Source organism: Flavobacteriales bacterium (genome assembly GCA_019694795.1).
GTDB lineage: Bacteria > Bacteroidota > Bacteroidia > Flavobacteriales_D > UBA2798 > UBA2798.
Map to the genome: position 1 here is coordinate 1 of JAIBBF010000008.1, position 57,671 is coordinate 57,671.

The window sequence follows — 57,671 nt, forward strand, 5'->3', positions numbered from 1 at the left end:
TAGCCAAATACGTGAAAGGTGATATTTTTATTCTAAGCGAAGAGGAGTTCGACGACTTTATCACCTTTGCCGAACCGGATATGAATTTTATAAAAAATGCTTCGCAATACGATTTAATCATGTATTTTAAAAGCAGATATAAAGAATACGATTTGTACGTAAGAAGAAAATAAAATGAAAAAACTTGTCCTCTTTTCACTGTTGATCATTTCCTCCATGCAGCTAAAAGCCCATCGCGATTCCCTGTGGGTGGATGGTCGCTATTATACAACGGATCAGTATAAAAACAACGAATTCGAATCGTGGTTTATGCCGGGAGGAGGGTACTCCATTTATAAACCGGAAGCCAGCGATTCATTGGGAATGTTTTCAGGAATAGCTATTGAATTTGCTATATATACTAAGGTCGATCAAAACGATAATCCGGGTCCATCGCATGTTCGCTGGTACACCAAATTCAACCTGAATTCTTCCAGTAAAGATGGTGTTTCCGATTTGTTTTTGTATTCCATGGGGATTGATCTATCACTCGAAAAAAATCCGAAACGAAATTTTTTGATTCCTTATTTCGGTTTGGAAGTGGGGGGGATTTCTCACAAAGCATTTGGTACATCGATTAATTTTACACCATTGGCGGGAATCCACTTGCTGTCTACCCGTAAACTTTTTGTAAATGTGCACGGCGGATATTTATATCCCGTTCGCAATTTCGAATACCTGCAGGGTTGGTTTGCGTATGCAGGAATTAATTTTGCATTGTGGCAATAAAGATCATGCGTTCACTATTGTTATTTTCATTATTACTGCTTTTTTCGTCTTGGACCGATTTCGATCCGGCATGGATTCACCGTGAAATGATTGTTTCTAAAAAAGTAAAAAGCATTGAAATTTTTTCTGTACGTCCATTCAATAGTCAGGGATCAGGAAAAAGCCGCAATTATGAATCGAAATTCAGTTTTGATGAACTTGGCAGGTTAACCAAAGAATATAGTAAATCCTATACCACCGATCGCTGGAAGGACTACTTATATTATGAGTATTTAGGAAACAGTGATACGCTTTTTTCGCGAAGGAACATCATGAGTTCAGATTCAAAACAATTTTATTATTCGGTATTTAAATCCGATAGCGGGAAATACATGGTGACCAATTTTTATGATGAATCGAATATTCGGGAGGATATCCATTGCACCTATTATTTTGATGAGAATAACCGGATAAAAAGTGGCTATGTATATACGCTAAACCCAAGGGGGAATGATACAATTACAGTTCGTCAAATCAACTTTGTTTATCATGGATCAAGCTCCATATTGGCTCAGGTGATCATTGATTACGACAGCAGAAACGATAAAAAAATTATTGAGCGACATTTTTCTAAAGAAGGAAAATTAGTTCGCGTGATCAACCGGGGGATTTTTAGTTCCTCCTCTGAAGCTCCATATTTTGAAAAGGAATTTTTTTATGATGAAGCAGGACGCTTATCTGAAATAAAAGAGACAGACAGAAAAAAAGATGTTAAAAACTGGAAGTTTAATTATCATTCCTCCGGATTTTTGAGAACGGTCGATTATAATAATGGAGTCCTATCTTTGGAGCGCTTTTATTTTATCTACTATTTTTAATCAAGGTTCAAATCCTTGTTCAGGTTAATGTGACCAGTATATTCCTGCAATGTTTCTTTCCGGTTCAGAATTTCGATATATTCCACATTGCTCAATGATATTCGCTGCCACATTTCTACATAGAAACCGTAGAGGGAAAAGAGGTGGACATTAAATCCCAAATAAATACGCGAAGCAATAAAGTCACCGTCCTTTTCTAAGCGACGATATTTTTGCTCGAGTGTCAATCGTTGAAATTCGTCCTTGCTCACCATGTTATAAGCGGATAAAGCGTGCGTGATTTCCTTGCTTGTCGATAATGAAATATAAACCGGGAACCATATCCTGAAGCGGAATACGATTTGTGTTTTGCCGGTTAAGAATTAATTTGCCGTTCACATCATAAACCGAAAAAGTGGTACTTCGGTTTAAAAACAATTCTTCTCCGTCTGCAGGATTCGGATAAGGAATTAATTGCTCTGCAATGGCGGTTTCTTCTGCCATGCTTGTCATTAAATTACTCATTCCCGGTGTAGCATAATAAAACCAAATCTTATCGTCGCTTCCATCCGGATAACATCCATAGGAAACATTATCCGTCATGCCTTCATAATGGATGCTGTCCACCATCGTAATTCCGTCGGGCAGGAATAAATACAGACTTCCGGCAGCAGCGGGTAATGTGAAATTGCAGTGCAGGTTCCCCTGTGCAAGATCATTGTCGGCCCAGAATAATTTAAATCCGTATGGAGGAATTTTGGTGCTGGAATCGCCGGCTATAATTTGGAATTGGGTAGGCTGAATCAAACTTGTACTTACAAAATAATTGTTCAGATCGATGGTGTCGGAACCGGGATTATAAATTTCAAACCAGTCATCGTATTCACCGTAGTTGTCGGCAATAAACGAATTGTTTTTAGCCATCACTTCATTAAATTTTAAATCGCGAAGTGGATCATAAGACGGATCAATGACAAAGAGTGCAGTAATGACTGAATCCGTATTGAGTGTTACCGTAATTTCATCGGTAGTTATTCCGGTTCCCTGCCATTCTAAAAATTGATAACCCGGCATGGGAATGGCTTTTAGTTGAAGGGGAATGTTTTCATAATATAATCCAGTCCATGGGTAGGTGGGACCTTCCACTCCGGGTAATTGCGGGTGGATTAATAGGCTGTTTATTTTTACCCGACCCATCACGGTGTCATTTACATTCAGCGTGATTTTAATACTGTCGCCCAGCGAAAAATAGGCTTGAAACTGATTGCGTTGTTTTTCGGGACGATACCTGGCGAAGGAATCCAATTGGTAAATAATGGCATCCCATCGTTGCAAATCCGGAACTTCATTTGCGCGATCGGCGAGGGAGGTCGACATGGAAGGATATCTCCAGCGTTCTACATGCCGTTGCATTTCGGGTCGGTAGATGTTATCGCTTTGTTGTACGATCGACTGAATACGGTTTTCTTTGAACCAGGAATTTAATAAGTCGCAATAGCGATTGATAAAGGCGGTTTTAAAATCATTATTCGTTAATAGTCCGCGTAAAATTTTCGTATAACTTCCGAATAGAGGTCCCGTTAATGTGGCTTGTTGTATGCCATTCATACTCGGAAAAACATTGCTGCAGGAACCGCCAAAACTTCCGTCCTGATCGTAAAATATCCAACGGAAACGACCGTCTTGTCCCGCCGGGGCCAACGGATTAAAACTGGTGGATTTACGCCACATGCGAGTATTGCTGTTGGGCCAGTCGCCATTACCAAAATATATTTCACTTAATTGGTAATCGATAAAATTGTCGACATCCATCTGCGTCTTTACCCAATCATAATTGGAAGAAATTGTCATATCGCTTCCATCAATAAAATCTTTGAGGTTTTGAAAAAGTAAGGAATCACTTAAGGTGCCTTCTTCTACATCACCTTCTTTATCGAGGGTGGTCACTTCCTCTTTCGGTATAGAATATTTATTGGCAAAATAATCGGCATTCAGATTTTCTTTGATGGAATGCAATCCCCAATATTCTCCATTGATAAAAACAACGACCTGACGCACATTCATGTGATCGAGAGGAATTCCTTCTACAATCAACGAAGAAATATCGTCGCGCGGAATGCAATCCGGCCGATGTCCGTTACTCCGTAAAATCAGATTATCGAAACGGTTTTGTGTTTTTCCGGGAAATAAAATGTAATCGAGATGACCCTTACCGTATTCTTCTCTGAAATTCAGTTTTAAACTTTTCTGGCAACTATGTCTTCCACCGCCACCGTGTGTACGTATTCCAACTACCGACTCAAATTGGGTGATGCCGTTTACATCAATCAAAGCAATATTCGCTTTGCGTTCCCAGTTATCACCCACTTCATTGTAATTTCCGTCAATGGCATTTCCCCAGACATAAATTCCGCGGTCGTCCGAAAACAAATCGCTGCTATCGGCAATCAGGGAAAAAATGGGTAGAGAAAAATTGCTGTTCAATTGCGGATCAACCATCACCGCGCTCGTGGTGCTTTCGCTGGGAAGTGCACCCGGATAATTCGGAAATGCTTTTGCTTTTACCACATTAAACCGATACACATTCGAATAAGGAGGTAACCATCCTCTGGTATTTGCACGTGCCGAATCGTAAGATCCCAATGGATAATTGAAGGAAGGATTCGTAGGAATTAAACTCCAGTAATTTCCTGCATTGGTTCCGATAAAACTCAACATGGTGCCTGCTGTTAATACAGGATCATTGACATCTGGTTCAGATCCATCGATGGTATAGTGTATGGTGACATTCGGATCGTGATGCAAAAAAGATAATAACTGATCGGAAGAATAAACTCCCGTTGAGGGTTGAATAGCCGGAGCAACAGTTACTCCCCAATAACCCATGCCATTGTTGGGATCATTAAACGTAGGCGAAGAAAAAAATGAAAGTACATTATTGGTATTTCTTCCGTAAGAGTAGGGGGCAGGACAATAAGGCAAAGTCATTGAATCTAGCAAATTCAAAGCCGGATCGGTCAGGTATAAAAGTTCACCTTGCGACAATGAAAAATTGGAATGGAATTCCGGATTCACCAGATTTTTTCCGCTGGCAAACACGATCACCACTGCACCGGGTGATACATTTACAGAGGGAAAGGTCCACTTGGAAGGATTACCGATTTTATCACTCAGGTGATAGCCGGCAAGATTAACGGAGGTAGAACCGTAGTTGCGAATTTCAATCCAGTCTTCAAACGAAGATTCAAAATCCATTACCGGACCTAAATTGTTTATCACCACTTCGTGAATACGAATCTGTGCCGATGCGAAATGAAAGGAAAAACAAAAAAGGAAAAATAAAATCCGGTTTCTCATTATTATAAAAATAGAGAGAAGAAAATCGGTTTACAAGGAAATCGGTTGAAAAATGATGAATTAAAGGCGCATTTCCTTGGCGTGGCGACTCGTCTTTGCCGGATTCCAAGGGTCCTTATAGGAGGCTTTGAAGAATAGTTCCGAAAAATAGGCTGCACTCCTTACAATGCGGAGGAAATATCCGAAATAGAAAACCATCAAAGGAATGTAAATCAGGAAATAGGTTATAGGCGCATTTTTTCTGGCACGAAAGGGTGAAAAGAATAAAAATTTGAAATAATTGTTGACCGAATACAAAAAGAAATTCATCACAATAATGTATTTCAACTGTGAAGGAAAATCCACCAGCATATCGAACAAATAAAAATACCAGAAAACATTCAGCACTAAATTGTAAGTGATGTTTTCGGCAAACGAAATAAAATTTCCGAGTTTGAAAGATTGATTGGGGACAAATACATCACGGTGTTTACGCAAGCGAAAGCGGATTAATGATTTATCCCAGCGCAAACGTTGCTTGATTAATTTGCGGAAGGTATTGGGAACACTGGTCTGACAAACCGCCAATGGTTCAAAATAAATTCGGTATCCGAGTTTTCTGATTTTAACAGTGATATCGCCGTCGAGTCCCGGACCAATATCCCAACCGCCAATACGGTCCATTACATCTTTACGAAATGCACCAAAGGCTCCGGAAATAACACGGTAAATTCCCAAATGCGAAGTCACGATTCGTCCCACCGATATGGTATCGGAATATTCAATGGCTTGAAGTGTAGTGGCCAGACTTTCTTTATAATTCCTTACCTGAACGTTTCCACCAATAGCACCAATGCGTTTATCGAAATAAAAGGGCACCAGAATATTTTCAATCGCATCGCGGTCGTAGGAACAATCGGCATCGAGGTGTACAATGTATTTTCCTCTGGCGTAGCGGAGTCCGAGATTTGCAGCAGATGCTTTTCCTCCGCGAACATCATTGCGAAGGAACATACTGATCAATCCGTTTTTCTGCAGGTTTTTACAAATCTCCGGCGTGGCATCGTCTGAACCGTCATCAATAATGATTAACTCATAATTGGTGTAGGTTTGTTCACGAAGTGATTTGGCAAGCTTAAAAATATGTTTTCCTTCATTTTTACCGGGGACAATAATCGATACTAAAGGCGATTCATCCCACATCAGTTTACGCGCTTCTTTTATTTGCTTGCGTTGTACCCAGGATTTAAATTTCCAGGAAAAAAGGGCAATGGTTTCAACAAAAACGTAACGGAAAAATTCAAATAAAACGTAAAACCAGAAAATACGAACCAATTTCCAGTATCCTACTGAAGCAAGATAAGCGAAAAAGTCGTCCCAGAATTCTACCATTAATCCCCAAAATCTTTGGTGAGTTGCTGAATCTGCAATTCGTGCGAAAGTTTGGTGTTCAGCGGGAGGACATTGTACTTGATGTCCACTTCAAAATTCTTAAAGTTTTTACTGATCAGTCGCGAAATAATTCCGCAAATCTCCTTTAAGATATTATCTGCAACTTTCGTTGGAATTTCATTGAGCGATAACAGTACAACATTCACGTTCTGGAACGAAATCAAATCCGACGAACGAATATTTCTGCGGATAATTTCTACCAGGTCGCGCAATAAGGCACGCTGAGAACTGGCTCCGATCATGGAATATAATTCCCCTGCATTTTTTAAATAGATTCCTGCAACGTTCGACGAATAATCGGTTTGTTTTAAACGTTCAATCTCATACTTGATCATCGTTTTAAACGTCTCCAGTTTTACGGTACCGATAAAGTCCTCAATGTCTTTAGATGTACTTACATATCCGGTCTGTGCACTGGTTTCACCTTTTTTGGTGATGCGGTACGATTTAATGTGTTTCGGAATCAGGTACTGCACATCGGTGTCCTGCGTACACACCATGCATTTCGCTTTAACACTGATATCCTGAAATTTGCTGCTGCATTTTCCGCAGGTGTAAATAATGGAAGGTTTGTCGTAATCTACACCAATGTGACGAAGCATTTTATTGCATTTCGGACAATTCAGCTGGTTGTCGATCTCATTTTTAAAATCGGAAATAGGTCCGATGTAAGCGCATGGAAAATGGTGAATCAAATCTTCACTGTCGGCATTCGTGCTGCCGCAATGTGGACAAACCTCTCTAAAGCTTAAATATCCGCCTGAACAGGAATTACAGAGATAAATCCGGTCGAGGTACTCTCCGGCGAATAATCCTTCTTTCTCTGCAATTTCCATAATGTCGAGCACCTGGAATTCGTCGCGATAATTAAAATTGATAGAGATTTCGGGAAATGTATAACCGATTCCTGAATTGAAATAGGGGAGGGGATTTAATTCTTTTTTATCGCGGGTGTAAAGCAGATTCAACACTTTATCGATCATCTGTGCTTCGAACGAAAGTGATTTTGTAAATGATAAATCTGCAATTTTTAGATAAATCTGCTGTATCACCGGAATCACCATTTTTACCTGATCGAGGGAATAAATTACACCGTCAATCAGATTATTTACCAATGGATCGCGGTTTTCATTTCCCTTCAGCATAAAGATGGGCTTCAGGTAAAATTCGGGATTCAGATGCGCTCTGATTTTTTTGAGAATATGCAAGGAGTAATTTAAATCGCCCGACTCAATGATAATCGCATCATAAATCAAGGCATGCTCCGTACGGAATGATGATCCCGTGTAGGCAATAAAAAAACGATAGCCTTCGAATTCGAGTACGTTTTCATTGACTTCAAACAAATGTTCTTGTCCGCTATCCATATCAGAATTTCGATTTGGTTATGTTTACACTCATCTTGTAAAAGGCTTTCCAGGTTCCAAGTTCAGCGCTATCCAGTGGGAAAATATCGGCAACCAGACTTCTTGTCGTTGGCTCATATTTTTTCTGGAATTCCTCCGGCAATGTATTCGTTGCGAAATAAAAACGACGAATATATCCCCGGCTGCTGGATCCATCTGGAAATTCAATATTTACTTCATCCCCCTCGTGCAACTGATTCATGTCTTCCTGCTCGAAAAATGCTTTGATAAAAATATTTTGCGGTTGGTGAATCGACATGATCACTTCCGATTTCACTGCGACTTCAAAAGGCTGAAAATTAATTTTGGTAATGGTTCCGCTCAAGGGCGAATAAAATACTTTTTTACCATTGTCATCCCCACCGGCTCCTCCGTTATTGTTGACTTTCATGTTCGCAGGAGCGTTTTGTCCACGCATACTGTAGAGTCGACCCAAATAAGTTTTACTCATTCGGATGTCGTTTTGCAATTTTTCTATTTCGAAATGCAGCGATGCAATGGAATTTTCCAATTGATCGAGTGTTGATCGGGGAATGATATCCAGGATCACTTCATTGCGTGTTTGTTCCAGTTTTCCTTCTTGCAACAAAAGCATTTCCTGACTCTCCTTTAAGCGGATTTCATTTCCTGCAATTTGTTTGCTGAGATTATAAATTTCACGCTCTACCCATTCTTTATCGCCTCCGCCCATACTCATGGCTGCAGATCCACCGTTGGAGCTGAATCGACCGAATGCATCTTCATCTTCGAAATACGTAAAGAGTGAATCGCCTTTTTCAACACTTTCCCCCTCGGCAACATGAAACTCAAGAATCCGGCTGTCGTCGGTATTCATGATGTTTACTTTTTCAAACAACACTTGTCCATCCGCATCGATGTATATGAATTTGTGATACACATAACGCAGAAAGAAGAAAAGAATCACTACCAGAATGATAATATAAATAAGGCGGTCCCAGTTAAACGGCACACGCGATTTCTGATCCTGTTCCCAGGTTCGTATCATCGAATTTCCACGCTGAAAATTGATGTTTTTCATCGGAGATTCCTTTCATCCATTTCAATCAGTCCACCCAAATCGTGAATGGCAAACTGATCGTAATTGTTTTTATGATACATATCAATCATGTATTTTTCCATGGCCGATTTAGTTCCAAAATCCTTAGTGCGGAGGGCGACCACTATCTTATCTTTTAGTGCTGAATAAGGTGCTATTTTACGTTCGATATATTCCGGTTTAATGTTTTCATAAGCCATAAAATAAACCTTGTCACAAAGTGAAAATATGGATTTCATGTTTTCTTCCGGATAATGCAAAGGCACAGAAACACTGAGTTCCCAATGATGTTCTTTACAGTAATTCCCGGTTTGTAACAACATGGCCTGATAGCTTTGCAAATAACTTTCCTTCTTGCTGTCCCAATCCGGAAATGTATGCGGTTCCACATCAAGATGTATGCCTTTAATGGTGGAATCGGTGAAATTCTTTAATAAAAAAGCTAATTCTTCCGCCGGATTTTTCTGAATGAATTGGTTATCGCCAATCATCAGGTGGACATCCACTTCCGGAATTAAAGTGATCAGCTCACGGATTTTACGGGTGTTCTCTTCGTCGCGGTTAAGCGAAATCACCACCTTGTCGAATTTATTGTAACGGATGTATTCGGCAACAAATTCAACCGATTTTTTGGCCAGTACCGTCGACCAGATATACACGCTTTTTTCAGTCATGGCGTCGAGATCAAAATAATTGGGAATGTCGAACGATTGTGCAATTTCTTCGGTTTTGTTTCTTCCGCTCATGGTATAAATGCGAAGTAATTTTAGATAGAGACTCTGACGTATATCCAGCAATTCCATCTTTACGGCAAGCATGTCGTCCAGTAAAGTGAGTCCTTCAATCGGATTAAAACGCAGGGGATCCAAACGAAGGGTGGCATTCATTTTACGGAGTAATTCCTGGTACAAAATAAATTTCTGGTGGAATGAAATATACTGCTTCAGTTTGTATCGGTATTCATAACATTCGTTCAGTAATTCTTTTTGTTTGCCTTCGAATTTTTGAGATAAGATGTACATCGATTCCTTCGCTCTTGCTTCAATCAATTCATTGCGCTGATTCATCCGGAAGGGAATGGGCATGCTGAAGTTTACTCCCAGCGAAAAGAAGGAACGATTGCCCGGAACAATCAGATCGTAATAGTTATAGCGAAGAAAAGTAGATAAACGAAGATCATTCATAAACCGGTACTGCAATTGCAGATTTTCCAGGTATAAATTGGAAATACTGTCTCTGGAGGAAGAGTCGAGCCCGTAAAACACCGATGCATAGCGAATATCCAACAAGGGTAAATCAGCCGCCTGAATTTTCAGCGTGTCCGAACCCGAACCAAATTGCAGGTTGTAATCTTCATACACACGGGTCAATCCCTCAATCTCGGCCTTGCGCGATAAAACACGAATGTAATCTTCGCGACTTAAATACCTCGACAAATGCAGGCGTTCTGCTTCAATGCTTAGTTCATTCAACAAATCCCTGCGCTGCTGCAACACTTCCAGTTTGGCTTTGTTAAAAATGTAAATGATCGTGTTCCAGTTTACCGAATAGCTTTTCTCTTTCGATTCGCCGGAGGATAAATATTCGTTAATGCGAATGGAATTTAATTCCATTTGTTCCTGCGCACGGTTTTCAAAAAAACCATTCCCTAATACATCCCAGTTCAACCCAGCCTGTAAGCGACGTTGATAAATCAGATTATCATCGTCCTCATTCAGCGAAGGAGTGAAATTCTGAAGAAAGGAAGCATTCATCGATAATCCTGGATCGCTATGATACATTGCCGCTTTGGCCCGGTGCACATCGTTTTCATAAAGATACGCATCATTATTGCGAAGCGTCCCCCCGAAAAGCGTTTCAACCTTTTGGATATCGGTCCCCCACTGTGGGTATTCCGCATAGGATTTGTAGGTTTCCCAGGTCGTACGAAGCTGAGAGATTTCCTGCTTTAGGATAATACTATCCTTCTGGGCAAAAGCAGAAAAAGCTAAGCCCAGCCATAGAATGGAGGATATGGTGTATTTGTTAAAAATCAATTGCAGCCCGTAGAGGGGTGACAAAAATAGAATGTTTTATCCTCAATTCCTTGGTTTAGCAGATTGATTTTCAAAAAAATCAGATAAAATTTCAGGAACGGTTTTCTGCACATTTTTAGAGATATTTGTCCAATGCCGGAAAATAGGAGAATTCATAATGCACAGAGAATCGTTGTACTAACAGGTGTTTTCGCTGTGTGTTGCTTTATTTTCTACGGCAATCGAAGCTCTTTTTTAAGCATTCTGATCCCATTTTTCATTCTTGGAGCGCTGAGCTTCTTACTAAGTTTTCATGAGAGCTATCGCTTGCGAAAAGTCAACACCATCCTTCTGGCGGGCATCCTGCTTCGGATTCCGTTCTTGTTCAGTGAACCAATTCTGAGTGACGATTACCATCGTTTTATCTGGGATGCCAAACTTACGGTTGAAACGGATATTCACCCCTATCAATACCGACCCGAAGAATTAAAGGAAATGGCGGATCCCTTCTATATCAGGAATGCGGATTTGTACGAAAAACTGAATTCCAAGTCCTATTATTCGGTGTATGGACCTCTTAACCAGTTTTTATTTCAACTGCCGGTTGTACTGAGTAAACATCCTAAAACACAACTTTTCATTTTTCATCTGCTTATTTTAATAGCGGAAATCCTGTTTTTTTTCCTCTTGCAAAAAATGCAAACCCATTCAGAAAATCGGTTTAGCCCATTGGCTATTTATTTTCTGAATCCACTGGTTATAGTTGAACTCTGCGGCAATTTGCATTTCGAAGGATGGAGCATTTTACTTCTATTCAGCGCTTTGTTTTATCTGCGAAAAGCAAAGCTCTTGCCTATGATTTTGTATTGGATTGCAGCCATTACCATGAAATTCATTCCGCTATTGGTGCTGCCTTTTGTTCGTCACTATTTAAGCTGGAAACAGAGTTTTTTAAGTGGATTAAGCATCATTCTCCTGAGTGGTATTATCATGTATGGATATGCCGGGGAATATCTTTTGGGCTGGACAAAATCGCTCGGTTTGTTTGTACAACAATTCGAATTCAATGCTTCATTTCATTATCTCATTCGCGGAACGGGAAATCAGCTGTTGGGCTTTAATCCCTTGCTTTATACAGGTCCCGTTTTATTGGGTTTTCTCTGCATTTTTTTAGTGTATCTGGCATTGCGAAAACCTAAAAATACATTGGTCGGACTCTATGCTTCCATTCTTGTATTTTTTACCTTTTATTATGGATTTTCCTCTATTGTCCACCCCTGGTATTTAATTCCACTCCTGGCATTTGCGGCCTTGCTCGAATTAAAATCGTTTTGGTGGTGGACAACCTTATCCTTTTTATCCTATTCCTTTTATTCGTACGGCGAAGGAGAAGCATATTATATATACATTGGTTTAGAATACATCCTATTTGTCATTCTTCTGTTTTCCGAGCGGAAAAGCTTGATCTCCTATTTGAAAAAATAATTAGTCTGAAATTCTATTCGTTAGCATTTTATTTTTTTTGATGTTGCGAATCACTTATATTTTCATTTTCAATTCGTATTTTGTTACGGAAAAATAATTGTATTTACATTGGAATTAAGCATCCAAATCCGGATTAGCGGCAAAGTTCAGGGTGTAGGTTTCAGAAGAAATTTGCAATCGAAAGCGCTGTCGCTGGACTTATGCGGAAAAGTTTGGAACACTTCCGGTGGAGAAGTCATGGTGAATGTTTGGGGACCAAAAACACAGGTGATGCAATTATTGGAATGGTGTCAGCATGGTCCGCGTTTTGCAAAGGTTGATTCCTTGCAATGGGTAGAAATTGAAAGGGGAGGGGAAAATGAATTTATTATTACAAATGAAGAATAAAACATTTTTGAAATACAAAGAGAACGAAGTGTTTGTTACTGCGGTCGACGAACGTGGCATTTGTTGGGTTATCGTCAAGCAAAATGCCATTATCACACTTCGTGAAGCAGAAGAAAATACAGCCTTTGTTATTGAATTGGGGAATGGTGAAATCATGCCGATGTTAGTGGATACGCGGGGAATTTCTACGATTTCCAAAGAGGCAAGAGATCATTTTTCTATGCGTGGACGAAAAGGTTATGTGAATTCAATTGCCATTCTTACGGGAAATCCATTAAGTAAAGTAGTCGGAAATTTTTTTCTCGGATTAAATAAACCAAGTGTGCCTACCAAGCTATTTACCCAGGAAGAGAAAGCGGTGGAATGGCTCAATGAATATTTATAATGACAGAAGCTTCGGAGTACATACTTGTCTTTGCCGCATTAAAGGAGTCGCTAAGTAAAATGGCGTCTTCCGCACAAGATATGGAACGACTGAAATGGCTGGAATCGGAAATGCTTAGGTTACAGAAGGAAAATGAAAAACTGAGCCACTACAAAAAAAATACGGAAAACAGAATCTCAGAAATTTTGGATGTGGTTACCGCATTGGCAAAATTAGATTATTCCGCAAAAGCCAAGGTAACAGGAAGTGGCGATCATGTAGATGCACTCGCTGCCGGTGTAAACATGATGGGTGAAGAATTGGAAGCATCCACCGTTTCACTCAGTGAAAAGGAAATTTTATTGAAAGAAATTCATCATCGGGTAAAAAATAATCTTCAGCTGGTAAGCAGTTTGCTGAGCATTCAAAGTTCTTATGTTACCGATCCGGTGGCCTTGTCGAAATTCAGAGAGAGTCAGAACCGTGTAAATTCCATGGCGCTCATTCACGAAAAATTATACCTCTCCCGAAATTTCTCCATGATTAATTTTGGCGAGTATTTGCAATCTATTGCCAATTACCTCAGTCTCGTTTACAACATCGATCCTGACCGGATTCAGGTGGAAAATAAAATTCAGGCCGGATCCGAAAAATTAAATCTCGATACTGCGTTGCCTTGCGGACTCATCATCAATGAAATTTTATCCAACATGTTTAAGTACGCTTTCCCGGGCGAGCGAAAAGGAAAAATTGTCATTGAAATGCATCACCGCAAAGAAGAAAACATCAATCATTTCGATCTGATTGTGGCCGATAATGGAATTGGATTACCCGGTAAATTTAATCCTGAAGAATCTGCTACCTTAGGTATGCAACTCATCGTTACACTGGTGGATCAGTTGGACGGTCAACTCGATATTGTATCGAACCCAGGTGAAGGCACCCGTTTTATTATTTCATTTAGTCAGTAATCAGACTAAAATATATTCATCTATAAATTCGCGAACACATGCTTCTCCTCCTTTACGGGAAAGAATTAAATGTGCATGAAGTTTAACGGAATTTACCGCATCGGCCGGACAAGCAGATAATCCTACAGCCTGCATTACATCTGCATCGGTAACATCATCGCCAATATAGGCTACCTGCGCTAATTCAATTCCCATGGTAGCACACCAGGCTTTTAAAACATCCAGCTTGGGAACGGTACTTACTTCAACCAGTTCAATATCGAGCAAAGATGCGCGGCGTGCAATGAGGTTTTTATTGTGACCATGCGAAATGATTCCGGTTTGAATTCCATTTTTCTTCAGGCGCTTAATGGCAATTCCATCTTTTGCATTGAACTTTTTGTATTCATCTCCACTCTCCGAATAATACATTCCGCCATCCGTTAAAACTCCGTCCACATCCGTAACGAATAAACGAATTCCTTTTTTTCTGATTTCATCGGCTTTGGCCAGACTCCCTTTTAACAGCAGATCGAGACTAACCTTAAAATGATCGGCAATCTTAACCAGATCATCAGGTGTGGGTCGGCGTAAATCTGAAAAATCAATTCCGATTTCATTGGCCAATGAACTTTGGTCGATTTTTTTCGATTTGCAGAGGTATTCCAGATTGCGGTAATAAGCGCTGTTCATATCAAATCAGTTTTCGGTCGATAGCTTTAGCAATAGGATGCAAAGATGCAACAAGCGCGGTAAATTCCGAAGGATTCAATTGCTGGGAGGCATCACTTAATGCTTTGGCCGGTTCGGGATGGGTTTCAATCAGTAATCCATCCACACCCATTGCCATGCAGGCACGGGCTAAATCGGGAACACCGTAGGCATAACCCATGGCGTGACTCGGATCCAGAATGATGGGTAAATTACAGGCATATTTTAACCAGGCTGCTCCACATAAATCGAGTGTAAACCGGGTTTTTGTTTCAAAGCTGCGAATCCCGCGTTCACAGAGCATCACCTGCATATTTCCTTTCGATAAAATAAATTCTGCGGCTTGTGCAAGTTCCTGTAGTGTAGTACCAAATCCACGCTTAATTAATACAGGTTTCCGGCTTTCTCCACAGGCGTGAAGAATGGAATGATCGTACATGGCTTTGGCTCCGATTTGAATAATATCGGCCGTTTCAATCACCGCTTCCACATGCGAGGAGTCTTTTACTTCTGTAATGATGCGCAAACCATATTCGGCACGAACCATCTCCAGTAATTCAAGACCTTCCATTCCCAATCCCTGAAAGGTATAAGGTGAGGTGCGCGGTTTAAAGGCGCCGGCGCGGAAAATGTGCAGACCGTTATCCTTCACCAATTGTGCTGCACTGCGAATTTGCGATTCGTTTTCTACCGAGCAGGGACCACCAATCACCACCGTGTTTAAACCATTGCCCAGCTCCATATCACCCATTCGGGTGATGCGGTTTTCTGCGCGATATGAACGAGAGCTCAGCTGGATATCGGAATCCGCCACCCAGTGACTTTTCGCAAAACGTTCAAGAGTAGGATGGAGGCTTTTTTCTGAAGAAGAGGTAACCAACAATTGCTTTTCGCCATCGTGCACATAAAAGGCCGCAACAGAACGAGCCAGACGCTCCGCTTCGCTTTGAGGGATGTCCGGATGAAGTTGAATAATCACGCTAAATAAATTTTATCAGATGCTGCACTTGTAAATAAATGCAGGAGGAATATTCATAGGGGTAAAATCGAGTTTTACCTGACGGAAATGACTTTTTAATAATTTGTGTGCATTCAGCGAATACTGAAACTGAATAAATAATCCACCGGGTTTAAGGCTTTTTACCGCTTCACTCAATATGGCACCTTTAATCGAAGTCGGAATTACAGTAAAGGGAATGGAAGAAACGGTATAATCGGCCTGATCCGCTCCATTTTGTTGTAAATGACGCATCACATGCTCGGCAGAATCATTGATCAGAATCATCCGGGAATCATTGATCTCCTTCTGAATCATGTCGCAAAAACTTTTCTGGGTTTCAAACACAAAAAGTTTCGCATCCGGATGCATGTTTTTTAAAATCTCCTTGGTGAAAATTCCCGTACCGGGACCTAACTCCACAATTACCCGTGCTTTAGTAAAATCAATCGGCGCCACCATTTTGCGCGCAAGAAAAATTGAACTTGGCGACAGAGCTCCAACTGTTCTCCTTTCCCGCAAAAACTCCTTAAAGAATCTGATCCCTTTGCTCATTTCGATGGATGTGATAGGGACAAATTTAAGAAAAGCAACAGATTGAGGAAATAAACGTGGAGAAAAGGACGTTAAAATCAGGAAATTGTTGAAAAAACAATACTGACAATAATTCAGTCCTAAACGGATTTTGATTCATCACAATTCGTTTCCATTGTGTTTAAACCTGCTTAATACAGCACATAATCTTGTTATGGGATAACTAATTTCTAAATTTGCTTAGTCATGACCAGGATATTCTCACTAATAGTATTGCTTTTATTGGCAGGTTCGGTAGCTGCTCAGAATAAAAAACAAGCCAATAAATATTTTCTCGCCGGCAATTTCGAATTGGCCTTGGATGAGTATGCCGCTCTGGCAGAAATTCAGCCGGAGAATTTACTCTTTCAGTACCGGCTTGCAGTGTGTTACCTCAATACCAATATTTCAAAAACCAAAGCCATTCCTTGTCTGGAAAAAGTAATCAGCGCCAAGAAATTTGATGCCAATGCTTTATTTCTATTGGGAAGAGCTTATCATTTTAACATGGAATTCGATAATGCGATAGCGGCTTACAATCGTTTTCTTGAAACGAAAGATGGAAATGCAGAGAATAAAAAAGAGGCGGGACGGCAAATCGATTATTGCCAGAATGCAAAGGAGCTGGTTAAATTTCCCATTGAAGTTGAATTCGAAAATCTCGGACAAGGCATTAATTCGGCCTATCAGGAATACCTTCCCTTTGTGCCTGTAAACGAAAGTTTTTTATTGTTTACCACACGAAGAAACGATGGAAGCAATGTGCGTCCCAATGGATTATTTTATTCCAACATCTACTACAGCAAAAGTGAAAACGGAAAATTTACTCGTCCCGTTCCTCTGGAAATTAATACACCTGATCAGGATGAAAATCTGGTTGGATTATCCAACAATGGAGAGGTGGCCGTTTTCTACCGCGAAACACCGGAATCCATCGGCGATTTGTTTTTCCTCAGTAAAAAAGATGGGAAATTTTCGGTGTTTAACCGCATAGATCCGAAAGTAAATACTTCGTATACAGAAATAGCTGCAACAATTAGTGCCGACAGCTCCTCGATCATTTTTGCCAGTAACATGCCCGGCGGATTCGGAGGTATCGATTTGTATATCTGTCGCCGTTTACCCAATGGAAAATGGTCCGATCCGCAGAATTTGGGTCCATCCGTTAACACCATCTACGATGAAGATTTTCCTTCCATTTCTCCCGATGGAAAAACCCTTTATTTTTCTTCGAAGGGACATACCTCTATGGGCGGATACGATTTGTTTTACGCAACGTATAATGAAGAAAAAAACAGATTCATGCAGGTGCGCAGTATGGGCTACCCGCTCAATACACCGGGTGATGATATGAATCTCCGTATAAGCGAAAATGGTAAGTACGGATACATTGCCGCTGTTCGTCCCGAAGGCTTCGGCGATTTAGATATCTACCGGGTTAATTTTAAAGATGCGGAATCGCAGTTTACGGTTATCAAAGGCTATATTAAATCCACCGATTCAACGGCGCGTCCCGAAGCGGTTTTCATTACCGTGAGCAATAAAACTACCGGCGAAATCATGGGCGAATATCAACCCAATCAACGCAACGGCAGATACGTGATTATTCTTCCTCCCGGAAATTATTCCCTCATGATCGAAGCAGAAGGATTTAGCGGAAGAATGGAAGATCTGGAGGTTTACGGGATGGAATCCTACCAATTCGAAGTGTTACGCGATTTTATTCTTACACCGGAAAAATGAATTTCTCTCCAACGCTGATTTTAATTGTTGTTAATGTTATCGTTTCACTCATGTGTTTCGAAAAGCGCGATTTGTTTTACAAATTGGCATTGAATCCCTATAGTGTAAAACACAACAAGGAATGGTATCGCTTATTTACCCACGCATTTGTACATGCCGATTTTATGCATCTGTTTGTGAATATGTACGTGCTTTATGGATTTGGTCAGTTCCTCGAACAAATATTCATGTTTCATTTTGGAGACCGTGGTCTCTTTTTATACATCCTGCTATATTTTGGGGCTATGATTTTTGCAACACCCGTCGCTTTAAAACGACATCAGGATAATCCCTCGTATAATTCGGTTGGAGCCTCCGGTGCAGTTGCGGGAATTATATTTTCGTTTATTGCGTTTTATCCCGGACAAATCCTTGAGTTGTTTTTTATACTCCCCATTCCTGCATTTATTTTCGGTGCACTGTATCTGATCTATGAAGCAGTAATGGATAAACGAGGCAGAGGAAATGTGGCACACGATGCACACTTTTTTGGTGCTGTATTCGGATTTGGATTTACGGTATTGCTGGATACAGACATCTTTCTGAACTTTTTTAAACAAGTGCTGCAATTCTTTGGTATATGAAAAAAGCAGTGTTTCTCGATAGAGACGGAGTCATTAATCAGGAACGGGGCGATTACACCTGGAAATTGGAGGACATTGTATTGTTAACCGATTTAATTCCCTTTTTAAAGGAACTGCAACAGCGCTCCTATGAGTTAATCGTAATCACCAACCAGGGTGGAATTGGCAAGGGATTGTATTCGAGAGAAGAATATTTTATGGCTGAGCAAAAAATTGCTGCTGAATTGGACAAGGAAGGTATTCATTTTCAGGAGGTGTATTATTGTCCGCATCACCCTACGGTGACCCAATGCCTCTGCCGCAAACCGGGTGGATTATTATTCGAAAAAGCCATTGCCCGGTTTAACATCGATCCTAAACAAAGTTACATGATAGGCGACCGTGAGCGGGATATAGAGGCTGCTGCATCCGTTGGCATAAAAGGCTTTCTGATCGAGGCGAATTCTCCGCTTTTGCCTATATTGGACAAAATTTCCTGAATGAGCGCACTACCATTTGCCAATTGCGACGGGAAAATTGTTGATTCCTCCCAGCCGTATTTAACTGCCGAAAACCGTGCTTTTCGGTATGGCGACGGCTTGTTTGAATCGATTCGTGTCATTAACGGAAAAGTATGTTTTCCTGAAGTACATATTGCACGATTACTCGAAGGAATGGCAGCGATTAAAATGGATATCCCGGCTCATTTTACACAGGGTTATTTCATTCAGCAGCTCAATCAAACCATCGAAGCGAATAAAGTCACCGAAGGAGCCAGGGTCCGCCTAACGGTATTTCGCAATAACGGCGGTTTCTACCAGCCGGAGGATAACGGAGCAGGATTCGTGATTGAAATGAGTGAAACGCAAAGCAATTATTATCGCTTAAATGAAGACGGACTGGCGGTTGATTTATATACCGAAATAAAAAAGCCGGTAAATAAACTTTCCATTTATAAAACCTGTAATTCCCTGCAGTATATTATGTCGGCCATCTGGGCGCGGCAGAATAAACTCGATGATGCATTAATTGTAAATGACAAAGGCAATATCATCGAAGCCAGCAGCAGTAATTTGTTCATCATTTGCAATGGCGTATTATATACACCTGCACTGAGTGATGGATGTTTGGCAGGAACCATGCGCATGCAGGTAATTAATCTTGCGCTCGAAAACAAAATTAAAGTGTACGAATGTTCCTTAACGCCACAAAATTTATTGGTGGCAGATGAAATATTTCTGACCAGCGCTACACGTGGATTGCAGTGGGTGAGTAGTTATAAAATGAAGCGCTATTTTAATACCCTTACCCGAACTCTGGTTGAAAAGCTCAACGAGAAAATATCCAAACTCTAAAAAAAGCCCATTATGTTAATTGATATTCCTCATTCATCGAAAGCGAGGATTGTAATTGTTGGAGGCGGATTCGGTGGAATTAAACTGGCAAAAGAATTATCTGGAAGTGATGTACAAATTGTGCTGATTGATAAAAACAATTATCACACCTTTCAACCCTTATTGTATCAGGTAGCAACGGCGGGATTGGAAGCGGATTCCATTGCCTATCCCATCCGGAAAATTTTTGGTAAGAGTAAGAATGTATTTTTCCGCATGGGAGAGGTACACCGAATTGTACCCGAGGAAAAGAAAATTGAAATCGATAACGATCATTTGTTTTACGATTACCTCGTTATTGCCACAGGTGCACGTACCAACTATTTCGGTAATGAAGGATTAACCATCTCTTCAATGCCGATGAAAAGCGTACCCGAAGCACTCGATTTACGCAGTATGATTTTGCAGAATTTCGAAAAAATACTTACCATTTCGAATGAACGCAAGAAGCAAAGTTTAATGAATTTCGTCATCGCAGGGGCGGGTCCCACCGGTGTTGAATTAGCCGGAGCATTAGGCGAATTAAAAAAACATGTTTTTCCGAAAGATTATCCGGAGCTGGATTTAAGTAACATGAACATCTACCTCGTTCAATCGGGCGATCGCGTGTTACCGATGCTTTCCGAAAAATCATCACAACGTGCCAAGCGCTATTTGGAAGAATTGGGTGTTCAGGTGGTATTAAATACCCGTGTGCTCGATTATAATGGCGATTACGTGCAAACCAATACCGGACAAGATTTGGTGGCGCGGACTTTAATCTGGACCGCCGGTGTAACGGGTAATCCGGTGGAAGGTTTGGATCCGAAACTGGTAACCAAGTCGGGCAGGTACATGGTGGATGAGTACAATCGGATACAAGGCTATTCAGAAATATTTGCCATTGGCGACGTAGCCTGCATGTGCACGAAGGATTATCCGAATGGTCATCCGCAAGTTGCCCCCGTAGCCATACAACAAGCCAAACATTTCGCTAAAAATATTCGTCTCGCCATTGCCAGTAAAACCATGAAACCTTTTTCTTATCGCGATAAAGGATCGATGGCTACCATTGGGAAAAACAGGGCAGTAGTGGAGGTTGGCCGTTCCAAATTCGGAGGATTTATTGCCTGGGCCATGTGGATGTTTGTCCACCTCATGTCGCTCGTAGGATTCCGCAATCGCTTTGTGATATTTCTCAATTGGACCAAAAACTATTTCAGCTCCGATCGGGGAATGCGCTTAATCATTCGCGAATTCGATCTGATTGAAGTTAAGCGTCGACGTAAACGCGAAATGGAACAGGAAAAACAAAAAGAAAGTATGTAACTAAATGCATTTACCATCACCGGGTGATGCAAAGCATTTTTCTATTGTAAATATTCAGGTATTTTTGCAGCTCAAAACCAAATAACGCTATGAAAAAATTTATGATGTTGGCCGCTACGGGATTATTCCTTGCTTCATGCGGAGGCGGTACTGAAGCGGAAAACAAAGAAGAAAAGAAAGATTCTGCCGTTGTGGAACATGTGGCGAAATATGGCGATACTACCATTACGGAAGAAGGCGCCATCAGTATGCCGGATTTTATTACTGCCATGAATGGAAAAGATTCGCTTGAAGTAAAAATCAACGCCAATATTAATCAGTGCTGCAAGAAAAAAGGATGCTGGATGACGGTGGATATGGAGAATGGAGAAGAAATGCGTGTGACCTTTAAAGATTATGGATTTTTTGTTCCTAAAAATGCAGACGGCATGAATGCTACTTTTCAGGGATGGGCATTTGTAGATACACTTTCAGTTGAAATGCAGAAGCATTATTTGCAGGACGAAGGTGCCAGTCAGGAAGAAATCGATGCCATCACCGAGCCGGTTGCAGAATGGTCGTTTGTTGCAAATGGAGTTATTATTAAGGATGCGAAGAAAAAATAAATGGGTATTCCTCGGAATTGCAGCCTTGGTTATTGCCTGTGTTCAATCACCTGAAGAATCAACGGAGAAATCCGACGAAAAAGCCAAAGCCGATTCACTGGCTAATTGTGAAAAACCGGTTTTTGATGAATATAAAGCATCGGAATTGGCAGCACTCATGCGCAAAATGGATGCCGATATGCGTATTTACCGCGAACATTTGCTCAGCGGGAAATTCAATAACGACACCTTAAGTTTCGATTACTCGGCTATTAAAACCGCAACTCCAACAGATCCCACCGTGCGTGGCGATATGTTTAACGGAATGGCAGATGCCTTTTTGAATAATGTGAATTCGTTGAAAAACGACGATCAGGATCCGAAGGAAATCTTTAATGTGGCCGTAGCCTCTTGCTTATCCTGCCACGAACAATTTTGTCCGGGACCCATGGTTCGCATTAAAAAACTAAAAATCTGATTCAGAAAATAAACCCAACAAAAAACCCTCAGTTTTCACTGAGGGTTTTTTAATATCTGAACGTATCGGATTACTGAGCAATTGCTTTTTGTTTTTCCTTGATACGAGCTGCTTTACCTTTAAGTTCGCGCAGATAGAATACACGTGCACGACGTACAACACCTTTTTTATTCACTTCGATTTTGTCGATGAAAGGTGAGTTAATTGGGAATACACGTTCAACACCGATGTTGTTTGACATTTTACGTACTGTAAAAGTTTCAGTAGCACCTGCACCACGACGTTGAATAACAACACCTTGATATTGCTGAACACGCTCTTTGTTACCTTCTTTAATTTTATAGTGAACGGTAACAGTATCTCCTGCTTTAAACGCTGGAAGTTCGTTGTTTACCGGTAACAGTTCTTTTGAGAGTTCTTGAAGACGATCCATACCTGTTTCTTAATTGGGGTGCAATAGTACAAAGATTTTTCGAATATCAATCAAATTCCTGTAAAAAAAGCATCATTTTCCCTGATTTTTGAGACGATTTTAGGATATTTGATCCCGCGATGAGGAAAACACTATTTGTAATTTACCTGCTATTCCTGTTTAGTAATCAGGGGTTTGGACAGACTCAGTCAATTTTTAAGGACGATTTCCTGAATAATAACAATGCCTGGCTCACCAAAGAGGCTTCCGATTTTGCGGCTGAGGTTTCCGACGGAAATTATAACATCGACCTCAAAAAGGAAGGAGATGCCTGGTGGCTTTGGAGTCCGATCGCTATCGATCCGAACAAACCTTTTATCTACCGATGCGAATTCACCATTGCGCCCAATTCTAAAAAAGGAGTTTTCGGATTGGCCTGGAATGTTGAAAATGCAGATAACAATTTCAATTTTGCAGTCTCCGTTACAGGTCAGCACATGGTATTTAATACCAAAGACGGGGCCTATTCCTATCCGAAAAGCTGGACCACCTCCTCTAAAAAAGTGGAAAAAGGAAAGGCGCAGATTTTAACCGTAAAAAGCAATGGTTCCAATTATCAGTTTTTACTGGACGATGCCGTGCTTTGCGAATTACCCTACTATAAATTTGAAGGCACGAATTCAGTCGGATTTTATGTGCAGAATTTTATTGATGTAAGAGTAAACTGGGTGGAGATTGTGCAGGATCGTGGAGCAATGAATGTGTTAAGCGGTACGGATTTAGATGTAGTGAAAAAAACAAATCTGGGTTCAAATGTCAATACAGTTTACACCGAAAAAAAACCGGTGATCTCGCACGATGGTCATACCCTCTTTTTTGTCCGCTCAGAAGACCCCCAGAATTTTGGAGTAGATAAGGCCGATGATATCTGGTTTGCAACGGTGGATGATCAAAACCAGTGGAGCAAAGCTAAAAATGTGGGTCGACCCGTAAACAATAAAGAAAACAACAGCTGTATCGGCGTGGCGCAGGACAATAGCTGGATCATGTTAAAAGGTCAATACACCAGTGATGGAGAATACAAAGGATCCGGTTTTTCCATTGCTTCCAAAAATGGAGAAGGATGGTTTAATCCCGTTAATCTCACTGTAAAGAATTATTACAACAATGCCAAATACCAGGAAGCCTGTGTGAGTCCCGATGGCAACGTGTTGATGTTCGCCATTCAGCGTGAAGATTCCTATGGAAACAAAGATTTATATGTAAGCAAACGACTACCCGACGGAACATTTTCTGAACCGGTAAATTGCGGTGCAAATGTAAATTCCTTCGCTGCGGAAATTGGTCCTTTTATTGCCGGCGACGGTAAAACTGTTTATTACGCATCCGAAGGATTACCCGGATATGGAGATGCAGATATATTTATGATTCAGCGATTGGACGACAGCTGGACCAATTGGTCGAACCCCGTGAATTTGGGTCCAACCATCAACTCCGCAGGATGGGATGCTTATTTTTCTACCGATGCAAAAGGAGAGTGGGGGTATATGGTGTCGACCGAAAATGCAATCGGCCGTTCAGATATTTTCCGTTTTCGATTACCGGAAAAAGCAAAACCGAAAATAACATGTGTGGTAAAAGGAAAAATTATCAATGCAAAAACCAATGAACCCATGATTGGTGAGCTGACATTTAATGTGCTTGAAACAGATTCCCTCTTAGGCAAAATTTATGCTTTACCTTCAGACGGAACCTTCTCCATGGTGTTAAAAGAAGGATTACAATATTCCATCGATGCCACTTATCCCGGCTATTTAGGAGAGCGAATCAGTATTGATTTACGCGATGTAAAAGAATCGGTAGAAAAAGAAGTGGTGATGTATTTAAAACCCATCGAAAATGAAACGACGGTTGAGCTGAACAATGTCTTTTTCGAAGAAAATAAAGCTGAATTGCATTACAGCAGTAAAGCACAATTGCATTGGGTTAGAATTTTTATGGAGAAAAATCCGGAAACGGTAATTCTTATTGGTGGACATGCCATGGTGAGTGGTGCATCGGAGAAATTCAATAAAAAATTATCGGAAGACCGCGCAAAAACCGTTTACAAATACCTGATAGAAATTGGCGTGGATAAAAAACGATTGAAGTACAAAGGATATGGATCATCCAAACCGGTGTATAGTGGAACGGATCCTGGACAGAATTCTAAAAACAGATGTGTGGATTTTACCATCATTTCTAAATAAAAAAGGAGATCGAGAGATCTCCTTTTTATTAGGCTTGACGCGTAACAGGTATTCGTTGCAGGAGAATGAATAATCCTCCAACACCAACCAGAAAAAACAGCGTGAAAATCCATTTACCTCCATTACCGGGTGAACCGGGATCTGAATCCTGTGGAATTACAGGCGTAAAATCGTTTTTCTTGAATTGATTATCCTTGATTAAATGATTGTATTCCGTAATGTATTTTCCATAGCGGGTAACATCCCATCCGGTTAAAACAGCCAGTTCTTCCACTTCGTGCTTGCGTTTGTAGCAGAGGTCTTTGAGGTATTGCTGTCCATCTTCACATTCGAAATCGCCACCTGCAGGATTGGTTAAAATATATCGTCCTTGAAAATGTTCTGTATTGGGCGTAACCTGGAAATTTAAATCCTGCGGAAATTTATCGCGCGAGTAGCGGACATGAAGTCGGGTAAAAAATACATTGCCCTGATTGGCCCAATTAACGCCGGCCCGACCTAAGTCTGCAGTGAGCGGGGGAGGACCCACACACGGATCGCATTTTACACCGCCCCAGCTTGGCGTAACATTCCATGCGTACTCCAGGAAAACACAATTTTTACCCTGATATCTCCAGCTTTTTTCAAAAAGATCTACATAGAATTTACCGAAATTATTGCGGATGTCTAAAGGCACATTTCTGTCGGTAGGAATTTTTACGGTTCTGTAATTGGTGCATTCTACTCGTCCCGTTTTTGTAAAGGCGTAAACAATCATGTCTTGCGGACCATTTGCATTTGCCATTCCCAAACGGATGGGTAACATGAATTTCGGAGAATCGAATGAAATTTGAATTGGACGCAGGTGTTCAAATCCCAATGCTTTTTTATTATCGAGATTTACTTTTACAACAAAAAATTTCATGTTGCTTTTGATGTAGGGGTCCAATACTTCATTGGCAGTTCCCGGAATTTTATATCCGTTTTGAGTCAGCCAGGTTTTGAGTCCCACCGATTCTGTAGCCGAAAGAATTAAAATGTCATATTCTCCAATGGAATATTCTGCTTCAACTTTTACGCCCAGTCCCTTTTCCTTTTCCTTCATCGACGATTTTTGCACCATCGATATAGATTCGGAACGTGAGTAGGAATAATCCTCCAGGTAATCGTACCTGTAGCAGGGATTTTCATCGTAGTATTCAACCAAACGCGGACCCGAATAAGCATCCAGTGCTTCGAATACACTTTGATCGGAAATCCGGATATCGTTTTCTTTTAGCACAACGGGAACAGGTACCACCATAGCGAAATCTTTTACATCGCCCTGAAAATCGTTGTTCATGGTAATAGTGGTACGGTTACCATCACGCACTAAAATAATTTGCGAGGTTTTATTAAAGAGTTTGGTGTCGGCTTTTGCAACATAAAATCCGCAAAAGGCCATTGCATTTTCGGTGACTAAAACCGATAGCAGGAAGAGTGCAATAATTTTCGTTTTCATACACTTTATTTTAAGCTTTTATCCACTGAAATTTTTCTGATTTTAAAAGGCGATCGAACCCGACCGTTAATGGTGAAATAAAGAAGAGTGCCCATAGCGGAGCGGTGTGTACCTGCATAAAATTGCTTAGTGAAAAAGTGACCACTGCAATAAGAGATGCCCATACAATTCGTGCAACAAGATGATTTGGAGTTGTCACCGGATCGGTGATCATAAAAAAGCTGAACAGAAGCAATGATCCGTTACTGAATTTGAGCAATAAAAAATCGAAATCCCAACCGAGATAAACGATAGTTCTTACATATTCAAGCAGAAAAAGTGTAGCCAAAAAAGCAAAGGAAGTATCTACCCGTCCCGCTTTTAAAATCACCATTAATCCGGCAGCTCCTATAAAGAAAACCAGCAAGGCGGAACTTCCCCATTGTCCGGGAGAAATCCATGCGTCACCGGTCAGTAATATCGTTACAACAATTCCAAAATTGGCAGGATTAAAAATGTGTTTTCCATTGCTGCGAATCAGGAATTTTCCGGCAATGGCCAAGCCTACACCCATCACCAGGGTGATATAGGAATTGGCCTGAAAAAGAAGACTCATTCCTAATCCTGTAATCAAGGCGCTTTTTAGGGAATGCATGGGGGCGGGACTAAGCATTACGCCTACGAGTTGAACCATTAATGCGGTGCTGATGATAATGGCAAATCGTACAATGTCGTGGTCCCAGTCCAGGTACCAAATTCCATAGAGGAGGAATGAGCTCAAGAATACGATTTGAAAATTTCGTGCATCCCGAAATAAAGATCGCAATGCGGTGAGGAGGTGAATACTGCTTTTCATGCTTCCGATTTTGATGCTGTACACCCGATTTCTTTTTCGGTTCAAATCCATTTTTTCCCACCCTTTCATCTATATTTGTTGCATGACCTACAAAGAGAAACTTCACAAAATAAAAACCTTCATTTTCGATTTCGACGGGGTGTTGACCGATGGAGTAGTGTACCTGATGCCTCCGCGTGATTTTATCCGAACCATGCATGTCCGCGATTCATACGCCATTCAATATGCCGTTAAAAAAGGATACAGGGTGGCCATTATTACCGGTGGAAATTCGGAAATGGTAAAAGAGCGGATGGCTTATCTCGGAGTAACAGATGTTTTTCTTCGTGCTTCCGATAAATTAAAAGTATTTAAAGAATATACCGCAGATCATCATCTGGATTATTCCGAAATTCTCTATATCGGAGATGATCTACCCGACTATCATGTAATGAAACAGGTTGGATTATCGGTTTGTCCGAATGATGCAGCGGAAGAAATTCGTGGAATGGTTGATTATGTTTCACCGCGTAAAGGTGGCGAGGGTGTAGTGCGGGAAATGATTGAACAAACCTTAAAGGTTCAGGGAAAGTGGTTCGATCAAAATGAATTGTCGTGGTGATTTATGGAAAAACAACTTTTTCTGCATCCATAGCGTAAAGTGTATTTATGAAGCGGTGGATTTTGATTTTAATGATGATGTTGGGGACTTCTCTAATTCAGGCCCAGCATAAAATTGTTATTACCGGTATAGTTACAGAGGAACCGGATAACAGTACCAATCCCCAAAATCGTCCAGTAAAAGATGTAAGCATTTACCCGGAAAACAACAAGGAAAAGACAGTATTGTCCAATCGCCTTGGTCGCTATTATATTACGCTTACGGTAAATGAGGACCAGGATCCGCCGGTGTTGGTTTTTCGTTCCATGTTGCACGATATTTATAAGCGTCCGCTTAAAAAAAGTGAACTACGAAAACATCTCGATGATACCTTAAAGCTGGATGTGGTGTTGAATTTTATCACACTCCCCACCGTTGAGGTTTCTGCGGCTCCTTTGGTTGTTTTCGGTTCGGAGGAATTAAGTGTGTCCGATTATCTTTTTCATGGCGATAATTTCATCATGCTTGCTTATGAAAAACGTCTCGATAAAGGCAGTAAAATTTTATACACCAATCCGGCGAATGTTATTTTATCCAGTTTTACCATTCCCGATGTAGCGAAGGAATTGTATGTGGATTATGCGGGACGTTCCTACGTGATTTGTGAAAAGAAGGTGTATGAAATTAATGTGCGCGATGATGTGCTGAGTTTATTTCCGCTGGAGCAGGATTTTTTCGAAACGCGCATTCGCCCATGGGTCGATACCACCGAAACAACGGCTTATTTTTCCAATCACCTGTGGTATTATCCGGAATTCGATTATTATGCTTACGATGTAAATGATTCGGTGTTTAAAAAATTAAGAACTGTAATTGATAAACCTCTGATGGAATTGTATCGGGCGCAGTATAAATATGTGGATGGCCGTGATAAACTGGAGGCTTATCGTGCACAGTTGGCTACCGGGGTAGATAAGGAAATCTGGATTGCCATTTGGTCGGGTTTTCCTAATTCAATTTATTATCATTCTCTCTATGCGCCTATGTTTATCCAAAATGATACCATTCTCATTTTTGATCACTATTCCAATAAATTATTCCGCTACAATAAAAACCACGAAGTGCTCGATTCGCTGGATATCACCTATCATATTGGTCCCGATAAAAAACAGTGGGAGGAATTGCTGGTAAAGGATATTGAAAGTCAGGTCATCTATTCTGTTTTCCTTAAGGAAGGCCGGTTTTTTCTGAAGGAATTAAACACCGCTACCGGTGAAATAAAAAATGTATTCCGCTTAAGCTATAAATATCCCGAGCGACTGAAAATCAGGAATGGATATGCCTATTATGTTTATCGTCCCTTCGAATCGGCGCAGAAAAAATTTCTGTACAAGGAGAAAATTGGGGAATGAGTCGTTTTGTTGTGGGTTCATGACTTATATTTGCCCCAGAACTAATACGAAGGTATGAGCGAGATTCGTCACAATTGGACCAAAGAAGAAATCCTTAATATTTACAATCAACCCTTGCTGGAGCTAGTTTATCAGGCCGCATCGGTTCACCGTCAACATCACAATCCACGCGAAGTGCAGGTGAGTTCTCTCATCTCCATCAAAACAGGTGGGTGTCCGGAAGATTGCGCTTATTGTCCGCAAGCCGCACGTTACAACACTAAAGTAAAAGTGCATAAGCTGATGGAGGTGGATGAAGTGACATCCCTCGCAAAAAATGCAAAAGAAAATGGGGCCTCACGCGTGTGCATGGGAGCAGCCTGGCGCGCAGTTCGCGATAACAAAGATTTCGATAAGGTAATCGATATGGTAAAAAGTGTACATGCACTCGATCTGGAAGTATGCTGCACACTGGGAATGTTGACCGAAGATCAGGCCAAGCGTTTGGCAGATGCTGGTTTATATGCCTATAACCACAACCTCGATACATCAGAAGAATATTACGATGATATCATTACCACACGTACTTACGAGGATCGTTTAAAAACTCTCGAGAATGTACGCAAGGCTAAACTTACCGTTTGCTCCGGAGGAATTATCGGAATGGGCGAAACGGTAGAAGATCGCATTGGTATGTTACTTACACTCGCCAATTTACCGGCGCATCCAAATTCTACCCCTATCAATGCATTGGTCCCTGTAGAAGGAACACCACTCGAAGAACAACAAATTGTTCCCATTTGGGATATGGTTCGCATGATTGCTACCACACGCATCGTATTACCAAAAACGGTGGTGCGATTAAGTGCAGGAAGAACGCAGATGAGTATGGAAGGACAAGCCCTTTGCTTTATGGCAGGAGCAGGTTCTATTTTTGCGGGCGATAAATTACTCACAACTTCCAATCCCGATATCAACGAGGATATGCAGATGTTTGAGATTTTAGGCTTAGTGGGACGAAAACCTTATGCCAATGGCGACAAGCCGGAGATTAAGGAAACGAGCGAAGAGACCATTGCCTGATGAATTTTGAACAACGTCTGCAAGAAACGCTCGAGCGTAGGATAAGTGAAGGCGCATTTCGCGAGTTAAGGCTGCATCCCGGATTATTCGATTTTTGTTCGAATGATTATCTCGGAATGGCGGCCATGGAATTTAAAATTCCCAAAAAAAACGGAGGATCAACCGGATCACGTTTGCTCACTGGTAATACGGCTGAAGCATTAGCACTGGAAGAATACCTGGCCGGTTTTTTCAAATCAGAAGCAGCACTTCTTTTTAATTCAGGATATGTAGCTAACACGGGACTGCTTTCATGTATTGCCAAAAAAAATGATCTGATTGTTTATGATGAATTATGTCACGCCTCATTGCGTGATGGAATTCGTTTAAGCAATGCCCGAAATTTTTCCTTTGCTCACAATGAGGTTTTCGACCTCAAACAAAAAATTCAGCGTGCAGGTTGCGAGGGACAAATCTTTATTGTTACTGAATCTGTATTCTCCATGGATGGAGATATTGCTCCACTAAAAGAAATTTTTGAAGTAGCAGAACAATTGAATGCCCGGGTAATTGTTGACGAAGCACATGCAGTTGGAGTATGGGGAGAGCAAGGGAGAGGACTCGCTCAGGATTTTGCAAACAGAAAAGAATTACTCGCACGAATTGTCACCTTTGGTAAAGCCATCGGTTCTCACGGAGCGGCAATTATCGGATCGGAATTATTAAAGAATTACCTGATTAATTTTTCTCGTCCATTTATTTATACAACGGCATTGCCTCCTGTTATTCTGGAAGAAATAAAAATTCGTTTTCAGAAAATGGAGACGATGGACGAAGAACGTTCACGCTTGTTTAAAAATGTGGAATTCTTCAAAGAGCAATTAGTAGCGAGTAAACTCCGTCACTTAAAATCGAATACTGCTATTCAATGCGTCATTATACCCGGCAATCACGAAGTGAAAAGATGGTCGAGATATATGCACGAAAAAGGATATGATGTACGCCCAATTTTAAGTCCCACCATTCCCGAGGGATCCGAACGTTTACGTTTTTGTATCCATTCATTTAATTGCTTTGAACAGATTCAGAATTTATTTGTTGAACTGGCAAATATGGAATGATGAGTCAGCATTTTTTTGTCTCCGGGATTGGTACCAATGTGGGTAAAACCATTTCAACTGCCATTTTATGCCGTGCTTTAAAAAAGGATTACTGGAAACCGGTACAAGCTGGCGATCTGCATCATTCCGATTCCATTCGGGTAAAGAACATCATCGGAAATGATTTAAATGTCTTTCCGGAACAATACCGACTCAATGCACCCATGAGTCCGCATGCAGCAGCAGAAATAGATCATGTCAGCATTTCATTGAGCGATTTTCAACTCCCTCATTCTAAAAATGGAATGTTGGTTGAAGGGGCTGGTGGATTAATGGTGCCTTTAAATCGCAAAGGTGATTTTATGGTGGACCTTGCCGCGCAGCTGCAACTACCCATTATTCTTGTTGCCAATTATTATCTCGGCTCCATCAATCATACCCTCCTGAGTCTGGAGTTGCTTAAAAACAGAAATCAATATCCGGTCCTGCTGGTATTAAACGGAACCGCCAATCCCGAGTCCAGATCTTTGATATTGAGTAGGGTAGGATCCCTTCCTGTTGTGGAAATCCCTGAATTTCAAGAAGAAGACCCGGAAGAATTAAGACGTTTTGCCGATCAGCTTCAAATCGCCTTTTAACCCTTAAAGGCTTTTCTTTCATCAGATTTTGAGGTCCATTTGAAAAGATTCCGGAACATCCCGACAAACCTTTTCGTCTATTTATCGTAATAACTGCCCATAGTTATTAACAATTCAAAGTTTATTGTTAATTTCGTAGTGATTTAATCGACAAAGCATGAGGAAAATCTTTACCGGACTATTTTTATCGTCCTTACTTACAACGGGTTATGCCCAGGATCTTGCCATGGCACCACCGCTGGGAACTTTTCTGTCTCCAGTTTCAGGTTGTTCAATGTCGGCCACAGAGGCTGTAACGATCAGGATTTTTAATGCGGGTCCGACCTTACCGGCCGGGACTTCATTCAACGTATCCTATAGTATTAATGCAGGTGCACCGGTTGTTGAACTGGTTACCCTGGCCGCACCATTGGTGAACAATACTACATTGACTTACACCTTTACCAGTACGGCCAACCTCGCTACTGCAGGTACTTATTCCTTCGATGCGAATGTCACCATTGCCGGTGATATCGTTCCTGGAAATGATACCTATACGGGTTATTCGGTGGTGAGCAGTGCTGCAAGTAATGGAGGAACTGCCACAGGCGGAACCAATGTTTGTAATGCTAATAACGCGGGTAATATTACACTTACAGGTACAGTAGGAAATGTCCTTAACTGGGAATATTCAACTGATGCAGGTGTGACCTGGGTAAACATTTCAAATGTGACTACTTCACAATCGTACAACGATTTGGCAGTGGAAACCTGGTATCGTGCCAATGTTCAGAATGCTTCATGTCCGATTGCAACTTCAACCATTGCCATCATGACGATTGATCCTACATCTGTAGGAGGAACAACTGCTGGGGGAACAACTCCGGCATGTTCAGGTAGCAATAGCGGAACCATCACCCTAAGTGGTAAAACAGGAAATGTACTTAATTGGGAGTTTTCTACCAATGGTGGTGTTACATGGACCAACATTGCTAATACTACAACATCGAATGCGTATTCTAATTTAACTGTAACAACCCGTTTCCGTGCACGCGTTCAAAGTGGGTCATGTCCGGCAGTATATTCTTCACAACGTATTATTACTGTAAATCCGGCCTCTGTTGGCGGAACAGTTTCTTCAGATGCTACTGTTTGTTCGGGCGCAAATACAGGAACACTTACATTATCGGGACAAACAGGAACAGTGCAAAGCTGGGAGTTCTCAACTGACGGTGGTGTTTCATGGAATACCATTGCCAATACAACTACTTCTCAAAACTATTTAAATCTTACCCAAACCACCATGTATCGTGCGCGTGTAAGATCGAATCCTTGTTCGGTAGCAACCTCAGTACCTGCTACCATTACTGTTGTTTCTGCAAGTAATGGAGGAACATTAGCAGCGGATGCTACAGTATGTACCGGAGCTAACACAGATACCTTACAAGTAAGTGGTTATTCCGGTAGCATTGTTGGATGGGAATACTCAACCGATGGTGGTACAACATGGAACCCTTATGCATCTACAGCAGATACATTAATCTATACCAATCTTACAACAACAACGAATTACCGTGTTGAAGTTTTAGCAGGTGGATGTACTTCTGCATATTCCAATATGGCAACCATTACGGTTGATACTTTAACAGTTGGAGGAACGGTAAGTGGTAACACTACACTTTGTGCTTCCGGTAACAGCGGTTCACTTACATTGTCGGGTCAAAACGGTACCATTGCTCAATGGGAATCTTCTACCGACGGAGGTATTACATGGAATCCTATTGCAAATACAACCACCACCGAAAATTATTCGAATTTAACGTTGACCACACTTTACCGTGTTCAATCAGCAAGTGGTGTTTGTCCTTCCGGTTATTCCGATACAGCAACTGTAACAGTAGATCCCATCACCGTTGCCGGTGTGGTAGATGCAAGCACAACGGTTTGTTCGGGTAACAATGCTGGTTCTTTAAATCTTACAGGTAGCACCGGTTCGGTATTGAACTGGGAATTTTCTACCGATGGAGGTATTACATGGATTACTATTGCCAATACCACTACTACACAAAACTACAGTAACATTGCTACTACAACACAATATAGAGCAACCGTACAAAGTGGTGTTTGTCCTTCTGCCATTGCAACTGCCGCCGTACTCAGCATCGATGCTCAGGCTGTGGGGGGAACTTTATATGGAGGAACAACCGTTTGTGCTACTTCCAATTCAGGATCTTTAACGCTGGTTGGATTTAATGCTTCAGTTGTGGGATGGGAATTTTCTACGGATGGCGGAGTAACCTATTCTCCAATTGCCAATACTACTCCTTTCTATAATTTCAGTAATCTCACCGGTACAACCGATTTCCGTGTTATCACAGCATCGGGTGTTTGTCCGAATGATACCTCCACCATTGCAACTGTTCAGGTGGATTCTTCTTCAACAGGTGGTTCCGTTACTGCAAACGATACAGTTTGTGCGGGAGCTAATAATGGAACACTGGTGTTAAGCGGACAATCTGGTTCTGTAGTGAACTGGGAAATGTCGAACGACGGTGGTGTTACCTGGATTACTCTTGCAAACGACACACTTACTCAGAGCTATCTGAATTTGATGAATACCACTACTTACCGCGCTAAAGTTAAAAATGGTGTTTGTCCGGCAGTCGGATCTACTCCGGCCACCATCACGGTGAATCAACAATCGGTAGGTGGAGAAATCAATGCCAGCGCTACGGTATGTGCGGGACAAAATTTCGGTGTGCTCAATATTTTTGGTGAAGTTGGAAATATCCTCGATTGGGAAATGTCGCAAGACGGCGGAGTAACCTGGACTGCTTTAGGTAATACCGGTACTACACAATCGTATTCTAATTTAACAGATACCACCTGGTACCATGCCATTGTGCAAAGTGGAATTTGTGCAGCAGATACTTCAGATCTTGCCATTATCAATATGTACCCTTCACCGGTTGCAGGTTTTAATCCGGATACGGTTTGTCAGGGATCACCATTGACCTTTGTAAACACTACCACCAATAGTGTTGGTTTCATTACACTTTACAATTGGACTTTTGGAGACGGTAACACTTCCGGAGCTGTTAATCCAATACATACCTATTCCATTTTCGGAAACATTAATGTGGATTTGTTTGTGATGAACAACTTCGGTTGTACGGATACGGTTTCTCAAATTATTGTAGTCAACAATCTTCCGGTTGCAGATATATTTGCGGGTGGACCAACCAGTTTCTGTTATGGCGACACCGTTCAATTGTTTGCTCCGTTTAACGTAAACTACGCTTATAGCTGGAACACGGGTGAAACCAATTTCCAAATCACAGCCGACACTACATTCGATTATACCGTAACAGTTACCGACGTAACCAATGGTTGTGTAAATACCGATACAGAAATTGTTAACGCCTATCCAATTCCTGTTGCTAATGCAGGTGCTGATACAACAGTTAGCTTAGGCTTTGGTGTAAATCTGATGGGCTCCGGAGGTATATCTTACCAATGGACACCGGCTACAGGATTAGACAATGCCTTTATTGCTAATCCAATGGCTACACCAACCACTACTACAACTTACATTATGGAAGTAAGTAACATCTACGGATGTATTAATTCCGATACAGTTGTTGTAAGTGTAAACAACGATTATCTGGTTACCGTTCGCAATGTGCTTACACCAAATGGTGATGGATTTAATGATAAATGGATCATCGAGAACATTGAAAGTTATCCGGGTAACACGGTTTATGTATATAACCGAAACGGACAAAAAGTTTTTGAAGGCGAAAGCTACATGAATACCTGGGAAGGTACTTATAATAATCAGGCTCTTCCAGATGGTACTTATTACTACGTAATCGAGTTCACCGATTCGGATGTTGTAGTAAAAGGTGCAGTTAACATTATTAGTTCCAACACTAACAAATAATCCGGACAGCCATGAAAAAGTATATATATTCCACTCTTCTGGCCGCTACGGTAGCGGTATCTGCTCAGGCGCAACAATTGCCTTTGTTCAGTCAGTATTACTACAACAAATTCCTCTATAACCCGGCATACACCGGTACAGATGATAATGTAAATGCCTACCTGATTCATCGTTCCCAATGGAAAGATGTTCCCGGAGCTCCGGTAACTTATGCATTAACGGCAGATGGTCCGGTTAAAGCCAAAGAAATCGGATTGGGTGTTTCATTGTTTAACGATCAGACCGATATTTTCAATCGTACCGGTTTGTATACTTCGTATTCGTATCGCTGGAAAGTGAATGCGGATCATCATTTAACGTTCGGACTTTCTGCCGGTGTGGTAGATAATAAACTGGATTTTTCCCGTGCTTCCGTTCGCGATGTAAATGATCCATTATTGTATTCCGATAATCGCAGAAAAATTACCATGGATGCCAATTTCGGGGTAGCTTATTTCTGGAAAGATTTAACAGTTGGATTTTCAATTCCTCAGTTGCTCGGAAATAAAATCAATTACAACGATGGAAATACCAATGTATACACGACCATGAAACGTCATTTTATCGGTAGCGTAGGGTATTCATTGATGATTTCTGAAACACAGCAAATCCGTTTCATGCCGAGCTTAATGACGCGCTACACGAAAGGAAGTCCATTCCAGTTCGATGTCAACGCTAATTTCGACTGGAAAGACATGGTGCGTGCAGGGATTTCTTATCGTCACCAATACGCTGTTGGTTTCAACGTTGGTGCTAAAGTGAACAAGAATCTGGTTGCCGGTTATACCTATGAATACGTTACTTCATCGATAGGTGCTGTAAGTGGTGGCGGACATGAAATCCTGTTAGGTTATTCCTTCGGAAGCAGAGGTGGTCACTCCGGTGATGATGAGCAGATCAAGAAGATGAATGAAAACATGGAGCGTTCGCAAATGGAGAACGATAGCTTGTTGCGTGAACTTCGTAAAAAAGATCAGGAACATACTTCGGAAATTGAGAAGTTAAAAACTGAACTTGAAAACCTGAAAAATCAAAAAGGTAACGATAACAACGAGCAAGGAAATAACAACACTCCTGTAAATGGTGGTACCAATGCGAAAGACATCCGCAAGGAAAATGTAGCGGATTACAGCAATGAAGATGGTCAGCAAATCATTCCCGGTTACTATGTAATCATGGGTTCATTTAAGGTGAAAGAAAACGCTCAAAAAGCGAAGAAAGAACTCGAAGCGAATGCGGCCTATAAGCCAACTATTATTTACAATAAAGTGCGTGGATTCTATTATGTAAACGTATTCTATTCTACCGACGAAGAAGTTGCGTTAGAAATTATGGATGTGTTACGTAAGAGCAAACCTGATGCATGGGTGTTCAATATGAACTAACCAGAAAAGAATAAGAGGAAGGACCGTTAGAAATAGCGGTCCTTTTTTATTTAATAATTTCTCTGATCTCACTTAAAATAGCAGCAGTGGCCCCCCATACAATTTCATTCCCGATGGCGAAATAAGGAACTTGCATTTGTAATCCTTGTCCGGTTTTAACCTTGGTCTCCATTACCACATCGGCTTCCAGCAATCGCAGAATGGGGAATTCGATGAGGTAATTCACTTCGCGCGGATCCGGAACAAAATCCGGACGCCGGTCGAGCCAGGCGATATGTGGTTTAACCAAAAAATTAGAAGGCGGAATATACACTTCACTTAATGAACCAATCACTTGTTGTTTATCGAGATGAATTCCAATTTCTTCAGCACATTCACGGAGTGATGTAACCAATAAGTCGGCATCACTTTCCTCTTTTTTTCCACCCGGAAAACTCACTTGTGCCGAATGCGTTCCGCTGTATTCCTGTCGTTTAATTAATACACTGTTCCATTGATTTTCTTTATCCGGAAACAATAAACACAGCACTCCACTTAAACGTGGATTCAGCTGAGATTGAAGCGCAAGCGTTGCACTGGTTCTTCGGTAAGGAGCCATTTTCTGATGTGCCGAATCGCCGGGTAATCCGTTTTGAATGGCTTGTTCAATTTTTTTTATCAGCTCCATGCCCAAATATATAACCTTATCCTCTTTTGCACGTACATTTGCCCTTCTTAACAACAAAATGGGACAATTTGATTTTCTTTTTTCACTCGATGGAGTGATTGCATTTTTAACACTGGCAGTTTTAGAAATTGTATTAGGTATCGATAACCTGGTGTTTATTTCGATTTTGGTGGATAAAGCACCAAAGGACAAACAGAAGTTTATACGTATGCTCGGATTAACTCTGGCATTGGTTTTTCGTATTTGTATGCTGTTGGGGATTTCCTACATCGCCGGACTAACTGCACCTGTGTTTACCATGGGGAAAAATGAGTTTTCATGGAGAGATCTCATTTTATTAGGCGGAGGTATTTTTCTTATTGCGAAAAGTACGCTTGAAATCCACCACAAATTACGCAGCGCCGGTCAGGAAGATCATGATGAGGAAACAAAGAAGTCGGCTTCTAAAAACATTGTGATGAACATGATCATTCAAATTGTGGTGATCGACATTATTTTCTCCATCGATTCCATTTTAACGGCAGTTGGATTAACTCAGAATGTCACACTCATGATTTCTGCAGTGATCATTTCCATGATTTTCATGATGATATTTTCCGGTCCTGTCGGCACCTTTATCAATAACAATCCCACTATTGTGATGCTTGCTCTTTCGTTTTTATTAATGATCGGTATGCTCCTTGTGGCAGAAGCCTTTGGTCAGGAATTTGACCGTGGTTATGTGTATTTCGCCATGGGCTTCTCCTTAACCGTTGAGGTGCTGAATCTTGTCTTGTTGAAGCGTCTAAACCGAAAAAGAGCACAAGAGGGTAAGGAGGATTGATATTTAATAGGATATTTCTATTTTTGCAGTCCATTCCTGCCCGGATGGCGAAATTGGTAAACGTTGCGGTCTCAGAAGCCGTTGGAGTAACTTCCTTGTGAGTTCGAGTCTCACTTCGGGCACTAAACATTGTGAGTTCTGTCCGATATATATTGCGACCGCAGTCCAGTGAAAATCGGATTTAAACCTTAAAAAATTCGGATAAAATGAAAAAGTCCCGCTATTGCGGGACTTTCTTTTTTATGCTATCTGAATTCAGAACTCATAAATTTTTGGTGTACCGGTAGGAATTTCTACCTGAAGAATTTGTTCGGGTGTCATTTTTTCAATGTACATCATTAAAGCTCTTAAACTATTTCCATGCGCAGCAACGATGATGTTTTTTCCGGATTTCAGCAAGGGTAATATTTCTTTTTCGAAATAGGGAATAACACGATCAGCCGTGTCTTTTAAACTTTCTCCATTCGGTGGAGCAATGTCGTAAGAACGGCGCCAGATGTGAACCTGCTCATCGCCATACTTGGCGGCGGTTTCTGCTTTGTTGGCTCCTTGCAAATCACCATAGTGACGTTCATTCAGTGCCTGGTTTTTAGTTACGGGGATAGCGCTTTGTCCAAGTTCTTCCAAAATGATAGCCAGCGTTCGTTGAGCGCGTTTTAAATCGGAAGTAAAGGCTTGATCGAAGTGCATTCCTTTCAGTTGTTTTCCGGCATTGCGGGCTTCCTCTTCACCCTTTTCGGTGATGTCCACATCAATCCAACCCGTAAAACGATTCTCGAGATTCCAGGCGGATTGTCCGTGGCGGACGATGACTAATTTACTCATGCGTATTTTCTTATTTGCGTTTCTTTTTTAATGCCATTTTTTTGGCAAACTGATAGAGCAGGCGAACTCCAACTCCGCTTGCACCTTTATGGTGATAATCCTTGGCATCTTTTAAAAATGCGGGACCGGCAATATCAATATGTACCCAATTGTAATCGGTAAAACGTGCAAGGAATTTCCCGGCTGTAATAGCGCCTCCGGTAGCACCTCCGATATTACGGATGTCGGCAATGTCCGATTTCAATAAATCATCGTACTCTCTCCAGAAAGGCATTTCTGCTAAACGTTCATAAGTTTCTTCACCGGTTTCAATCAATTCTTTTTTGTACCTGCTTTCGTTGCCCATAACGGCGCTACCGTATTGACCCGTAATCGCTGCTGCTGCTCCGGTAAGTGTGGCAAGATCGATTACCAATTCGGGTTTGTATTTTTTTGCGTACGCAAGAGCGTCTGCAAGAATCAACCGTCCTTCTGCATCGGTATTCTGAACTTCCACTGTGGTTCCATCGTGCATGGTAATTACATCATCTACTACCAATGCACTTCCATTGATGCGGTTATCGGTCGCGGGGATGAGTCCCACAACATATACCGGTAATTTATTTTTAGCAATAGCTGTTATCGCACCAACTACTGCAGCAGCGCCGGCCATATCGCATTTCATGGTTTGCATTACGCCGCCCACTTTCAGGGAGTAACCACCAGTATCGAATACAACGCCTTTACCAACTAAAACCAAAGGTTGAGCATTGGCTGCTCCACGCGGTTTATAGGTAAGAATGTTAAAGGTGGGAGGAATGTCGCTACCCATATTTACACCGAGTAATCCACCCATGTTAAGGGCTTTTATCTGTGCTTTATTTAATACCTCTACCGAGAATCCATTGGCTTTACCCAATTTCTCCATCTCCTTCGAGAATTTAACGGCGTCGAGTGTAATTACCGGCTCATTCACCAAATCTTTGGTGATGGAAACCGCTTCCATTAGCTGGACAAACTCTTTCAATTCAGTTTCGGAAAGTACGCCGTTTTCAAGGGTGATTTTGTTCAGTGTATTGAGTTCCGATTTCTTGCTTTTGTATTTCAAAAACTGATAACTGCCCAATTCCAATCCTTCTAAAAAGGCGAAGAGGTCGGCACGGTTAAATGCATGGGAAAGTCCCAATAAAGCCACTTCTTTCTGCTTTTGTGCATTGAGTAATTTACCAATACGGTTTCCGAATGCACGAATGGATTCGAGACGATAGGAATGTTCTTTTTCTTTTGAAAAATAAAAAGCAACCGTAATTTTTTTCTTTCCGTTATAGGTAACCAGGGTGTCCGGTTTTTCAGCTGCAATTTTTTCGAGAATGATTTCCTTATGCAGGTTCAGTTCAGGGAAATGTGCGATTTGTGAAGCCTTCTGAATGAAATATACTGCTTCATTATATTTTTCTCCTTTTTTGAGAATACTAAAGGTTATAGCCATGGGTTAAATTTTGGGTAAAAATAACCCCCGGAAAGGAATAATGCAATTAAGTTCGACTCAGAATCGTAATCCCAATGAAAAATCGCCTCGTAAATTGAAAACGGTATAGCGAGTGGAGGCCATTATCTCCAGAACCTGCTATCTTATACCAACTGAAATGTCATTCTTATTAAAGGGTGTGGCAAAAATGGTTGCTTTTTTTAAATTATTTCAGCAGTTCCGCAATAGCCTGATCGATATTCCGTTTTACCTCGATTATCGAAGCCTCCATCATGTAACAAGGTGCAGATATAATCCTGTACTGTGTATCAATTTCCAATTCCCGAATTGATTTCATCACCGCGGTGGCGCCGGTGGCTTCTATACCCGATGAAATGGCAGCAATATCATAAGGCGATTTTTCGGTGGTAGTGCCTACGGAAAGAGAAGGATGGTGTTCTGTTCCCTGTAAAGCTTTGGCAACTACGGTGGGACCCATACACAAGGCGGCGATGGGTTTTTTCGATGCGACCATTTCGCGTATGCAGCGCTGAACTTCAGGATGGATTTCGCCATCGGGTCCCTTAAACGCCCACTGCGTTAAATTTTTTGCAGCTCCGAATCCACCGGGAATAACCAAAGCATCAAAATCAGTTGCGTTAAATTGAGCGAGGTCCTTGATTTCCCCCCGTGCAATACGTGCCGCTTCGGTTAAAGCATTGCGACTCTCTTTCATTTCTTCACCTGTAAGGTGATTGATGACGTGGTATTGAGAAATATTTGGTGCAAAACAATGATACGATCCGCCATTTTCGGCAATTGCCAATAAGGAAAAAACGGCTTCCTGAATTTCGGAACCATCATAAACACCGCAACCGGAAAGTAGAACTGCAACTTTTTTCATAGGTAGATTTTTTAAAAACGAGGTTTGGCATGAATCCCTGCTAACATACAACGCAAACTTCCGCCTCCGATTTTCTCAATGAGTGGAATAGGGAAAGCAATGCATTTTATATCTGCAGGTAATGCTGCTAATTGATTTTTTTCTAAATGCATTAAAGCTGTTTCACTTAAGAGTAAACACTTTTCTCCAGCCTTATTTTTCACTTCGAGCATGTTTCCGCAAAAGGCCGACATCTGTTGGATGGAAATTGGAATGACCTGAATTTGATCGGCCTCCAAATGTTTGCGAACCATACTCGCTTCTAATGGATCACTGATGGCGTCGAGACACACAAAGGCATATCCGCTGCCGATATTCATCACCACATTGGTGTGATAAACCTGTTCAGCTTTTGGTCCCAGCGCTTCAAATACGATCGGTGTATAATCAATTCGATGACACAATTCGCGCACTAGTTTTTCATTGGTGCGGGGCGAGATGCAGGCGTATGCTTTATGGTGAACATGATCAAAAACAATGCTGCCCGTTCCTTCTAAAGCGATATTGTTTTCTTCTGCAGGACTCAAATCGATGATGGTGGTTATCTCAAATTTTTTCCTCAGTTCTTCTACGACCTGCATATTACGTTCTGCTCTTCGGTTGGGCGTGAGCATGGGGAACAAAACCAGTGTTTCGTCCGGTTGAATGCAAATCCAGTTATTGGGAAAAACCGCATCGGGTGTAATTTTTTCCGGAACAGAATCGAATACCAAATAGGCAATGTTTTCGCGGCGTAAAATTTCCAGTACCTGAGAAAATTCCTGCATCACCTGGTGATGATCTTCCATTTCCAATTGCTGTTGAAAGGAATTGGATGAAGCCGTTTCGGGATTAAATCCGAAATGTGTGGGTTTCACCAGAAAAACAAAAGATGGCGATTGTTCGGACATGAAAATTCTTAATAAATCCAAATAAACAAATTTTTTTAGCCACAATTCCTATTTTTGAGAATGCGTATGTATAAAATTATTATTCCACTGTTTGGTTGCTTTCTTTTTTCCTGTTCTTCCCCTGAACAAAAAAGTAGCGAAAATCATTCTTCTGATACATTGTTTAAATCGGAACAGGCTGATTCTACTAGTGATGATTTGATTCAAGTGGAAGATACCTGTCAGCTGGAAAAAGATTTAATTGCATCGGGATTGGTTTGTGTGAATGGTATGTGTCCGGCGATAAAGGTTGACCTCCGTTATTCCGATACGCTGAATTTAGTGGGCGAGGATATGTATGGTGATTTATCACGTTTGTATTTGCATCCGGAAGCAGCAAAAAAATTATGTAAGGCACAGGAATTACTTTTTAAAGAAGATTCTACCTTACATCTGCTGGTTTACGATGGTGTTCGTCCACGTCGCGTTCAGCAAATGTTGTGGGATAAAGTGGATCTTCCTCCCTCTCAAAAGGGAAAATTTGTTTCTAATCCTAAAAACACTTCATTGCATAATTATGGTTGTGCGGTTGATATCACCATCGTGAGAGAAAACGGAGAGGTGCTGGATATGGGGACCAATTACGACGATACCGCCATTCTTGCGCATCCGGACCTGGAGGTGTTTTTCTTAAAAGAAAAGCAATTAACCGAAACTCATATTCAAAACCGGAAACTGCTGCGAAAGGTGATGCAGGGCGCCGGATTTTTTGGTATTTCCTCTGAGTGGTGGCACTTTAATGCCTGCACCCGCGAATTTGCCCGGGCTAATTACAAAGTGATTGAATAATTGAACTTTTTTTGGTTAGTTTTGTTTAAACCCAAAAACCATGAAACGTATTCTCATTTCCGGTGGTATTCTTGTTTTGTTTTCAGGACTTTTTATACTGAACAGTTCCTGTACATCAGAAAAGGTTGCAACCACCGCCAATCCTACTGTAACCATGAAAACTATTTATGATTTTAAAGTCACCGACATTAACGGTTCCGCTTTTGATTTTGCTTCTCTAAAAGGAAAAAAAATTCTGGTAGTAAATACCGCGAGTGAATGCGGATTAACACCTCAATACGAGCAATTGGAAGAATTGTATAAAAACTATGGTGGAGATAAATTTACCATCGTTGGTTTTCCTGCAAATAATTTTGGTCAGCAAGAACCGGGTACCAATGATGAAATCAAAACCTTCTGCAGCAGAAATTATGGTGTGACTTTCCCCATGATGTCGAAAATTTCTGTGAAGGGAGATGATCAGCATCCATTGTACAAATGGTTAACCCATAAGTCGGAAAATGGAGTAGGGGATTACGAAGTAAAATGGAATTTCCATAAATTTCTCATTGATGAAAATGGTCACCTCGTTCGCGATGTGGATCCACGTACATTGCCTAATGATCCGATCATTACCGACTGGATTAAGAAATAAAGAGAAAGTCCCGAAGTTTTCGGGATTTTTTTTTGTCCTTTGTTAACTTTGTCAAAATCCCTCTCATGAAAATCGATCTTCTCGCTTTTGCCGCTCATCCCGATGATGCAGAATTATCTGCCTCGGGTACATTGATTCATCACAAAATGTTGGGTAAAACAACGGGTGTTATTGATCTTACCAGAGGTGAACTGGGTTCCCGAGGTTCGGTGGAATTGCGTAAACAGGAAGCGGAGGCCGCATCAAAAATCATGGGACTTGATCTCAGGGAAAATCTGGGAATGTCCGACGGATTTTTTGAGGTGAACGAAGAAAATCTGCGCAAGGTGATTACCGCTATTCGTAAATACCAGCCGGAGATTATTCTTGGTCCGGCATTAGAAGATCGTCACCCCGATCATGGTCGTGCAGCACAATTGATTTCGCGTGCCACATTTCTTGCGGGATTAGCAAAAATTGAAACTGAAGAGGATGGTAAAAAACAATCGATCTGGAGAGCAAAGGCGGTCTATTATTACATCCAGGATAAATTGCTGAAGCCGGATATTGTGGTGGATATCACGCCCTATTTCGATAAAAAACTTGAAGCTATCATGGCCTATAGTTCACAGTTTTATAATCCGGATTCCAAGGAACCGCAAACGCCTATTTCTACCAAGGAATTTTTCGAATATGTAAAAGCTAAATCGCTTACATTCGGACGATCCATTCAATGCATGTACGGCGAAGGTTTTAACATTGAGCGTACGCCCGGTGTGAATTCACTGTTCGATTTGAAATAAACTTTATTTCATCTGTTTTCTCAGGTAATCTTTCAGCGGTTCATCCTGGTAATAAACTTCCATTAAAATCGCTTTGCCGTCGTGAATATTTACCGTTGCGTAAAATTCATTATCGTCGCGCGTCATTTCATTATACGAGGATTCTGCTAATGGAGCAAGATCTTCATTCATGTAATACTTATCGAAGGGCACCATAAATTGGACAAACTTATCATTCACCCATCTCACTTTCGTTTCAAAGTAATCGCGTTCCTTCGGAATTTCACTGCTTACAGAATGAAAATAGGCCCAGCCATCTTTATCGCGGTCAACCGCTACATAACATTTTCCTTCGGGATAAAAATTTCCTTCGCCGGCTGCTTCGGTGCTTGTGTTAAAACGTAAAACGATATATCGTCCACGCATAAAATCTACCGGGTCTACCGGACGCAAAGCAAATTTATAAATGGATTTTTCATTGCTGATGTGCATTTCATTACTTACCACCAGGTAGACCGGAACGGCAAGGACAATAAGAAATACACCCAATATGACCGTTAATTTTTTTCGTGAATTCATTCTTTCTCTTCGATACGTTTGCTATACACTGAATTGAAAACAAAAAAGGCTACACCTACGGAAATGTAAATCATTCCTTTTAACAGAAACGGAATATCGGTATCGAAATAGCGGACAATCATGTGGACCGAAAATACTGTTACACCGAAAACGATGAGTCGCGCAATTTTGTGGTGGAGTCCGTGTTGCAGGTACCAAACAGCCAATCCCAATAAATACAGATTAATCAATACCCGTGCAAAAACATCCGAATCGGATAGAGCAGTGAGCATGGCGAGCAACATGACTATGGGAAAAGAGAAGATGGCCAGGTTCAGATCATCGCCCTTATCTTTTTGTTTCCAGAAGAAATAAGAACTTAATGCAGCGAGAGCGATGGGTACAACGTAATTCATGAAATAAATCATTTCTTTTTCCGGTTCACCGCCTCCCATCCATGGCATGAATTCGCGATAGGGATTTTCTTCACTCAGGTATCCGTCTGCACGTAAGGTTGCCAGTAAAACTCCTTTTACGGAAAACACAATGGCAAAGGCGGCAATGGAGTAAATACTCACGGATTGAAAAGGTCGTTTCCAAAAGCGGTCCTGCTGTCCGTAAAATTCCTTTCCTAAACTGTACATGAATAAGGCGCCAAGAATAACGGTGATGTAATGATTGGCCGAAGTGGAGTAGTAAATAGTATAAGTCAAGCTTAGTGCCAGCGCCCAACCTAAAATGGTTCCGCGATAAGAGAATACATTTTGTTTTTGGATCATGAGGAAATAGGGAACAAGTCCGATTAAAAACACCCAGTACCACAATACTTCATCGGGAACGGAATAAAAGCGAAACCAACGCAGATTACTTATGTAAGCGGCGTAAACATAAACGGAAATTCCAACGGTATAAAAGATGGCTACCGATGTAGAACGGCTGATGTAAATGAGTGGCAATACAATGAGCATCCAGACAAACATGAATTTATCAATGCCTCCGCCCATATTATACACTTGCGAAACGAGGGCCAGTGATGATCCCACCATTAGGGCAAGGAACAATGAACTGCATTCGCGCCAAACGGTGGATTCCGATTTTTTCATTTCCATGTAGGCATAACTTCCCATACCAATCAGGATCGGAAAAAAGCTGAGGATAATTCGAATTCCACGAGGGAAGTCGTCCCAATTATGCGCAAAAATGGATATGATACCCGCGCTGAGCGCAATGGTTCCTAAATTACCAATGGCAATACGCGATAATGAAAACAGACGGGTTTGGTTCATGGTTTTGGTTTTTACCAATTTAGCGAAAAACCCGACAAAATAAAAGCTGTTAATAAGTATAGGTAATCCGCTCTTTCCAACCCTGGAGAGTAAGGATAACGGTACCGGGACCATTCGCCGGATTACGAATGGATTTAATATTGAAACGATAGGTTTTTGTCAACAAAGCCCTACAGGCATCTCCATTGTTTTCGTGCAGTAAAAATATGGCTGCTTGAACTGGCATTGATTTTTTATACATGCCGTTAAACGCAAGATCAAACTGATGTTCTTTGCAACCACCGCTATAACTAACGGTGATGGATAAAATATCACCCGAAAGGGTGACGGTATCGATGGTGAATGGATCATGATCTGCGGTGATTTCAAGATTGGGATCCACTTTAATGGAGGGAATAGAATCGTTGGTCATGCCACTGATGGATTTTGTATCGCCGGAATTTTTTTTGTGCGATTTGCAGGCGGTCATTCCCAATGCAATTACCAATAAGAAGACCAAAATAGTTCGCGTTTTCATAATGCTATTTTGTTTTTAATAATTCCATCAGCGAAAAGACTTCATCGCGTAAACGTGCAGCTTCGATAAAGTTTTCTCCTTTCGCTTCGCTTTCCATTGCTTTTTTTACTTTCTCAATATGAATCAGTAATTCATCTTTCGTGAGGTATTGCATCACCGGATCTGCAGCTGAGTTAATAATATCTTCTCCTGCATAAGGCGTAAGTTTGTCCTCCGGTTTATTTCTACCAAAAGCCAATGGCGACTCCAGCGATTTCATAATCTGCTTCGGTGTAATATTATGTTCCTTGTTGTACTGCATTTGTTTTTCACGTCGGCGATTGGTTTCTGTGATGGTTTTGTTCATGGAGTCCGTCATTTTATCGGCGTACATGATTACTTTCCCATTCACATTCCGTGCCGCTCTTCCTACAGTCTGTACCAAAGATCGTTCCGAACGTAAAAATCCTTCTTTATCAGCATCCAAAATAGCAACCAGCGAAACCTCGGGTAAGTCGAGTCCTTCCCTTAACAGATTCACACCAATCAGTACATCAAACATTCCTTTGCGCAAATCGTGCAGGATTTCTACACGTTCCAGGGTGTCAACATCACTATGAATATAGCGACAACGAACCGCCATTTTTTCCAGGTATTTTGCCAACTCTTCGGCCATTCGTTTGGTTAATGTCGTTACCAACACCCGTTCATCGCGATCGGTTACCGTGGCAATTTCCTCCAATAAATCATCGATCTGATTGGCAGAGGGACGAATTTCGATTACCGGATCGAGAAGTCCGGTTGGACGAATAACCTGCTCCACTACAATACCACCGGATTGTTGCAATTCGTAATCGGCTGGCGTAGCACTTACATAAATAATTTGTTTGGTGAGCGATTCGAATTCCTCGAATTTGAGTGGACGATTATCCAATGCAGAAGGTAGTCGAAATCCATATTCAACCAGATTCACTTTCCGCGAACGATCGCCACCGTACATGGCTCGAATTTGCGGAACGGTAACGTGACTTTCATCGATCACCATTAAAAAATCATTGGGAAAATAATCGATCAGGCAGAAAGGTCGTGTTCCCATTTCGCGCTGATCGAAATAGCGGCTGTAATTTTCAATTCCGCTGCAATAACCCAACTCGCGAATCATTTCAAGATCGAAATTCACCCGTTCTTCCAGTCGTTTTGCTTCGAGATGTTTTCCGATTTCTTTAAAATATTCAACCTGTTTTACCATATCCTGCTGAATTTCCCAGGTGGCATTTTTAATCACATCACGACTGGTGACAAAGATGTTGGCAGGAAAAATATTGAAGACTTCATGTTTATCGATGGTTCTGTAATTGACCGGATCAATGGTTTCGAGCCGTTCAATTTCATCGCCCCAAAACACCACACGCAATGCGTGATCTGCATAAGCCAGCCAGATGTCGACCGTATCTCCTTTTACTCTGAAATTTCCGCGGTTAAAATCGGCTTCGGTTCGTGAATATAATCCATCTACCAGCTTATGTAAAAACTGATTTCTGGAAATGACTTGTCCGACTTTGATGGTTACTTTCCCCTTCGAAAATTCGGATGGATTTCCCATACCGTAAATGCAGGAAACTGATGAAACAACAATTACATCGTTTCTTCCGGACAACAACGAAGAAGTGGCCGACAAGCGGAGTTTTTCGATTTCATCATTAATGGCTAAATCTTTTTCGATATAGGTATCCGTCACCGGGATATAAGCCTCTGGTTGATAGTAGTCGTAATAACTCACAAAATATTCCACCGCATTATTCGGAAAAAACTGTTTGAACTCTGCATAAAGCTGTGCCGCCAGCGTTTTATTGTGCGATAATATTAAAGTGGGTTTCTGTACATTTTGAATCACATTGGCCACCGTGAAAGTCTTACCCGAACCGGTAACACCCAACAAGGTTTGTGCAGGCTCTCCCCGCTGAATTCCTTCCGTGAGCTGACGTATCGCCTCGGGCTGATCGCCGGTGGGGGAAAAATCGGAAGAAATAGTAAGGCTCATATAATCAAATATTTACAATTTGCAATTATAGGTATTTTTACCTATATTTTTTTTGCCAAAACAGGTACTTATAGCAGTATTACTGTGGATAAGGACCATTAACTTTAATTGACTCAAAATATGCCTCAAGATAAGGGAAAAATAGAAAGTGCAGAGATCCGTTTCAGGTCCGATTCCGAAGGAGATTTGTTATTGGTGCTCGATCGCCAGTTCAATTTGCGGTTTGCGTTTGGATCATTGCCTCATTTACTGGAGAAAAATTTAAAAGAAATTAATCATGAAACCCTCCAGTTAATATTGCCTGCTTCCATCCGATCCGCTATACTCAATGATTTAACGGAACAGGAAGAATATTTTACAAGTGTGGAAATTCCCGATGAAATGGGACATCAGCAAATCGTAAAATTAACTGTTCACCTGGAAGATCATTTGTTTATTTGCCGTTTTCATCACGATACGAATCATGCGCAATTGCATAAACCTATTTCCGGTCAACAAAGTGAGATTTTTTTGCACTTAGTACGGAATTTAGACGATGCCATTTGTATTTCGGATGATGAAGGTGCGATTCTTTTTGCCAATGCTCTTTTTAGAAAACATTTTTTCGGTACCGACGAAAAAGTGGGTATGTCCTTTCAGGATGCATTAAAGCGATTGAATCCGGAAAATGGAAGTGCAACTGTTTTACTTCCGAAATCCGGAAAAAAAGTGGGAGTAAAATTATTTTCCTACGATAAAAAGGAAGTCCTCGATTTCGAATATTACTGCTTACCGAATGTAGAGGAGAATCACCGGTCCTATTCCGTTCATGTGTTTTCTGAAATGCTGATAGTTCCTCCCCAGTTAGAACAGTTTTCTGAAAATGAAATGAAATACCGTCGTCTGATTGACAGCAGTGATGATATTTATTTCGTTTCGGAAGTGGATAATAATGGTGTGTTGATTTTAAAGGAAGTCTCTGAACGCATCAAAATTCTCGCGGGTTATGATCCTTTGGAAATTATTGGTCAACCGACCATTTCCTTTTATGGCAATTCAACCGATCAGGAACTTATTCGAAAAGAATTGCTTGAAAAAGGCGTGATTCACGAAAAAGATCTGTTGATGCTGCATCGTGATGGTCATTATATCTGGACCTCCTATTCTGCAAGAGCCTATATGGAGAATGGCAGAATGGTGATTCGTGGAATAATGAAAGATATTTCCAAACGGAAAAATGCTGAAATAATGTTGCGGGAACGTGAAAGTTTCTATCGCGCTTTAATTGAGAATTCATTGGAGATTGTTGCGATTATTGAATCAACCGGAGTCATAAAATTTATTTCCACAGCCACCAAGGCCATTATGGATTATCACCCGGTGGAGCTGATTGGAAAAAATGTGTTTGAATTTTTCCATCCCGAAGAACGACAACAAGCTATTGATTCCTTTACCCGTCGCGCCATTGAAGGTGGAATTGGACGGAGATTGGATTGGAGAGTGCGGACCAAATCAAATGAATACCGCTGGTTGAGTGTTATGATCAATAACCTGATGGAGAATGAATCGGTAAGCGGGATGGTGGTAAATGCTATTGATGTTACCGATCGCTTTAAAGCAGAAACCCAATTGCATCTTTCGAATGCACGATTGGAAAAACTGAATCTAGTGAATCAGTTGTTGTTGGTTTCTAATTCCATTAACGACATTCTCGATGGTGTGGTTCAAACCCTTATGGAAGATGTAGTAAAATGCGATTTTGGTCAAATAGTTATTGGTAAAAATTCGCCTTTGGACAATAAGCATATTCCTGTTTATTCAGCCGGTTATACCATTGAACGGGTAGTAATGGAAATTCCTACCAATTTCGAAGACCACGAATTAACGCATGGAAAATATACCTACATCGAAGATGTGTTTGCCAAGGAAATACTAACTGAAAATGAATTGTATTTTCATGAAAAGGGAATTCGATCATACGTTTGTTTTCCGCTGGAAGTCCACGGACAAATTGTCGCCGCTTTACGATGGGGTAGCAAAAAACCATCCTTTTTTTCTAAGGATGTATTAGAATTTATTGATGTGGTTATTGTTCAGGTTCTATTGGGTATTAATGATATTATGCTCAAAGAAGAATTGCTGAACTCACGGATGGAGCAAAATGCAATTATTGCCGCAAATCCCGATTTAGTCATTCGTTTAAATAACAAAGGGATTTTTCTGGATGTTTACGGGAAGCACTTTAAACAATTATTTAAGGATCATAATAACATTATCTCTAAATCTGTAGAAGAAGTATTTCCCTTCTACGCAGCAATGATGATTCAGCAGAATATTAAAAAATCACTGCATGAAAATCAGATTGTAGAAGGTTATTTTGAGATGTTCTATGAAGGTTATGTACATTTTTTCGAAGCAAGGATATCACCTTTAAAAACGGATCAGGCTATTTTGGTGATTCGTGAAGTGACCGAAAAAATGAATGCTGAACGTTCTTTAAAAACAAGGACCATTGCACTGGAAGAATCGCCTGATGGAATTTTTATTGTGGAGAAGTCATCTAACACCATTGTTTATGTGAATCATTCGTTTAAGGAAATCATTGGAAATTCTATTCCGGATTTGGTTGGTATGAAATTTTTTGGTGAGCAGGTTACTGAAATGTTTGCTCCATGGATGTCGGTATTACTTGATGAAAATGAACAGGAAAGCGCATTAATGGCTATGCGTGAAGGTAAGAAGTACCTAAAAGAGATACAGTTTAAAAATGAAGATTCATTCCGCTACCTGATGTTTACCTTGTATTCGGTGGATGAAGGAGAAGAGAAAATCAGTTATGTTGGACTGGTTCGTGATATTTCTGCTTTAAAAATATTAGAGAAAAAATTATTGGCTTCTGTAGTTGAAGCCCAGGAAGAAGAACAAAAACGGATTGCGGCTGATTTGCACGATGGATTAGGTCAAACCCTCACGGCAGTGAACCTTCATTTTAATGCCTTAATTAATACACACGAGGATATTCAGCATACAGAATTGGCAGAAACAACCAGTAAATTGATTCACCGCGCCATTCAGGATACACGACAGATTTCGCATTCCTTTATGCCTTCCTCGTTAGAGAAATTCGGATTGGTTCAAACCATGAATAATCTGGTGGATAGTTATAACCGACTGGAAACCGGAATTAAAATTCGTTTTGTATCCTTTCTGGAGGATGATGTTTTCATTAATCCTTCCATTGAAATTGCACTCTATCGGATTTTTCAGGAATTGCTCAATAATTCGGTTAAACATTCTAAAGCCACTGAGTTTCGTGTGATTTTAAGAATGGAAGATGAAAAAATTGTTCTTCAATGTGAGGATAACGGCATTGGCTATAATCCAAAAGAAGTTTCATCCGGAATCGGATTAAACAATATAAAAGTTCGTGTTCGTTTTTGCAATGGATCTATATTAACAGAATCCGGAAAAGGAAAAGGAACCATCAATGTAGTTCGTGTACCAACAACACTTAACCCAAATACAAGCAATTATGAAAAAGGTTCTCTTAGTTGATGATCATAAGATCATTCGCGATGGTATTAAAGCCATCTTTAAACCAACCGATGGCATTCAGATCGTGGGAGAATGTGAAGATGGAGATGAAGTGCTGGACTTTCTGAAAAACCATGAAGTGGATGTGATCCTGATGGATATCAATATGAAACGATTGAATGGAATTGAAGCAACGGAACTGGTAAAACAGGATTATCCGGATGTAAATGTCATTGCTTTATCCATGTACAACGAAGAAGGTTTTATTTCGCGTATTCTCAAAGCCGGTGCGATTGGGTATTTGCTAAAAAATGCCGGTAAACAGGAAATCATTTCGGCGATCAATTCTGCTGCAGAAGGAAAAAGTTATTTCGATAAAGAAGTAGCAGAGGTGATGATGTCGAAATTCCTGAGGGTGGATAATGGAGCTAAAAAAGCGAAAAACAATCAATTCTTAATATCGATCGACGATTTAACCAAACGCGAAATTGAAGTGATAAAACTGATAACCGAAGAATTAACTACACAGGAAATCAGTGAAAAATTATTTATATCTCCCCGTACGGTTGATTCCCACAGACGAAATCTATTGCAGAAAATAGGAGTGAAGAACACCGCTGGATTGGTAAAATTTGCTTTGCATTATAAAATTATTGATTAAGTCTTTTTGCGCATAATATGCCATTAAATTCCGGTTTTAAAAGCCAGGTATTTGAGAATCTTTTTCAGCATTTACCAGGATTCTTTTTTCGGTCGACCACCGAAGCGAATTGGCCGTTTTTGTATTTTACCGGAAAAGTAAATGAACTGCTCGATGAAAGTGGAGTAACACTTATTCAAAAAAACACAGGGTTTTTAGATATTATTCATCCTCTTGATATCAACGATTTTCATAAGGCCTATAAGGACACCATTGCGCTGAGGGGAAATTTTAATTTTCGTTTTCGTTTAAAAAGTAACACCGGAAAAATCACCTGGGTTCGAACACATACTTGTCCGGTTTACTCCGACAAGGGTGAAGTTTTATTTCTGGAAGGATACATTCAGGAAATATCGGATTACGACAATGAATCTAAAACTGTTTTTAACACCGCATTTCATAGTCTCCGGGAAGCGCTTACCAAAAGTTCTATCGTATCCATTACGGATGTTGAAGGGAAGATTGTATTTGCCAACGAATTGTTTTGTTACTATAGTAAATATTCCCGGGAGGAATTAATCGGTAAATCGCATGCCGTCATTAATTCCGGTTTTCATCCGCGTGAGTTTTTTGCTGATTTATGGAGAACCATTAAATCCGGAAAAACCTGGCGTGGCGAAATAAAAAACAAAGCAGCTGATGGATCCTATTATTGGGTAGAAACGGTGATTGCCCCAGTATTGAATGCCTCGGGCGAGATTGCTAATTTTCTTTCCATCCGGAATATTATCACCGAAAAAAAAGAAATTGAATCGCGCTTAAGTGAATATAAACATGCACTGGATAATTCGAATGATCATATTTACCTGGTAGACCCAAACAGTATGCGGTTTACGGATGTAAATTATTCGGGCTATACCGATCTTGGTTACCGAAGATCTGAAATCCTGGAGATGGGTCCGCTCGATATTATGCCTGACTATACAGTTGACGATTTCCGGAATATCCTGTATCAATTGCGTTCCAGCTCCAATAACCGGGTTATCTTTAATACGCTTCACCAACGGAAGGACGGCGCTTCTTTTCCGGTTGAAATATCCCTGTCATCTTTTATTTCATCGGATCAGAAGTTTCATGTGTTAATGGCTGCTCGTGATGCTTCCATACGCGAATCAGATCGCAAAAAACAACAAATGAATGCGATTGAAACCGAGGAAAAAAAACGCGCCTTAATTGCCCGGGATTTGCATGATGGTGTTTCGCAAAATCTGGCTGCGGTAAATATGATGCTGATGTCGGTAGAAGAAGAAACAGCGGAGATGTGTCCCGATTTAAAACATCGTTTGGCCGACATTAAATCTTTACTGGCAAAATCGATCGATGATGTAAGGAAAATTTCTCACGACCTGATGCCGCGGGAGATTAGTGCTTATGGAATTTGTAAATCCGTAGAAACGCTGGTTCAACGCTTGAGTGTAAGCAGTGATATTGAAACCGATCTTGTTTTAAATGGCAAAGAACCGGTATTACCCATTTCCATTCGTGTTAACGTGTACCGTATTATTGATGAGTTTATCAATAATGTACTTCGGCATTCGGATGGAAAACGACTGACGATCAAAATTTCATTCGGCAGGGATACATTGAGTATTCAATTGCAGGATCATTGTAGCGGAAAATATTTTGGTTCTGTAGCCGGTTCCGGTATTTCTATTTCCGAAATGATTAGCCGCATGAAATTCCTCGATGCCGAACATGAATATTTTGTTCGAAGAGGGGAGGGGATTTTTCTGAATCTTAAGCTCAATTTGGTGGAAAAGGGACCCGAATTGCAGGAGAATATGGTATATCCATTAATCTGATTGCAGAAACTACCTAGTAGTTCCCTTCTGCTATTTCACCTAAAAATCCGCTTTTTTGCTCATTCTTTTGTCGATTGTCAACACTAGTTTTGGTATAGACATGAGACGCATTTTTTCCATAATCGTTTTTCTGCTCTTCGCACAGTTTTCCTCTGCGGTGGTCAATTTTACATCCACTACGCAATCGGGTTGTATTCCCTTTTCTGTTCAATTTACCGCTCAGGCACCCGGCGCTATTGCTTACCAATGGAGTTTTGGTAACGGATCTTATTCAAGTTTGCAAAACCCTTCCTGTTTGTATCAGAACGCGGGCGTGTACACCGTAAAATTAGTGGTGCAGTATTCCAATGGTAGTTCGGATTCCATCATTAAACCAAATTACATAACGGCTCATGCCTTGCCATCGGGTAGCATCGCTTTTAGTTCTGCTCAAACTTGTCCGGAAACGGGTTCGGTGGCATTTACATTATCCGGTTCCGGTTATCAATCGGTACTATGGAATTTTGGCGACGGAACCAATTCTTCATTGGTAAATCCTGCTCATACCTATATGAGTGCGGGGACATTTTTTCCTTCGGTGACCTTAATGGGAGCAGGGAATTGTCAGACCACCATTTCAAGTACAAATTCAATTACAATTCAACCTGTTTCACCTGCAAATTTTTCCGTTAACACCAATTTGATTTGCGGAATGAATAATCCAGCAGTGTTTAATGGTCCCTCCGGAATGAACAATTACAATTGGAATTTTGGAGATAATACTTCTGCTGTTACCGAAGATCCGCAACACGTGTATACATCACCCGGTGCCTATTATCCGCAATTGATAGTAACGAATACTTTTGGTTGTAAAGATACCTTTATTGCAGCAGTACCTGTTACGGTTCAGGCGAATCCTACCGCGCAATTAAGTGCATCGGCCTATACCGGTTGTGCGCCGCTTTCCATTAATTTCAATTGCAGTTCTGTGCCTGGTGCTATACAATACCAATGGAATTTTGGTGATGGAGGCAGTGCTTCGGGACAAAGTATTTCACATTCGTACACACAGGCAGGCAATTATCATGTTACTTGCACTGTGTTAATGTCGACCGGTTGTTCTTTTCAGTTTGACTTAAACAATAACATCGTTATTCCTCCCTTGCCGGTGCCATCATTTACTTCCGGACCAACATCGGGTTGCGCTCCGTTTTCTGTTCAATTCAACAACACTTCGCAAAACGCAACAAGTTATAGCTGGAATTTTGGAGATGGAGGAACATCCACACAAATTCATCCCAATCATACTTTTTTAAACAACGGAAATTTTACGGTTGTTCTGCATGCCTACAATGCTGCGGGATGTGAAGTCAACACCGTTGCCACCAATCTGGTGAATGCCATTCGTGTGGTGCCCTCTTTTACAACAAGTAATAACAGCGGTTGTGGTCCGCTTACCGTTCAGTTTACGAATTCAACACAGGGATTGGGTTTGAATCAATACCTCTGGTATTTTGGTGATGGAACGACTTCCAATGCGTTAAATCCTTCTCACACGTATCAATATCCGGGAATTTATGCTGTATCGCTGGTTGCCATCACACCACAAGGTTGCAGAGACTCGGTAAATATTCCGAACAGTGTAAATGTGCTAAATCCTGCAGCCAGTTTTCCAATTAGTGGAACAGTGCAAGGATGCGCACCTTTTACCACTCATTTTACCGATTCCACTTTTAATGCTTATACCTGGCAATGGAATTTTGGCGACGGAACCACCTCTACGCAGCAAAATGTTACGCATGTTTATCAGCAACCCGGTCAATACAATGTTTCTCTTGCCATCATGATTCAGGGCGGTTGTTCCTTATTATTTCCCAATTACAAAACCGTAAAAGTGGGTCGTATTGAATCTACACCGCTGGTTACGACGGATTGTAAT

The 57,671-nt window shown here is 41.0% G+C and carries 50 protein-coding genes and 1 tRNA gene (1 of these 51 running past the window's edge); 30 read left to right on the top strand and 21 right to left on the bottom strand.

What is annotated here, in order from left to right:
• Positions 1-174 precede the first annotated feature (174 nt).
• Both K1X56_04335 and K1X56_04340 read left to right on the top strand, forming a co-directional pair.
• A complete protein-coding gene (locus K1X56_04335) occupies positions 175-768 on the top strand; it encodes a hypothetical protein (protein MBX7093926.1) in 594 nt (197 codons plus the stop codon).
• Positions 759-1,625 carry a hypothetical protein gene (locus K1X56_04340; protein ID MBX7093927.1) on the top strand — a complete coding sequence of 289 codons (867 nt, stop codon included), beginning with the start codon at positions 759-761 and terminating at the stop codon, positions 1,623-1,625. The genes K1X56_04335 and K1X56_04340 overlap by 10 nt, the downstream gene beginning before the upstream one ends.
• On the opposite strand, the gene K1X56_04345 is transcribed toward K1X56_04340, so the two are convergent.
• Genes K1X56_04345 through K1X56_04370 form a run of 6 tightly spaced genes read right to left on the bottom strand, consistent with a single transcriptional unit; the run spans position 1,622 to position 10,915 of the window.
• Complete coding sequence (locus tag K1X56_04345; GenBank protein MBX7093928.1) at positions 1,622-1,879, bottom strand: hypothetical protein; 258 nt, start codon at positions 1,877-1,879, stop codon at positions 1,622-1,624. The two genes, K1X56_04340 and K1X56_04345, sit on opposite strands and share 4 nt — an antisense overlap.
• A gap of 1 nt (position 1,880) precedes the next feature.
• Positions 1,881-4,961, bottom strand: a complete 3,081-nt coding sequence (locus K1X56_04350) for a CotH kinase family protein (GenBank protein ID MBX7093929.1) — start codon at positions 4,959-4,961, stop codon at positions 1,881-1,883.
• A gap of 60 nt (positions 4,962-5,021) precedes the next feature.
• The gene (locus K1X56_04355) at positions 5,022-6,332 is read right to left on the bottom strand and encodes a glycosyltransferase family 2 protein (GenBank protein MBX7093930.1); all 1,311 of its coding nucleotides are present in this window, start codon (positions 6,330-6,332) and stop codon (positions 5,022-5,024) included.
• A complete protein-coding gene (locus K1X56_04360) occupies positions 6,332-7,759 on the bottom strand; it encodes a hypothetical protein (protein ID MBX7093931.1) in 1,428 nt (475 codons plus the stop codon). The genes K1X56_04355 and K1X56_04360 overlap by 1 nt, the downstream gene beginning before the upstream one ends.
• 1 nt (position 7,760) lies before the next feature.
• Complete coding sequence (locus tag K1X56_04365; GenBank protein MBX7093932.1) at positions 7,761-8,837, bottom strand: HlyD family secretion protein; 1,077 nt, start codon at positions 8,835-8,837, stop codon at positions 7,761-7,763.
• Positions 8,834-10,915 carry a hypothetical protein gene (locus K1X56_04370; GenBank protein MBX7093933.1) on the bottom strand — a complete coding sequence of 694 codons (2,082 nt, stop codon included), beginning with the start codon at positions 10,913-10,915 and terminating at the stop codon, positions 8,834-8,836. Before K1X56_04370 ends, K1X56_04365 begins: the two co-directional genes overlap by 4 nt.
• A gap of 282 nt (positions 10,916-11,197) precedes the next feature.
• Between K1X56_04370 and K1X56_04375 the strand changes: the two genes are divergently transcribed.
• The 4 genes from K1X56_04375 to K1X56_04390 all read left to right on the top strand — a co-directional run bounded on the left by K1X56_04375 (position 11,198) and on the right by K1X56_04390 (position 14,077).
• Complete coding sequence (locus K1X56_04375; GenBank protein MBX7093934.1) at positions 11,198-12,355, top strand: hypothetical protein; 1,158 nt, start codon at positions 11,198-11,200, stop codon at positions 12,353-12,355.
• Between the two features lie 108 nt (positions 12,356-12,463).
• Positions 12,464-12,742 carry an acylphosphatase gene (locus tag K1X56_04380; GenBank protein MBX7093935.1) on the top strand — a complete coding sequence of 93 codons (279 nt, stop codon included), beginning with the start codon at positions 12,464-12,466 and terminating at the stop codon, positions 12,740-12,742.
• Entirely contained in the window at positions 12,732-13,127 is a 396-nt protein-coding gene (locus K1X56_04385) for a hypothetical protein (GenBank protein MBX7093936.1), read from the top strand. The genes K1X56_04380 and K1X56_04385 overlap by 11 nt, the downstream gene beginning before the upstream one ends.
• Entirely contained in the window at positions 13,127-14,077 is a 951-nt protein-coding gene (locus K1X56_04390) for a hypothetical protein (GenBank protein ID MBX7093937.1), read from the top strand. The genes K1X56_04385 and K1X56_04390 overlap by 1 nt, the downstream gene beginning before the upstream one ends.
• Here the strand turns inward: K1X56_04390 and K1X56_04395 are convergent, their stop codons facing one another.
• Genes K1X56_04395 through K1X56_04405 form a run of 3 tightly spaced genes read right to left on the bottom strand, consistent with a single transcriptional unit; the run spans position 14,078 to position 16,319 of the window.
• Positions 14,078-14,749: an HAD family hydrolase gene (locus tag K1X56_04395; protein ID MBX7093938.1), complete on the bottom strand. Its 672-nt coding sequence runs from the start codon at positions 14,747-14,749 to the stop codon at positions 14,078-14,080.
• Between the two features lies 1 nt (position 14,750).
• On the bottom strand, positions 14,751-15,746 hold the full coding sequence (aroF, locus tag K1X56_04400) for a 3-deoxy-7-phosphoheptulonate synthase (protein MBX7093939.1): 996 nt from the start codon (positions 15,744-15,746) through the stop codon (positions 14,751-14,753).
• A gap of 15 nt (positions 15,747-15,761) precedes the next feature.
• Positions 15,762-16,319: a methyltransferase domain-containing protein gene (locus K1X56_04405; GenBank protein ID MBX7093940.1), complete on the bottom strand. Its 558-nt coding sequence runs from the start codon at positions 16,317-16,319 to the stop codon at positions 15,762-15,764.
• Between the two features lie 225 nt (positions 16,320-16,544).
• Between K1X56_04405 and K1X56_04410 the strand changes: the two genes are divergently transcribed.
• The 7 genes from K1X56_04410 to K1X56_04440 all read left to right on the top strand — a co-directional run bounded on the left by K1X56_04410 (position 16,545) and on the right by K1X56_04440 (position 22,446).
• A complete protein-coding gene (locus K1X56_04410) occupies positions 16,545-18,080 on the top strand; it encodes a tetratricopeptide repeat protein (GenBank protein ID MBX7093941.1) in 1,536 nt (511 codons plus the stop codon).
• Positions 18,077-18,703, top strand: a complete 627-nt coding sequence (locus K1X56_04415) for a rhomboid family intramembrane serine protease (protein MBX7093942.1) — start codon at positions 18,077-18,079, stop codon at positions 18,701-18,703. The genes K1X56_04410 and K1X56_04415 overlap by 4 nt, the downstream gene beginning before the upstream one ends.
• Complete coding sequence (locus K1X56_04420; protein ID MBX7093943.1) at positions 18,700-19,182, top strand: HAD family hydrolase; 483 nt, start codon at positions 18,700-18,702, stop codon at positions 19,180-19,182. The genes K1X56_04415 and K1X56_04420 overlap by 4 nt, the downstream gene beginning before the upstream one ends.
• A complete protein-coding gene (locus tag K1X56_04425) occupies positions 19,183-20,037 on the top strand; it encodes an aminotransferase class IV (GenBank protein ID MBX7093944.1) in 855 nt (284 codons plus the stop codon).
• Between the two features lie 12 nt (positions 20,038-20,049).
• Positions 20,050-21,384: an NAD(P)/FAD-dependent oxidoreductase gene (locus tag K1X56_04430; GenBank protein ID MBX7093945.1), complete on the top strand. Its 1,335-nt coding sequence runs from the start codon at positions 20,050-20,052 to the stop codon at positions 21,382-21,384.
• Positions 21,385-21,473: 89 nt separating this feature from the next.
• Entirely contained in the window at positions 21,474-21,989 is a 516-nt protein-coding gene (locus K1X56_04435) for a DUF4920 domain-containing protein (GenBank protein MBX7093946.1), read from the top strand.
• Positions 21,973-22,446: a hypothetical protein gene (locus tag K1X56_04440; GenBank protein ID MBX7093947.1), complete on the top strand. Its 474-nt coding sequence runs from the start codon at positions 21,973-21,975 to the stop codon at positions 22,444-22,446. The genes K1X56_04435 and K1X56_04440 overlap by 17 nt, the downstream gene beginning before the upstream one ends.
• 70 nt (positions 22,447-22,516) lie before the next feature.
• On the opposite strand, the gene rplS is transcribed toward K1X56_04440, so the two are convergent.
• Positions 22,517-22,879 carry a 50S ribosomal protein L19 gene (gene rplS, locus K1X56_04445; protein ID MBX7093948.1) on the bottom strand — a complete coding sequence of 121 codons (363 nt, stop codon included), beginning with the start codon at positions 22,877-22,879 and terminating at the stop codon, positions 22,517-22,519.
• A gap of 119 nt (positions 22,880-22,998) precedes the next feature.
• On the opposite strand from rplS, the gene K1X56_04450 reads away from it, so the two are divergent.
• Positions 22,999-25,107, top strand: coding sequence for an OmpA family protein (locus tag K1X56_04450; GenBank protein MBX7093949.1), 2,109 nt, complete (start codon positions 22,999-23,001; stop codon positions 25,105-25,107).
• 28 nt (positions 25,108-25,135) lie between these two features.
• Here K1X56_04450 and K1X56_04455 read toward each other — a convergent pair whose 3' ends face one another.
• The gene (locus K1X56_04455; protein MBX7093950.1) at positions 25,136-26,587 is read right to left on the bottom strand and encodes a DUF2330 domain-containing protein; all 1,452 of its coding nucleotides are present in this window, start codon (positions 26,585-26,587) and stop codon (positions 25,136-25,138) included.
• Positions 26,588-26,597: 10 nt separating this feature from the next.
• The gene (locus tag K1X56_04460; protein ID MBX7093951.1) at positions 26,598-27,422 is read right to left on the bottom strand and encodes an RnfABCDGE type electron transport complex subunit D; all 825 of its coding nucleotides are present in this window, start codon (positions 27,420-27,422) and stop codon (positions 26,598-26,600) included.
• An 82-nt stretch (positions 27,423-27,504) separates the two neighbouring features.
• On the opposite strand from K1X56_04460, the gene K1X56_04465 reads away from it, so the two are divergent.
• The 7 genes from K1X56_04465 (at position 27,505) to K1X56_04495 (ending at position 37,539) form a co-directional block, all read left to right on the top strand.
• A complete protein-coding gene (locus K1X56_04465; GenBank protein MBX7093952.1) occupies positions 27,505-28,023 on the top strand; it encodes an HAD-IIIA family hydrolase in 519 nt (172 codons plus the stop codon).
• Between the two features lie 47 nt (positions 28,024-28,070).
• Positions 28,071-29,414 carry a hypothetical protein gene (locus K1X56_04470; GenBank protein ID MBX7093953.1) on the top strand — a complete coding sequence of 448 codons (1,344 nt, stop codon included), beginning with the start codon at positions 28,071-28,073 and terminating at the stop codon, positions 29,412-29,414.
• Positions 29,415-29,468: 54 nt separating this feature from the next.
• Positions 29,469-30,476 (top strand): biotin synthase BioB, encoded by a 1,008-nt coding sequence (bioB, locus tag K1X56_04475; protein ID MBX7093954.1) that lies wholly within the window; start codon positions 29,469-29,471, stop codon positions 30,474-30,476.
• Positions 30,476-31,576, top strand: a complete 1,101-nt coding sequence (locus K1X56_04480; protein MBX7093955.1) for an 8-amino-7-oxononanoate synthase — start codon at positions 30,476-30,478, stop codon at positions 31,574-31,576. Before bioB ends, K1X56_04480 begins: the two co-directional genes overlap by 1 nt.
• Positions 31,576-32,193 (top strand): dethiobiotin synthase, encoded by a 618-nt coding sequence (bioD, locus tag K1X56_04485; protein MBX7093956.1) that lies wholly within the window; start codon positions 31,576-31,578, stop codon positions 32,191-32,193. Before K1X56_04480 ends, bioD begins: the two co-directional genes overlap by 1 nt.
• A 157-nt stretch (positions 32,194-32,350) precedes the next feature.
• On the top strand, positions 32,351-36,115 hold the full coding sequence (locus K1X56_04490) for a gliding motility-associated C-terminal domain-containing protein (GenBank protein ID MBX7093957.1): 3,765 nt from the start codon (positions 32,351-32,353) through the stop codon (positions 36,113-36,115).
• Positions 36,116-36,126: 11 nt separating this feature from the next.
• The gene (locus tag K1X56_04495) at positions 36,127-37,539 is read left to right on the top strand and encodes a PorP/SprF family type IX secretion system membrane protein (GenBank protein MBX7093958.1); all 1,413 of its coding nucleotides are present in this window, start codon (positions 36,127-36,129) and stop codon (positions 37,537-37,539) included.
• 46 nt (positions 37,540-37,585) lie between these two features.
• Here K1X56_04495 and K1X56_04500 read toward each other — a convergent pair whose 3' ends face one another.
• The gene (locus K1X56_04500) at positions 37,586-38,206 is read right to left on the bottom strand and encodes a CoA pyrophosphatase (GenBank protein ID MBX7093959.1); all 621 of its coding nucleotides are present in this window, start codon (positions 38,204-38,206) and stop codon (positions 37,586-37,588) included.
• Positions 38,207-38,264: 58 nt separating this feature from the next.
• On the opposite strand from K1X56_04500, the gene K1X56_04505 reads away from it, so the two are divergent.
• Together K1X56_04505 and K1X56_04510 are read left to right on the top strand one after the other, a co-directional pair.
• Positions 38,265-39,029 (top strand): TerC family protein, encoded by a 765-nt coding sequence (locus tag K1X56_04505; GenBank protein MBX7093960.1) that lies wholly within the window; start codon positions 38,265-38,267, stop codon positions 39,027-39,029.
• Between the two features lie 38 nt (positions 39,030-39,067).
• Positions 39,068-39,151: transfer RNA gene (locus K1X56_04510), tRNA-Leu, on the top strand.
• 133 nt (positions 39,152-39,284) lie between these two features.
• Here the strand turns inward: K1X56_04510 and K1X56_04515 are convergent.
• The 4 genes from K1X56_04515 to K1X56_04530 form a co-directional block, all read right to left on the bottom strand.
• Positions 39,285-39,854: a 2,3-bisphosphoglycerate-dependent phosphoglycerate mutase gene (locus K1X56_04515; protein MBX7093961.1), complete on the bottom strand. Its 570-nt coding sequence runs from the start codon at positions 39,852-39,854 to the stop codon at positions 39,285-39,287.
• 10 nt (positions 39,855-39,864) lie between these two features.
• A complete protein-coding gene (locus K1X56_04520) occupies positions 39,865-41,322 on the bottom strand; it encodes a peptidase M17 (protein MBX7093962.1) in 1,458 nt (485 codons plus the stop codon).
• 205 nt (positions 41,323-41,527) lie between these two features.
• Positions 41,528-42,205, bottom strand: a complete 678-nt coding sequence (gene elbB / locus K1X56_04525; protein ID MBX7093963.1) for an isoprenoid biosynthesis glyoxalase ElbB — start codon at positions 42,203-42,205, stop codon at positions 41,528-41,530.
• Positions 42,206-42,216: 11 nt separating this feature from the next.
• Positions 42,217-43,155, bottom strand: coding sequence for an amidinotransferase (locus K1X56_04530; protein ID MBX7093964.1), 939 nt, complete (start codon positions 43,153-43,155; stop codon positions 42,217-42,219).
• A gap of 39 nt (positions 43,156-43,194) precedes the next feature.
• Between K1X56_04530 and K1X56_04535 the strand changes: the two genes are divergently transcribed.
• The 3 genes from K1X56_04535 to bshB1 all read left to right on the top strand — a co-directional run bounded on the left by K1X56_04535 (position 43,195) and on the right by bshB1 (position 45,378).
• Complete coding sequence (locus K1X56_04535; protein ID MBX7093965.1) at positions 43,195-43,962, top strand: M15 family metallopeptidase; 768 nt, start codon at positions 43,195-43,197, stop codon at positions 43,960-43,962.
• Between the two features lie 40 nt (positions 43,963-44,002).
• Positions 44,003-44,596 carry a glutathione peroxidase gene (locus tag K1X56_04540; protein ID MBX7093966.1) on the top strand — a complete coding sequence of 198 codons (594 nt, stop codon included), beginning with the start codon at positions 44,003-44,005 and terminating at the stop codon, positions 44,594-44,596.
• 65 nt (positions 44,597-44,661) lie between these two features.
• Positions 44,662-45,378 (top strand): bacillithiol biosynthesis deacetylase BshB1, encoded by a 717-nt coding sequence (gene bshB1, locus K1X56_04545; GenBank protein MBX7093967.1) that lies wholly within the window; start codon positions 44,662-44,664, stop codon positions 45,376-45,378.
• Positions 45,379-45,381: 3 nt separating this feature from the next.
• Here the strand turns inward: bshB1 and K1X56_04550 are convergent, their stop codons facing one another.
• The 4 genes from K1X56_04550 to uvrB are packed head-to-tail and all read right to left on the bottom strand — an operon-like array spanning position 45,382 to position 49,738.
• Positions 45,382-45,936, bottom strand: a complete 555-nt coding sequence (locus K1X56_04550; protein MBX7093968.1) for a GDYXXLXY domain-containing protein — start codon at positions 45,934-45,936, stop codon at positions 45,382-45,384.
• A complete protein-coding gene (locus tag K1X56_04555; protein MBX7093969.1) occupies positions 45,933-47,201 on the bottom strand; it encodes a DUF2157 domain-containing protein in 1,269 nt (422 codons plus the stop codon). The genes K1X56_04550 and K1X56_04555 overlap by 4 nt, the downstream gene beginning before the upstream one ends.
• Before the next feature lie 49 nt (positions 47,202-47,250).
• Positions 47,251-47,718: a hypothetical protein gene (locus tag K1X56_04560; protein ID MBX7093970.1), complete on the bottom strand. Its 468-nt coding sequence runs from the start codon at positions 47,716-47,718 to the stop codon at positions 47,251-47,253.
• A 4-nt stretch (positions 47,719-47,722) separates the two neighbouring features.
• Positions 47,723-49,738 (bottom strand): excinuclease ABC subunit UvrB, encoded by a 2,016-nt coding sequence (gene uvrB, locus K1X56_04565; GenBank protein MBX7093971.1) that lies wholly within the window; start codon positions 49,736-49,738, stop codon positions 47,723-47,725.
• 120 nt (positions 49,739-49,858) lie between these two features.
• Here uvrB and K1X56_04570 point away from each other — a divergent pair, with 120 nt between their 5' ends.
• The 4 genes from K1X56_04570 to K1X56_04585 all read left to right on the top strand — a co-directional run.
• Positions 49,859-53,272 carry a PAS domain S-box protein gene (locus K1X56_04570; protein ID MBX7093972.1) on the top strand — a complete coding sequence of 1,138 codons (3,414 nt, stop codon included), beginning with the start codon at positions 49,859-49,861 and terminating at the stop codon, positions 53,270-53,272.
• On the top strand, positions 53,250-53,912 hold the full coding sequence (locus K1X56_04575) for a response regulator transcription factor (protein MBX7093973.1): 663 nt from the start codon (positions 53,250-53,252) through the stop codon (positions 53,910-53,912). Before K1X56_04570 ends, K1X56_04575 begins: the two co-directional genes overlap by 23 nt.
• Positions 53,913-53,929: 17 nt before the next feature.
• On the top strand, positions 53,930-55,753 hold the full coding sequence (locus K1X56_04580; protein ID MBX7093974.1) for a PAS domain S-box protein: 1,824 nt from the start codon (positions 53,930-53,932) through the stop codon (positions 55,751-55,753).
• A gap of 100 nt (positions 55,754-55,853) precedes the next feature.
• Positions 55,854-57,671, top strand: the 5' portion of a protein-coding gene (locus K1X56_04585) for a PKD domain-containing protein (protein ID MBX7093975.1). It continues 3,696 nt past the right edge of the window; the window shows 1,818 of its 5,514 coding nt (coding positions 1-1,818); its start codon is at positions 55,854-55,856; its stop codon lies off the right edge, out of view.

What these genes read in the sequence shown, in the direction of transcription:
- K1X56_04395 (MBX7093938.1), bottom strand. Translation starts at nt 14,749, where the DNA reads ATGAACAGCGCTTATTACCGCAATCTGGAATACCTCTGCAAATCGAAA.
- K1X56_04515 (MBX7093961.1), bottom strand. Translation starts at nt 39,854, where the DNA reads ATGAGTAAATTAGTCATCGTCCGCCACGGACAATCCGCCTGGAATCTC.
- K1X56_04410 (MBX7093941.1), top strand. Translation starts at nt 16,545, where the DNA reads ATGACCAGGATATTCTCACTAATAGTATTGCTTTTATTGGCAGGTTCG.
- K1X56_04480 (MBX7093955.1), top strand. Translation starts at nt 30,476, where the DNA reads ATGAATTTTGAACAACGTCTGCAAGAAACGCTCGAGCGTAGGATAAGT.
- K1X56_04580 (MBX7093974.1), top strand. Translation starts at nt 53,930, where the DNA reads ATGCCATTAAATTCCGGTTTTAAAAGCCAGGTATTTGAGAATCTTTTT.
- K1X56_04460 (MBX7093951.1), bottom strand. Translation starts at nt 27,422, where the DNA reads ATGAAAAGCAGTATTCACCTCCTCACCGCATTGCGATCTTTATTTCGG.
- K1X56_04390 (MBX7093937.1), top strand. Translation starts at nt 13,127, where the DNA reads ATGACAGAAGCTTCGGAGTACATACTTGTCTTTGCCGCATTAAAGGAG.
- K1X56_04555 (MBX7093969.1), bottom strand. Translation starts at nt 47,201, where the DNA reads ATGAACCAAACCCGTCTGTTTTCATTATCGCGTATTGCCATTGGTAAT.
- K1X56_04535 (MBX7093965.1), top strand. Translation starts at nt 43,195, where the DNA reads ATGCGTATGTATAAAATTATTATTCCACTGTTTGGTTGCTTTCTTTTT.
- K1X56_04505 (MBX7093960.1), top strand. Translation starts at nt 38,265, where the DNA reads ATGGGACAATTTGATTTTCTTTTTTCACTCGATGGAGTGATTGCATTT.
- K1X56_04550 (MBX7093968.1), bottom strand. Translation starts at nt 45,936, where the DNA reads ATGAATTCACGAAAAAAATTAACGGTCATATTGGGTGTATTTCTTATT.
- K1X56_04465 (MBX7093952.1), top strand. Translation starts at nt 27,505, where the DNA reads ATGACCTACAAAGAGAAACTTCACAAAATAAAAACCTTCATTTTCGAT.
- K1X56_04435 (MBX7093946.1), top strand. Translation starts at nt 21,474, where the DNA reads ATGAAAAAATTTATGATGTTGGCCGCTACGGGATTATTCCTTGCTTCA.
- K1X56_04355 (MBX7093930.1), bottom strand. Translation starts at nt 6,332, where the DNA reads ATGGTAGAATTCTGGGACGACTTTTTCGCTTATCTTGCTTCAGTAGGA.
- K1X56_04560 (MBX7093970.1), bottom strand. Translation starts at nt 47,718, where the DNA reads ATGAAAACGCGAACTATTTTGGTCTTCTTATTGGTAATTGCATTGGGA.
- K1X56_04570 (MBX7093972.1), top strand. Translation starts at nt 49,859, where the DNA reads ATGCCTCAAGATAAGGGAAAAATAGAAAGTGCAGAGATCCGTTTCAGG.
- K1X56_04455 (MBX7093950.1), bottom strand. Translation starts at nt 26,587, where the DNA reads ATGAAAACGAAAATTATTGCACTCTTCCTGCTATCGGTTTTAGTCACC.
- K1X56_04495 (MBX7093958.1), top strand. Translation starts at nt 36,127, where the DNA reads ATGAAAAAGTATATATATTCCACTCTTCTGGCCGCTACGGTAGCGGTA.
- K1X56_04450 (MBX7093949.1), top strand. Translation starts at nt 22,999, where the DNA reads ATGAGGAAAACACTATTTGTAATTTACCTGCTATTCCTGTTTAGTAAT.
- K1X56_04385 (MBX7093936.1), top strand. Translation starts at nt 12,732, where the DNA reads ATGAAGAATAAAACATTTTTGAAATACAAAGAGAACGAAGTGTTTGTT.
- K1X56_04540 (MBX7093966.1), top strand. Translation starts at nt 44,003, where the DNA reads ATGAAACGTATTCTCATTTCCGGTGGTATTCTTGTTTTGTTTTCAGGA.
- K1X56_04360 (MBX7093931.1), bottom strand. Translation starts at nt 7,759, where the DNA reads ATGGATAGCGGACAAGAACATTTGTTTGAAGTCAATGAAAACGTACTC.
- K1X56_04365 (MBX7093932.1), bottom strand. Translation starts at nt 8,837, where the DNA reads ATGAAAAACATCAATTTTCAGCGTGGAAATTCGATGATACGAACCTGG.
- uvrB (MBX7093971.1), bottom strand. Translation starts at nt 49,738, where the DNA reads ATGAGCCTTACTATTTCTTCCGATTTTTCCCCCACCGGCGATCAGCCC.
- K1X56_04575 (MBX7093973.1), top strand. Translation starts at nt 53,250, where the DNA reads ATGAAAAAGGTTCTCTTAGTTGATGATCATAAGATCATTCGCGATGGT.
- K1X56_04440 (MBX7093947.1), top strand. Translation starts at nt 21,973, where the DNA reads ATGCGAAGAAAAAATAAATGGGTATTCCTCGGAATTGCAGCCTTGGTT.
- K1X56_04520 (MBX7093962.1), bottom strand. Translation starts at nt 41,322, where the DNA reads ATGGCTATAACCTTTAGTATTCTCAAAAAAGGAGAAAAATATAATGAA.
- K1X56_04430 (MBX7093945.1), top strand. Translation starts at nt 20,050, where the DNA reads ATGTTAATTGATATTCCTCATTCATCGAAAGCGAGGATTGTAATTGTT.
- K1X56_04350 (MBX7093929.1), bottom strand. Translation starts at nt 4,961, where the DNA reads ATGAGAAACCGGATTTTATTTTTCCTTTTTTGTTTTTCCTTTCATTTC.
- K1X56_04490 (MBX7093957.1), top strand. Translation starts at nt 32,351, where the DNA reads ATGAGGAAAATCTTTACCGGACTATTTTTATCGTCCTTACTTACAACG.
- elbB (MBX7093963.1), bottom strand. Translation starts at nt 42,205, where the DNA reads ATGAAAAAAGTTGCAGTTCTACTTTCCGGTTGCGGTGTTTATGATGGT.
- bshB1 (MBX7093967.1), top strand. Translation starts at nt 44,662, where the DNA reads ATGAAAATCGATCTTCTCGCTTTTGCCGCTCATCCCGATGATGCAGAA.
- K1X56_04420 (MBX7093943.1), top strand. Translation starts at nt 18,700, where the DNA reads ATGAAAAAAGCAGTGTTTCTCGATAGAGACGGAGTCATTAATCAGGAA.
- K1X56_04345 (MBX7093928.1), bottom strand. Translation starts at nt 1,879, where the DNA reads ATGGTGAGCAAGGACGAATTTCAACGATTGACACTCGAGCAAAAATAT.
- rplS (MBX7093948.1), bottom strand. Translation starts at nt 22,879, where the DNA reads ATGGATCGTCTTCAAGAACTCTCAAAAGAACTGTTACCGGTAAACAAC.
- bioB (MBX7093954.1), top strand. Translation starts at nt 29,469, where the DNA reads ATGAGCGAGATTCGTCACAATTGGACCAAAGAAGAAATCCTTAATATT.
- K1X56_04335 (MBX7093926.1), top strand. Translation starts at nt 175, where the DNA reads ATGAAAAAACTTGTCCTCTTTTCACTGTTGATCATTTCCTCCATGCAG.
- K1X56_04500 (MBX7093959.1), bottom strand. Translation starts at nt 38,206, where the DNA reads ATGGAGCTGATAAAAAAAATTGAACAAGCCATTCAAAACGGATTACCC.
- K1X56_04470 (MBX7093953.1), top strand. Translation starts at nt 28,071, where the DNA reads ATGAAGCGGTGGATTTTGATTTTAATGATGATGTTGGGGACTTCTCTA.
- K1X56_04415 (MBX7093942.1), top strand. Translation starts at nt 18,077, where the DNA reads ATGAATTTCTCTCCAACGCTGATTTTAATTGTTGTTAATGTTATCGTT.
- K1X56_04405 (MBX7093940.1), bottom strand. Translation starts at nt 16,319, where the DNA reads ATGAGCAAAGGGATCAGATTCTTTAAGGAGTTTTTGCGGGAAAGGAGA.
- bioD (MBX7093956.1), top strand. Translation starts at nt 31,576, where the DNA reads ATGAGTCAGCATTTTTTTGTCTCCGGGATTGGTACCAATGTGGGTAAA.
- K1X56_04425 (MBX7093944.1), top strand. Translation starts at nt 19,183, where the DNA reads ATGAGCGCACTACCATTTGCCAATTGCGACGGGAAAATTGTTGATTCC.